Genomic DNA, 57671 nt, shown 5'->3' on the forward strand with positions numbered 1-57671 from the left:
ACGGTTGCAGTTAATGTGGGTAGTTTGTCGTACAACATGGGTACACAGATTGCATATTATGCACTTAGAAGTTGGAAGGATAGTGGGCTGAATATCGTTTCACTTACTCCATCTTGGTTACTAGCAAACTTTACAGCAATAAGTGCTCTTTTGACGTATTACCAAGCAAATGGAACGGTTTTAAGAGCAGATGGTACTATGGATCCATCCTTAATTGCTGCACTCAGCGGAATATATGCCGCTCCTAGTTGGTCAGGACAAACCGGGATTAAAGTTTCCGGGAGTACCGCGGCTAGCAGTGGTTATACTCAAAATGGTAGTGGGTGGAATAATACTGATTATACCAACGACTATTATCTAATAGGTACGGTTAAAAACCCATTTTCAGCAACGGATTATTATGCTGGAATTGCATCTATTCTGAATGTTTATGCACAAGAGGTTACTAACTACTTCGACCAGGTAGCTACAAAAGTGCAAGATACTTCTGGTGGAGTCGGAAACTCATTGTCAGATCAATTAGCTAGTTACTTCACTTATAATCCTAATATTGCACAGAATCAATCTGGAGCTTTGGGCCTGTTGGCAAACGTTACTGCCTTGGTTTCGCCTTTATTGAGTGCGCAAGGATCGAATGACTCTTTAACGGGTCAAATACCTGGAATTTTTGGATTTCATGTGACAACTAGTGATCCATTGATTATTTCTGATTTAACACAAAACGCTTCTAATGCCTATAACACAGGTTCATTGCAGTCATTAGATAATCTTATTAGCGTTGTGATGAGTTCATTACAACCTGCGATTGAAAAACAGTTGTTCAATGATATTAGAACTTTGGGTATTAATCAGAGCGGCTCACTAAGCATTCCTAGTGATCTATATACCGCAGTTTATACACTAACACCGGGGCTTGCACAGGTTATTTCATATTTCAACTTTTCTTCTTTGTTGAACCTGCCTCTGTTAAATCAAATATACTTATCGGTAGTGAATGGTATTAGAACGGCCATTGTAAATGATGCGATCGTAGGTGTTAATGCAGCCTTTAAAAATATCCTTGATCCAAAGGATAACCCCGATCCTGATTATAGTACAGTTGCCGGTTACAATAGAACAAGCGCAAGTGGAGCGGCAAACACTGTTCAAACAACTCAAAATACAACACTTCTTGCACAATCTGTTGGTTATTCTTGGGCACAACAAGTCGTTCCTACTATTTTGCGGGCTGCTTCTGCCGACGCCTTAAACAAGGCAACACCACAAAATTTAAACGAAATTTTAAATACTTTATTAAATGCTGGCGTTATAACATCAGCACAAGTAACACAATTAACAGTTGCAGGAACTCAAAATACAAGTTATACAAATTATGTTGCTGATCCAACAGGAGCACAAAATTTAATAACGAGTTTGTATACTGCTGAGTACAACGCTGTTCAACAAGCAGTGACAGATTTTAACAACGGGACTCCTAAGGGTGCTAATCCTACTTGGACTGATCCTTCAACAGTCCAGACTGACGGAACTAATAGTGGTATTGAGACACTCACAGATTATGGGAATGTCTACGATTACCTTGTTAAGGTGCGCCATGATGCAATGGTTGATGCTGATGCTAAATCCCATAGTGAGAAAGACGGTAAAGTTGCGGCACTGACTAGTGTTTCTGGATCGACTAATGCTAATTTTAATACAACCGCTGGATTGACGAATTATGTAACGAATGCAGTTTCGGCCTCTGGGATTCTTAGCTCAACTAGCGATATATCTGCGTTGGCAGCAATCAGTCAGACTGATTATGTTTCTGAGTACAACGCAGAAGCAGCTTTAACAAATACCGCATTTGCCCAAGGAGCTGCAGCGGCTCAAGTCCAAATTAGATTACATCCTAATGGGCATTTAGCTAGTCCAGCTAGTGTTGATTACAATGGCTACAGTGGAAGTAGTGATAAAACAGCACAATACGCAGTAACTACGGATACCCTCCAAACCGGGCAAGCCTTTACTGACGGTTATTTGGCAAGCGTTGATACTGTTACCGAGATCGCGGCACCATCAGCGCCAACTAGTTCTTGGACGACAGCACAGCTTACTGCATTTAATACGGCTATTAAGAATGCATTTCCTAATGCAACACAGCAGTCAAATGGTAATTGGGTAATTGGAACGGACTATGTAGCACCTGGTGCTACGAATGTTCTCTATACTGCACCTACAACAGTGACTGGTTTTGGATCTACCAATCAAACTTTGACAACTGCTGGCGCTGCGGGGAACACATCCGATACAGTTACATTTACGTTCACGGCTGGCGTTAATTTGATTAGTAACTATGGAATTGACGGTGCATCAAGTACCGGTCTTGGACAAGATACTTCATTTACGCCAACTGGAACAGCTTTAACAATTCCCGGATTACTTACAGGGCTGAATGGAGAATTACAGACTTGGCACAATGCTAGCAAGATCTTGTTTGATTTTAATAATACGACTTTTTCAACGACCTCCAATGGCGTAACTGGAAGCTCGTTGAGTATATATTTGCTCGCATATTATGCTCAGTTGGGTTATGCCACTGCCACTGATTTACAGACTGCAATTTCTAATGAGTTTGCTAGTGGCAGTGATAAGCTTGCCTTACAAGTATTAGCTTTAATCCAAGGCGGGTTAGCGACAACAAGTGCTGCATCTAGTGGCACAGTTACCATGAACTATGCTTTTAAGAACACTAACGTTAACTCAACCGTTGCAACCGTTGGCTCGATAGTTGATCAGAGGGGTAACAAACTTCAACCCGATACAACAAATAGCTTAGTTGTTGGCAATAATTTAGTTTTCCAAACTCCAACAATTCCAACTGGGCGGACGATTAATTTTGATAACAGTTATGTTCAGATGTCGTTAGATGGATCAGAACCAGTTAAGTATACTTTGACTCAGCTGACTCAAATCCTTGGTATCACTTTAACCGGTAATTCACAAGCAGATTTGACTAGTATCATCAATGCCTTTAACGAGGCCAATGGTAATGTAACGATTACAACCGGTAACTTGTTGGATAACTTGCAGGCTTTAACTTATATTCAATTGAACCCACAAGCATCAACAGCTTCTGTTTCTGGAAGTCAGTCAGTTACGTATACCGGCTCAGTACCAGCTTTAACTACAGGTGACTATACCGTTACACTTGCTGATGGAAGTACTTATACATTGCAGGCTGGCGATATTGACATCATTAATAGTAGTAAAAATGCCGGAACTTACCAAGTTGAGCTTACAGCACAAGGTTTAGCTAATATTAATGCCGCTTCAGCTGATCACATTTATACGATTGATAATAGTACGCTCGGAACTCTTGTAATTAATAAGGCCAATGCAACTATTAACGTAGATGGGACACAGCATGTTTACACTGGGGATACGTACAACGCCACAGCTACGGCAACTGGTGCTGTAAATGGCGAAACCCTTAATTACACAGTTAGTGGTAGCCAGACTGAAATTGGTAGTAGCCCAGTAGCAGTCAACTTCGATCCCGCTGACCCAATTAATGCCAACTACAACATTACAGTTACTGGTGCAGCAGTTATTACAGTTGTTAGAAATGCTACAAGTGATAGTAACAGTACTTCAGCATCTGAAAGCATGTCAGATCTTGGTAGTGTTAGTGCTTCTGATATAACAAGTGTTTCACAGAGTAATTCAATAGCGGGTTCAATTAGTATTTCTAATTCAAACAATTTTTCTGCTTCAAATTCCATTGTTGAGAGTGCTTCCACGTCGGCTTCGAAACAGTCCTCGATTGAAACAAATGATAAAGTTTCAGAGCTGATGTCCGATTCGGCAAGTCTATCAGAGGAAGCTAGTGCTGGCGGATCCCAGAGTTTGCAAAATAGTCAAAGCCTAAGCAACTCGATGAGTACTAATGGCGATAATTCTATTAGTAATGTTAATTCACTTAGTGAATCGAATTCACTAAGTGCTCAGAATAGTTTGAGCATTGCGCAAGGTAATAGTTTGAATAACGAACTTAGTGACGCGGAATCAGGGGTTGCATCAGGGGATACTAGTCAGTCTAATAGTGTGAATGATGCAGGTTCACAATCACTTGTTAATTCGGTTAGTGAGTCAAATAGTATTATTGATCGAGGCTCCGATGGTAGTAACGATTCAATCTCAAATTCAAACAGTTACTCTGTGGCTAATTCAAATAGCGTACAAAATTCAATTAGTGCATCGAACAGTCTGAGCTTAGATGATTCGAACAATGTTAATTCAGATACAAGTGAATCAGTTTCATTGAGTATTTCAAATAGTCAAAATATTGTTAATTCAGTAAGCACCTCTACTAGTGGTTCTACTTCATTTAGCATGAGTGGTAATGAATCAGTTTCAGGCTCGACTTCTATAAGCGAGAGTGAAAGCTTGAGTAGTGTTGACTCTGTCAGTGGAAGTGTAAGTAATAGTAATAACGTATCAAATACGACAAGTGCGTCGCTTTCACTTAGCAACTCGAATAGTGAAAGTACGGTGGAATCACTAAGTGTTTCTAATTCCTTGAGTGGTTTCGCAAAGTGTTAGTGAGGCCAGTGAGGCTTCGGTTTCTAATTCTATTTCAACAAGTACAAGTGAAAGCTTGAGTGATTCAACAAGTACAAGTGAAAGTTTGAGTGATTCAACATCAACAAGTGGTAGCGAAAGTTTGAGTAACTCGACATCAACAAGTACAAGCGAAAGTTTGAGTAACTCGACATCAACAAGTACAAGTGAAAGTTTGAGTGATTCAACATCAGCAAGTACGAGTGAGAGTTCAAGTACTTCAACATCAACAAGTACAAGTGAGAGTTTGAGTGATTCAACATCAACAAGTGGAAGCGAAAGCTTGAGTGATTCAATTTCAGCAAGTACAAGTGAAAGTTTGAGTGATTTAACATCAACAAGTACAAGCGAAAGCTTGAGTGATTCAACATCAACAAGTGGAAGCGAAAGCTTGAGTAACTCAACATCAACAAGTGGTAGTGAAAGTTTGAGTGATTCAACTTCAGCAAGTACAAGTGAGAGCTTAAGTGATTCAATATCAACAAGTACAAGCGAGAGCTTGAGTGATTCAACATCAACAAGTACAAGCGAAAGCACTTCAACTTCAGAAGAACGGACGGTTGCAGAAGCCATGATGGATGGCACCACGGTCTTCCAATACAATGGACAGGATCAAACGTTTGTTCCAACGATCGTCGTTACGCTTGAAAACGGAAAAACCATTGACGTTACGCTGAATGATGGCGAGTACACAGTTCAAGATTCAAATAAATTAAGTGCGTTGACACATGATGGCGGTGTAACGATTTTCTCAGCGGTTGGACATTACAATGTATACCTGACACAAGCTGGAATTAATCGATTACTTGCATTGAATACAAGTCAAGAACAAGCAATTAAAATGATGTCCTTCAGGTTATTCTCTGCGAGACTAGCGGTAGTTGCACCAGTAAGTACAACCCTTGACTGGAGTAAGATCATTATGGGTAGCATTAGTGGCGGATTTGACATCGTTGGGTCACCATATTCTGACTCACAATCCGCATCTAATAGTCAGAGTCTTTCAAACTCAACAAGTGATTCTGCTTATAATTCTGATAGCGTATCAACGAGTGGTTCCGTTTCAGTAAGTGGCAGCAACAGTCAAAGTCTTTCAAACTCGGTCAGTGAATCTGAAAAGGTTTCGACATCAACAAGCCAGAGCACTAGCACTTCAAATTCGGCATCATTGAGTACAAGTGCTTCAGCTTCAGACAGCTATAGTATGTCGGCTTCAAGTTCAACTTCAGTAAGTGGTAGTAACAGTCAAAGCCTTTCAAACTCAGTCAGTGAATCTGAAAAGGTTTCGACATCAACAAGTCGAAGTGCCAGCACTTCAAATTCAACATCATTGAGTACAAGTGTTTCGACTTCAAGTTCAACCTCTGTAAGTGAAAGTGAATCTGCTTCAAACGGTCGAAACTCAGAGAGTAATTCAGAGAGTTCAAGCCAAAGCTCAAGTACATCGATTAGTATTAGTCAAAGTATTTCGGACGCAGGAAGTGGATCCGATTCAAGAAGTACAATTGGTTCTGAAAGTAACATGGGATTGACCTCAGGTAACTCATCAAATGGTTCAACTGTGACAAGTGAATCGCTGATGAGAAAGCAAAGTGTTTCAATGGAAAATTTGGTAAATAGTCATGAAGTTCGTGAATCAAACATTAATTTGGTTCAGGGTAACAGAGGATTGAGCATACCAAATTATGGATACACGGAGAAATTACCACAGACAGGAGACAATGATAGTGAGGGATTAGTTGAGTCAATAATTGGATTAGAAATAATCGGAATGATTGCCTTAATCGCCGCAATCAAACGTCGTAAATCTGATGAGGAAAAATAGTTTTAAGAAATAATGTTATTGCAAAAGACTTTCTGAGCGCTTATACGCTTAGAAAGTCTTTTTCTTTTGGTAAAAATATTAGATGAAAGCGGTCAAATTGGTTTAGTTATTGTATAATGAATCAGTAAACTTAATTAAATAAGAGGGGTAATTTCTAATGGCACATATTTCATTTGATAGTTCTAGTGTTTCAGAGTTCGTTCATGACAATGAACTTGCAGAAATTCAGCCACTTGTAACCGCAGCTGACAAAGAGTTACGCGACGGTACAGGTGCAGGAAGTGATTTTCGTGGATGGATCAACCTTCCAACCGACTATGATAAGGACGAGTTTGCACGAATTAAAAAGTCTGCTGATAAGATTCGTAATGATTCAGAAGTCTTTGTAGCCATTGGTATTGGCGGCTCGTACTTAGGTGCACGAGCAGCTATTGACTTTTTAAATAATACTTTCTACAACTTATTAAGTAAGGATGAACGCAAGGGTGCTCCACAAGTTATTTTTGCTGGTAACTCAATTAGTTCATCATACCTTACAGATGTTTTAAACTTAATTGGTGATCGTGACTTTTCAATTAATGTGATTTCAAAGTCAGGTACTACTACAGAACCTGCAATCGCATTCCGTGTGTTGAAAGAAAAGTTAATCAAAAAATATGGTGAAGAAGAAGCTAAAAAACGTATCTACGCTACAACTGATCGTGCAAAGGGAGCTCTTAAGACTGAAGCTGACGCAGAAGGTTACGAAGAATTTGTTGTGCCTGATGATTTAGGTGGACGTTTCTCCGTACTTTCAGCTGTTGGATTGCTTCCAATTGCCGTTGCTGGTGGTGACATTGACCAGTTAATGCAAGGTGCTGCTGATGCAAGCAAGGAATATACAAATCCTGATGTAACCTCAAATGATGCATATAAGTATGCTGCATTACGTAACATCTTATACCGTAAGGGTTACACAACTGAATTGCTTGAAAACTACGAACCAACTTTGCAATACTTTGGCGAATGGTGGAAACAATTAATGGGTGAATCAGAAGGTAAGGATCAGAAGGGAATTTATCCTTCATCAGCAAACTTCTCAACTGACTTACATTCACTTGGTCAATATATCCAAGAAGGTCGTCGTAACCTTATGGAAACAGTAGTTAACGTTGACAAGCCTAATCATGACTTGGATATCCCTAAGGCTGATCAGGATCTTGATGGTTTGAAATATCTTGAAGGCCGCACCATGGATGAAGTTAACAAGAAGGCTTACCAAGGCGTAACTTTGGCACATAACGATGGTGGTGTTCCAGTTATGACTGTTAACATTCCTGACCAAACTGCTTACACATTGGGTTACACAATGTACTTCTTTGAAGCAGCTGTTGGTGTTTCTGGTTACTTGAATGGTATTAACCCATTTAATCAACCTGGTGTTGAAGCATACAAGTCAAATATGTTTGCTTTACTTGGAAAACCAGGTTATGAAGATAAAACTGACGAATTAAACAAACGTCTATAACATTTAAGTTTTCAAGAGAGCGATTTTCGAATCGCTCTTTTTTTGTTCAAAAATTTAGAATTGGCAAACACCCACCAATAGGTAGTGGTTTGAACTAGTTAACCGTATACATGTTGTATTATTGCTCTTTACTTTCATCGAAAAACTTAGTAGTCTTGAGTATGGTAATTAATCAAATCGAAGTATTTACATAAAGAAAGGGTAATGAAAATGGATAACTTAAAGACAAAAGGCACTGCTAATCTGGATCTGATTGAAGAGAAAGAAGTCATCAAAATTGATGGCGAGCGTGTGGCCTTTTACCCTTATAAAATATCCTTGGTTGCGGCATCGTTAACGGATGACACAGAGTTACGTCAACAAATAACAACTAAGGTACTAGATGCTGTGGGAGCGGAACCAGTTACGTTGACTTCTGATCGAATACGGCAGATTTATCGAAGTGTTCTGAATGATTTGCATCTTGGAATGCTAACTACTAAATACGATGATTTTAAAAAGGAAGAGGAACGACAATGGGAGCAGGCAACCAACCCACAAACTAAATTAAACCAGCTTTTTAATAGCACTGATACCGTTGTTCATGAAAATGCTAATAAGGACAGTAATATCTTTAGTACAAGGCGAGATTTAACGGCAGGAATGGTTGGAAAATCTACCGGCCTTGCTGCGATGCCTGAGACGGTCGCAAAGGCACATTTGCGTGGTGATATTCATTTTCATGATTTGGATTACTCACCACTTACTGCCATGACGAACTGTTGCCTGATTGATTTTAAAAGCATGTTAGAAAAGGGGTTTAAAATTGGTAACGCTGATGTTGAACCACCAAAGTCAATTCAAACGGCTACTGCGCAGATGTCACAAATTATTGCCAACGTGGCTTCTAGCCAATACGGTGGATGTTCGGCCGATCGCGCTGATGAATTACTTGCTCCATATGCTAAGTTAAACTATCAGAAACACCTTGCTGATGCGGAAAAATGGGTTGAGGCTGGTAAGCAAGAAGCCTACGCCAAAGAGAAAACAAAAAAAGACATTTATGATGCAATGCAGGCGTTGGAATACGAGGTTAACACACTATTTTCATCAAATGGACAAACGCCGTTTACAACGGTTGGTTTTGGTTTAGGAACTTCGTGGTTTGAACGTGAAATCCAAAAGGCAATTTTAAAAGTCAGAATAAAGGGACTAGGGAAGCAGCATAGAACGGCTATTTTCCCTAAGCTGATCTTCACTTTAAAGCGAGGACTGAATATTAAGCCAGAGGATCCAAATTACGATGTTAAAGAATTAGCTGTTGAATGTGCAACAAAACGTATGTATCCGGATATTTTGATGTACGACAAGATTGTTGAACTGACTGGAAGTTTTAAAGCCCCAATGGGATGTCGAAGTTTCTTGCAAGGATGGAAAGATGAAAATGGACACGAAGTTAACAGTGGCCGAATGAATCTTGGTGTTGTGACTTTGAATTTACCACGGATTGCAATCGAGTCAAATGGTGATACAGAAGTTTTTTGGCAGATTTTACAGGATCGTTTGCAAGTATCAAAGAAAGCATTACTCTTCCGAATTAAACGTTGTAAAGAAGCTACGCCACAGAATGCACCAATTCTTTATAAAAATGGGGCATTTGGTAAGCGGTTGAGTGAAAATGATAGTGTGGATGAGTTATTTAAAAATAACCGAGCAACTATTTCGTTAGGCTATATTGGATTGTATGAAGTTGGGACACGTTTCTTTGGACCAAAATGGGAATCAAATAAAGAGGCCCATGATTTTACGGTTTCAATTGTAAAATATTTGCATGATCGCTGTGTTGAATGGGAAAAAGAATATGGTTACCACTTTAGCGTCTACTCAACGCCAGCTGAATCACTAACGGATACTTTTTGTGAATCCGATATAGCTCGTTTTGGTAAAATTGCTGATATTACTGACAAGGAATACTACACAAATAGTTTTCACTACGACGTAAGGAAGAACCCAACACCGTTTGAAAAGTTACTGTTTGAGGAAGAGTATCCTAAATATGCTTCTGGCGGGTTTATTCATTACTGTGAATACCCGAATCTAAAACAAAACCCAGCTGCATTAGAAGCAGTGTGGGATTGGGCGTATGATCACGTTGGCTATTTAGGAACCAATACCTCGATTGATCATTGTTATCAATGTGGATTTGATGGTGATTTTAAACCAACTGCGCGTGGCTTTGAGTGTCCAGAATGTGGAAATCGTGATCCTAAAACCTGTGATGTTGTAAAACGAACTTGTGGCTACTTAGGTAATCCAGTAGTTCGACCAATGGTAAAGGGACGGCATAAGGAAATTATTTCTCGGGTTAAGAATATGAATTTAGGTGAAATTTAATGGATAAAAAAGTGAAGGTGACAATTCGAATGCCTAAAAATCCCAAACCTAAAGAGTGGCTTGCTAAGGATCGAAGTTTGCAATATATTGCAGACTATAAGCCGTTTAATATGGTAGATGGTGAAGGAATCCGTTGTAGTTTGTACGTTTCAGGATGTCTTTTCAGTTGTCCAGGATGCTATAACAAGGCTGCCCAAAATTTTCATTATGGCACACCATACACACAAGAACTTGAAGATCAAATTATTGCGGACCTCTCTCAGAGTTATGTGCAGGGACTTACTTTGCTAGGAGGAGAACCGTTTCTAAATACGCAAGTATGCCTGAAACTTGTAAAAAGAATTAGAAAAGAGTTCGGTAATACAAAAGATATTTGGTCGTGGACCGGGTATTTGTGGGATGAGTTACTACTAGAATCGGTCGACAAATTAGAACTATTAAACTATCTAGATATTTTGGTGGATGGACGTTTCATGTTGGATAAAAAGGATTTAACATTGCAATTTCGTGGTAGTTCCAATCAGCGAATTATTGATGTTCCCAAATCGTTGGAACAAGATAGAGTTGTGATTTGGGATAAGTTAATTAGGTAGAAACATTTGGAATATTAATTATCTAAAAAGCTGGGGAAATATTTTTCCAGCTTTTTTAATTAGTGCTTTTGAGTAGATTAGAATGATTATAATTTGCTATAATAAGAATAGAAATAAAGGAGGTTTTGACAGTGAAACTATCTAATTACAAACGATTGTGGGCTGTTTTAATTGTTGGTGTACTAGCATTATTACTTGAATTTGCCTTTAAACAACCTTTTTGGAGTCAACTACTAGTTACAGTTATCGGGTCACTAATTGCAATTTTAATGACGATCGATATGATTAAAACCTTACGTTCTGGAAAGTTTGGTGTAGACCTATTAGCAATCACTGCAGTAATTGCAACACTTAGTATTGGTGAATACTGGGCAGCTTTGATTGTGTTGTTGATGTTAACAGGTGGCGATGCGCTCGAGGACTATGCTGCCAATAAGGCTAATTCAGATTTACAATCTCTGTTGGAAAAATCACCAACGGTCGCTAATCAGATCATCAACGGTAAAATAAAACAGATTAATATTGAAAAAGTGGCGGTGGGTGATACATTAATCATCCGACCAGGTGAAGTTTTTCCGGTCGACGGAACAATCGTGGATGGAATAACAAGTGTAAACGAGTCATCACTAACGGGTGAAGCAAAGCCCGTTGATAAAACGGTTGGCGATGAAGTAATGTCTGGCTCCGTTAATGGGGATACATCGGTTACGATTACCGCAACTCAGTTAGCAAAAGATAGTCAGTATCAAAATATTATTAGACTTGTGAAGCAGGCTGAAAGCCAGCCAGCACGGTTTGTCCGAATGGCGGATCGTTATGCAATTCCGTTTACAATTGTATCCTATATTATTGCTGGAACCGCTTGGTATCTTTCTGGCGATCCGGTCCGTTTTGCAGAGGTATTGGTAGTAGCCTCGCCATGTCCGTTGATATTGGCCGCACCAATTGCACTAGTTGCTGGTATGAGCCGTTCGAGTCGCTCTGGAATTATTGTAAAAACCGGGACTACCATTGAAAAGTTAGCACAGGTAAAAAGTTTTGCATTTGATAAAACCGGCACTATCACTATGGGCAACCTGGAAGTTGTTAAAATTTCTCCTGAGTCGGGAATTAGTAAGGAGCAACTTTTAATTTGGGCAGCCAGCACGGAGAGCCAGTCTAGTCATATTTTAGCAAGATCACTGGTTAAAGTCGCTGGAAAAGATTTACTGAAAGTAACGAATGTTACCGAAAAAACTGGAGCTGGTGTGGAAGCCACAATCGGTGCGGACAAGATTCGAGTTGGTAAGGCTGATTTTGTAACTAGTTCTAAAATCGCAAAAGTGAGTGGCACCACAATATACGTTTCAAAGAATGCTAACTACGTTGGTAGTATCACATTTGAGGATCAGCCCCGTCCAGAAGCTAAAGTAACAATGGAAGATCTCCATCAATTGGGAGTGCGAGACATTATGATGATTTCTGGAGATCAAAAAGAAATCGCAACTCAAATTGCAAATGACGTTGGAATTGACAAAGTTTTCGCAGAAAGTTTGCCAGAAGATAAAATCAATGTTTTAAAAAAGATACCAAACGAAAAAAGACCTGTTGCAATGGTTGGGGATGGAGTAAACGATGCACCCTCACTTGTTACTGCCGACGTCGGAATTGCAATGGGAGCGCACGGGGCGACCGCAGCAAGTGAGTCAGCTGATGCAGTTATTCTTAAGGATGATTTAACACGAATTCCCGTAGCTGTTAGAATTTCACGCCGGACCATGCGAATCGCTAGAGAGTCAGTTCTAATTGGAATTTTTGTATGTATCGTTTTAATGTTAATAGCAAGTTTCGGGGTTATTCCCGCTATTATTGGTGCACTTTTACAAGAAGTAGTGGATACAATTACTATTTTAACCGCCTTACGAGCACGTCATGGGTAATTTATTTTAAAAATAAGTTGACGAACCACCCTAAAATGGTGTAAATTAATATAGTACTTTTGCCCGCTGGTCAAATTGGTTAAGACGTCGGCCTCTCAAGCCGGAGTTACGGGTTCGACCCCCGTGCGGGTGATTAACTATATTAATGGCCATTCGCCAAATTGGTAAGGCAGCGGACTCTGAATCCGTAATTTACTGGTTCGAGCCCAGTATGGCCAATAATAAGATGAAAAACGTTATCACAATCCTGTGGTGACGTTTTTTTGTTGAGGTGATTAAAATATAAGCATAGGGCGACCGGAAATATCATTTTATCAATTTTACAGAAAGGTTAACCATCTTTAACATGTCAAATATGATTTAACATAGTTGAAACGGAATGTTGCGCGCAAAATTAATGAACTTAAGGCAGTTTGCTGTGGTGTAGAAATACTAAAATGACATCATAATTTAAAATGGATTAGATGGTAGTCTTGGCCGATTTATCATTTTATGAGTAGGCTTTGACAACTCCAAGCGACACATTGGACAGTGTTACGTCTCCGGATTTAAGTCAAAAGGGTTATGGAACACCAGATCAAGCAGTAGTTGGAGCAGAGAAGATTCCTGAAAGTTATAATGGTGTTAAAAATATTAACGTTGTAATTAAATATGTTCAGTTAGTGGTTCCAAGTAAACCTGTTGCACCGAATAAACCGGGTATTTCTAATAAACCAATTGTACCCGGTACACCTAACAACCCGAGCATACCAAATAAGCTAAAGACACCAAATAAACCCGGAACACCGATTAGGCCAAATGTACCAGTTGCTACGGTTTTGCCAAATGGGCCGAGAAAGTCTGTTACTATAAGCAAACTAGGCACACCAAGTTTTGATCAAAAGATTTCAAGAAATGTGATCAAGTTAAGTCGTTCTACTGCAGATAAGGGTAAAAGACTTCCCCAAACTAATGAAGATAATTCAAGTGAAAGAGTATTGGTAATTATTGGAACACTTTTATCAGTTCTGACATTGGGACTAATTGGTACAAAAAAGAAAAATTCTAATCTTTGATTTTTTAGTGAATAGTGAAATCGAACCATTTGTTTCAAGAAATAGTTCAGTTTCGGCTGCCAAAGGATTTAGTTATTTCTAATTTAGAAGTTAATTGTTCATAGTAAAGGTACCCCAACTATCGTAAGTAGTTGGGGTTTTTATATCTATTAAGATGGCGGGCAAACTCGATGTCGCCTAGTGGTTTTACTACCTATGTTAATTATTCAACCAAGCATTAAGGCCTCAAGATTCTGGTAAATACTAAATATTATGTTTTTAAGAAATGATCAAACTTGATAATAGGTGAAAGAATGTGTTTATTTTATTTTTATAACAAAATTATGTACGTTGACAGTAGTTAATGATGTAAAATTAAAAGGTGATTGAACGTGGGGAGCGTGGTTAAAATGAAAGTACATATTACGAATACATACGCCAGTCCTGTGACGGGAGCAGTTTTTATAGCACAAAGTCTGATTGTTGATACTGGTAAAGAGATGGGATTTACTGAAATTGGAATTCCAAGGTATACAATCAAAAAAGAAGCCCCTGAGGAGTTGGATCAATTACTTGATGGTATGTTGGGTGGCTTTAGGGATGGTGATACACTGTTTTTGCAAACACCAACTTGGAATGAGCATGAATTTGAAACAGCATTACTTGATAAGGTAGCAAAGTATAAAAATTCTAAGGTAATTATTTTTATTCACGATGTGATTGCTTTGATGTTTAAATCAAACAGGTATATTTTGCCACAACTTGTTGAAGAATATAATCGTGCAGACGTTGTAATTGTTCCCTCAGAGAATATGCGTAAATATTTAATTCGTAATGGATTAAAAGTGTCAAAAATTATCGTGCAAGAAGTTTGGGATCACATTTATAACTACCCAGTGAACGAAAAACCACCGTTTAAAAGACAGGTTAGTTTCATTGGCAATCCAAACAAATTTAAATTTACGAGTACTTGGCCATACTCTGATGTCCGACTGCGACAATATGCCGGTTCAATGAAGAAACATAATAATAATGTCGATGACATCGGTTTTCTGCCGGATCAAGTATTGATACCGAATTTACTAATGAATGGTGGCTTTGGACTAGTTTGGTCTACTGATTCATATTGGTCCGATTATATGCATGTTAACACTTCACACAAAATTGGTACCTATTTGGTAGCGGGATTGCCAATTATTATTGATGAGAATAATTCCAATGCGGAAATGGTAAGAAAAAATAAATTAGGGTTTGTAGTCGAATCGTTGGATGAAGCAATTGATTTAATTAAAAAGACAACAGAGGCCGAATATAGCGAGTTAAGAGAAAATGTAGGAAAGTTTGCATTTCTTTTGCGAAATGGTTTTTTTGCGAAAAAACTGGTGACAAATGCGGTATTTGAACTACTTCAAAATAACATTAGTGGTGAAACAGATGATAATGTTTCGATTAATGTTTTGAAAAGGGAACAAACAATCGAATATTTGATTAAAAATAAGGCCTCAATTGCTCGATTTGGTTCTGGAGAATTCAATTTAATTAACGGAGCTGGTATTTCGTTCCAAGAGTATTCTGAGGAACTAGCTGTGAGATTAAGGAATATTTTAGCGGTACAGTCGAATTCTAATTTTGTACTTGGAGTTCCTGATATTTTTGATGGGTTAGATAATTTGAACGAAGCTGCACAAAAATTCTGGGCTGGGAACTTAAACAAATGGGAAGATTTTTATAATCAGATGTTAACTGCTGATTGGTATGGAAATTCCTTTATGACACGACCATACATTGATTTAAAGGATAAATCTCAGGCGTCAGCACATTTTAAAAATCTTAAGAGACTCTGGGATAGCCAAAATATACTGATTGTTGAAGGCAAAAATTCACGTTCGGGAGTTGGTAATGATTTATTTGATAATGCTAAATCAATTGAGAGAATTATAGTACCTTCCAAAAACGCTTTTGCGAAATTAAGTGAAATCGAACAATCTATCCAGAGTCATGGATCAGATAAGTTGGTATTGTTGATGATAGGGCCAACTGCAAAAGTTGTTGCTCATGATTTATCCAAACAAGGATTTTGGCTGATTGATATGGGACATATAGATTCAGAGTATGAGTGGTTTAAAATGGGGGCCGAGAAAAAGGTTCAAATTAGCGGTAAACACACTGCGGAATTTAATAACGATACCGATATTCACTTGGAACCAAATAGTAAGTACGATCAGCAAGTGATTGTTGACTTGTCATGATTATGAAAGAAACCAGTTGTTAGATTATTTTTAATATGGTTACAGATTGAGAGTTGGGGTAAAACCGGATTCTCTTTCTTTTTGCCAAATATTTAGATTTAAGTAGAAATATAAACATATGACGTGACTTAATGTGTGATTGAAACAAAACGAAGCTAACATTTAAGCGTTAGCTCCGCATGTGTACTATATAAAATTATTTCGTCAATCGAGCATGAATGAAATCATACGAACCGCTCACTTGAGCATAAACTACACCTTTCAAGTTAGGGTTAACTAATGACTTACTACTATCCTGATAAAGAGGGGTAACAGCTTGTTCTTCCATTGCTATCTTATTGGTTATGCCTAAATCTTGATAGCGTTTATTCTGATTCAAAGCATCACGATTTTCTGCATTTTTAATTGTAGTATCAAACTCTGCATTATTTAAATAATAATTGTCAAATTTATCAAGAGTTATTCAATTACGGGTTTCTGGTATTTTTAAATCGTTTGGAAACTTAGTTCGAAAAGCGAGCCTAGCTACCAATAATAGTTTTAGCATTAATAAATTCTCGAATACCTAAGTCACTTAACTCTCTTCCGTAACCAGAGTTTTTAACGCCGCCGAATGGTAGATTAGCATAAGAAGTTAACGCCTGATTAATTGCTACTTGACCAGTTTCAATTTTTGAAGCGATTTCCACAGCATGTTTTGTATCTTTACCAAATACTGCACCACCAAGTCCATGATTAGAATTATTGGCAAGTTGCAGAATGGCATCATCTCCGTTTACTTTGTATACTTGTGCGACCGGACCAAACATTTCTTCATCAAACATTGGGTTATCTTCCGATAGACCACTTATTATTAAAGGATTAAAACATGCGCCCGGACCATCAATTGGGGTATTATCGCCCCAAAGTAATTTAGCACCGTGATCTAAAGCAGTGTCGACCTGTTCCTGTAATTTTTTCTGAGCACTTTTAGAGGAGAGAGGTGCAAGGGTTGTTTCTGGGTTTAAAGGATCGCCAATTTTTCTTTTTGCAAATTCTTTTTTGAATTTTTCCAAAAATTCATCGTATACATCTTCATGGACTATAAAGCGTTTTGCTGCCGTGCAGACTTGACCAGCATTATTTAGCCGTGCAGCAGCCCCATCAGTTGCGGCCTGATCAATGTCGGCATCTTTTAGCACGATAAAGGCATCTGTGCCGCCTAGCTCCATTGTAGATTTTTTTAAATACGCCCCCGCTTTAGCTGCAATTATTTTTCCTGCTTTTTCTGATCCAGTTAAAGCGACTCCTTGAACACGTGGATCTTCAATTATATGGTCTACTTGGTCATAGTTAATAAATAAATTTTTGAAAGCTCCAGTTGGTATTCCCACTTTAATGGTTGCATCTTCAAAGGCCTGCGCACATTCAGGAATAATACTAGGATCCTTGAGTAATACTGGGTTTCCGGTAATAAAGTTTGGAGCGAAGACACGCATGATTTGAGTGTATGGAAAATTCCAAGGCTCAATCATTAGCACAGTTCCGATTGATTGATATTTCACATGTGCCTTTACTCCGGGAACATCATTGTAAGGAACATCTTCAAGCAGTTTTTCACCATTTTTTACGTAATATTCAGCAAATTCGACATTTTTTTTAACTTCATCTTGGGACTCTTTAAAAAGTTTTCCCATGTTTGTTGTCATGAATTTTGCATAATGGTCTGTATTATTCCGAAATTCGTCCGCAAGTTCCTGTAACTTTTTGGTACGTTTTTCAATTTCCTGAGTTTTTGCAAGGTGATAAAATTCGTCCGCATTTTTAAGAGCAATTTCAATCTCTGGGTCGGTTGTTGACTTAAATGTTTGTATTAATTTTCCTGTAAATGGATTTATCGCTTCGTAGGCCATTGGGTGAATCCTCCTTTATTTTGGTATTTATATTCTGCTTTAGAAAACGTTTACAAGCAACTGATATGCCTTCTAAGTAATTTTTCTAGAGAATATATAATGATTTCCCAGTTGCAAAATGCTTGAAAGGTTATTCAAAAAAATTAATTTTATTTTCTTTTGGAATATTTTGGTTAACCTAAAAAAATACTTTAAATCCTTAAATACAGGTGTATAATAAATCATGGTCAAAAGAAAAGGAGGTTTTTTTATGGAGAGACAGGGAAAAACCAAAAGCATAAGTTAATCACATATGCTAATGGTCGCTCTCTTGAAGAGATTAACGGAACAGTAAAAGTTCCAAAAAATATTAGCTTTGGGAAAGCACTATTTATGTATTCTGGTCCAGGAGCGTTAGTAGCGGTGGGGTATATGGATCCTGGTAATTGGTCAACTTCAATTACAGGTGGTCAAAACTTCCAATACATGCTTATGTCAATTATCTTAATTTCGAGTTTAATTGCGATGTTGCTTCAATATATGGCGGCTAAACTGGGAATTGTGAGTCAAATGGACTTAGCACAGGCTATTCGAGCTAGAACGAGTAAATCACTCGGAATTGTATTATGGATTTTAACGGAACTAGCTATTATGGCAACTGATATTGCTGAAGTTATTGGTGCTGCGATTGCATTGTATCTTTTATTTCATATTCCATTGGTAGTATCTGTCTTTATTACCGTATTTGATGTTTTGCTATTATTGTTACTTACCAAGATAGGTTTTAGAAAAATCGAAGCAATTGTTGTCTGCTTGATTATGGTTATTTTGGTGGTGTTTGTGTATCAAGTTGCTCTATCAAATCCAGATTGGGGTGGCATCTTGACCGGCCTAATCCCATCGGCTAAGACAGTATCGAGTGCGCCTCAAATTAACGGTATGACACCAATTCAGGGTTCACTTGGTATTATTGGTGCCACTGTTATGCCACATAATTTATACTTACATTCTGCCGTATCACAAACTCGGGAGATTGATCATAATGATGAAGAAGATGTGGCACGTACAGTACGTTTTTCAACTTGGGATTCCAATATTCAGTTGTCATTTGCTTTCGTTGTAAACTCATTACTGTTAATTATGGGTGTTGCAGTATTTAAGTCAGGAGCCGTGAAGGATCCATCTTTCTTTGGACTCTTCCAAGCTTTGAATGATACATCGACACTTAGTAACGGAGTTTTAATTGGTGTTGCAAAAACTGGTATTCTTTCCACATTGTTTGCGGTTGCACTGCTTGCCTCAGGTCAAAACTCCACAATTACTGGTACATTAACTGGACAAGTTATTATGGAAGGTTTTGTTCACATGAAGATGCCGTTGTGGGCACGGCGCTTAATTACTCGTTTGATTTCAGTGGTTCCAGTTTTGATTTGTGTTTTGATGACGAGTGGTAAGAGCGCAATTGCTGAGCATGAGGCCTTGAATACATTAATGAATAATTCACAAGTCTTTTTGGCCTTTGCTCTGCCGTTTTCAATGTTGCCTTTGCTTCTGATGACAGATAGTGCGGTTGAAATGGGGGACAGATTTAAGAATGGCTTGGTAGTTAAAATTCTTGGTTGGATTTCAGTGTTAGCACTTACTTTTCTAAATCTAAAAGGTCTTCCAGATGCAATTGCAGGATTCTTTGGCGATAATCCATCTAATAGTCAGATAAATACTGCTAATATTATTGCTTATATTCTTATTGTTGCTGTTCTAGCACTACTTGCTTGGACAATTTATGATTTGCAGCGCGGTAATAAACGCTTCGCTCTTCAACAACAAGCAGCTAAAGAGAAGGAGGCAGCATCAAATGACGAAAGAAATTAAGCGAATTTTAGTTGGAGTTGATGACTCTAAAGATGCTTTGATGGCATTCGACTATGCAATTAACCTTGCAAAAAAAGATCAGTTAGAATTAGTAATTGTTTCAATTCTTGAAAGTGACGATATGAATGTGTTTCAAGCTTTGAGTAAAGACTATGTTCATGGTGAGCGACAGGAATTGGAGAAGCATATTTTAGAATTTCAAAAGCAAGCGCAAGATGCTGGTGTAAAACAGGTTCGAGCTGTTGTTGCAGAAGGCGATCCGGGGGAGACAATTGTTGGAGAAGTTATTCCAGCGATTAAACCAGACCTCTTAATTGTTGGTGCTAAGTCAGAAAAAGGTGTTTCACTTAAATTTGGTAGTCAGGCTGCCTACATGGCAAAATATGCGCCAATCTCTGTCACGGTTATCCGTTAAAGATGGTTAAAAATAAGACGTAGTTTTAAAGTGATAATTATTATCAGTTTAAAACTATGTTTTTTTTCTATATAAAAATGAAAATGGCGGGTTGCTCCATCTTCTTAAAATGAATAAATATGCTTCAATATGTACATATTTTTTTTAATCACCCGGTTTGTAAAATTAAGTTAGAAATTTAAAAAGCCATTTGTGATAGACTTTTGAGTGTCAAAATCAAAAGAAAGGCTGATCACAAATGACCTATACTCATCTTACTATAGACGAACTTGCCACAATTTATTCTTTTTGGAAACTCGGTAAAAAGGCTTATCTAGTGGCCCCAGCGCTCCATCGGAGTGCTGAAACTGTGTATCGTATTTATCGGTTTCTTGACGCTGGCAGTACGATTATTGATTACCAATGCCACTATCGAAAGCATAAACAACATTGTGGGCGTAAACCAATTCAACTACGCCCTGATGAACTGGCCTATATTCAAGCCAAAACTCAAGCTGGTTGGCAACCAGATACCATTATTAATCGCCAAGAACGGGCTTTCAGCTGTGGGGTTCGAACCCTTTACCGCCTTTTCAAACGCGGTGTTTTGGGGTTGTCGACCAAAGATTTACCGATGCACGGCAAACGGCACCCTAATGGTTACATTGAACGCCGTGGGAAAGCGGGTCAATTGGGCAGGGATTTAAAGAATCGTTATCAGGACTATCCTAATTTTAATCAAGAATTCGGCCATTTAGAAGGTGACACGGTTCAAGGTAAAAACCATCAGGGTGCGGTAACCACGCTGGTTGAACGACAAACTAAGGTCGCAATTGTGCTGAATTCGCATACCAAGTCGGCACACAATGTCAATCGTAGTTTAGCAGGATGGCTTTCGAAGCTGCCACGACACCTATTTAAGTCAATTACGTTTGACAATGGTAAGGAGTTCGCCGGTTGGCGAACCATTGCTAACCAATTTGATTTAAATATTTACTTTGCCGCTGTCGGAGCACCCAATCAACGTGGTTTAAATGAGAACACCAATGGTCTGCTGCGTAAAGATGGTTTACGTCACAATCTTATTATGGACCAGCTATCAGATAGATTTGTTCAAGCAGTTGCCAGTCGACGAAACCACATCCCACGAAAAAGTTTGGGTTACCAGACACCTCTGGAAGCATTCATCAGTCAGATTACAGATGAACAGTTAAAAAATTTCTAACTTAATTTGACAATTCGGGTCATTTATAATAGAAAAAGATTAACGTAGAGGTATGTATGATGTTAGAATTGTTCGTTGTTTTTGGAATTATCCCAATTATTTTGGCATTACTCCAATTAAGACATGACCGCCGAAGCTTTTTTGGTGGAATTACTTTAATGTTTGGGATTGGTGTATTGCTATTCTTGGTAATTCTTGGAATTTTGAATCAAATTGCAGGTATAAGTGAAATTGCAGTACAAACCACTTTGATATTTACTTTAGGTGGGGTTATTGGTCTTCCAATCGTTATCGGAGTTGCCCTGATATTGAATAGTCAGGTTATGAAACAGAAAGAAGGGCGTAGTTTGACTGCCCAACTTTCACTCCTATTTGGTTTTAATTTTATAATTATTGCTGGTTTGTCGTTAGCTGTGTTGTTTAGAGGTGCGGTATGGAACCAATGGTTAGTTGGTACAATGTTTTTATTTTTGATGGTTGACGTTACTCTAACTGGCGTTTTTATTGGATATTTATTTTATTCCTTACTTTATCAGCTTATACCTATTAAGCAACATGTGGATTATATAATCACGCTTGGGGCCGGAGTTAGGTCGGATAAGTTGACGCCCCTGCTGAAAAGTCGAGTTGATAAAGGGCTTGAGTATTATCGCAAGCAGGGCGACTCTGGAATGATGGTTCCGAGTGGGGGACAAGGACCAGATGAACCTGTCTCAGAAGCATATGCAATGGGCAAGTATTTAACTGAAAGTCAGCATGTTGATCCTAAACATATTATCTTAGAAGATGAATCTACTAATACTATGCAAAACATGCTGTTTTCTAAGAAAAAAATTGAGCAGGACTGGCACGGTGATAGGGCCCCAAAAGTTATTTTTTCAACAAATAACTATCATGTTTTACGTAGTGCGATTTATGCTAAGCGTGCTGGCCTGCAAGCTGATGGGGTTGGAGCTCCAACGTCTTTTTACTTTTTACCTAGTGCGTTATTGCGAGAATTCATTGCACTGATGATGATGTACAAGTGGTTTTTGATTACTGTAGTGGGTTTTTGGATAGTGATCACAGGATTAATGTTTTTAGTTTAAAGGAGATGTGATAATGAAAAGATCAGCGGCATTAATTGTTGTATTAGTGGTAGTGTTCTTTGGGATTTTTGGTGGAGCCTATTATTGGTATCAGTCGAACTACGGTGGAACTGATTATTATACTAAGATTGTCAATGATGGTAAAAAGGTTGTTGAAAAAGATGACAATGGGAATCAGACTGTTTTCTACAAATATGAGCAAAATGGTTATTCCCAAGATGGTACAGCAAAGAAGCTTACTTTTACTGAATCGTTAGGTAGACCATTTAAACGTAATGCATATTTAAAAGTTGTTTATAATGTTAAACGCAATCAAGTCATTTCATATGAAAAGGTAAACGCGGGTGATGTTCCCGATAAAGCCACCGAAAAATTAAAATAATTAAATAACAAAAAACATTTTGGGGTTGTATGGCTATTCGTTGCTACACAACCCCAAAATGTTTTTTTTAGAATAAATTTAAAATTAAATTAGTATTTATTTGGCGGGATGAATTGTCAAAATCTTAACAGCATAATTATCTTCAGGAGCTTCAACGGTTGAAATATCGTTGATCTTATGGTGGAGGATTGCAGCTCCCAACGGTGATTTAAATGAAAGCTTCTGAGTAGCCAGATTTGATTCATGTGCTCCAACAACTTGATAAGTTGCACGAAAACCATCGTCTAGGAATTCAACGTCAACTGTAGAACCAATCTCCACCATTGTACTTGAAGTTGGTTTAACCACTTTGGCAAGGCGAGACTGCTTGTCTAGATATCGTAAGCGACTTTCAAGGTGGCGAAGGTCTCTCTTAGCAGCGCTGTATTCAGCGTTCTCAGAAAGGTCACCAAGTGATCGCGCATGTTGAAGGGCTTTTATTTTGGCAGGACGGGTCTTTTTTAGGTTTTGGATTTCTTGTTGTAATTGTGCATAACCATTTGGTGTCATTTGAACGTATTCTTCTGTCATTTTAAGTACCGTTATTCAAAGGTTAATTCAATCATGTATTGTTTTGCAGTTACAATGTGAGATGTTGTGATCCAGACCTGACGTAAGCCACGGTTTGGAACCTTTGTTTTTGCCTGAAAAAATTCAAGCAGGGAACTATTTTTATTTACAAAATCATCTGAAAAACGGTCAACTAGAAGTGAATTATTTGGGAAATAAAATTCTGGTTCAGATACCGAAATTTTATCAGAAAAAACAATTGAAATAACGTTGTTGTACCCAATTCTTTGAATTGTTGCAAGCGACGGGTCACGACGAATACGATCTAAAATATTATAAAGTGAATCAGAATTAGTGGACATATATACTACCTTCCTTTACTTACAACTATTATTGTAGCAAAAATTTGCTTACTCTAAAAATGAATTTAAAAAGGTACCTAAACATTTTTTTGTAAAACGTATTGCAAATAGGCAAATGTAGAGTATAACCATCAATTATGACAATGTGTCATTTTTAGGAGGAAAGATGCCAACAAAAACTTTTTTTAATCTAACTCAGGAAAAAAGAGACCGCATTTTAAAAGCAGCCGAAAAGGAATTCGCAAGGGTCCCCCTATATAAGGCTTCAATTAGTAATATAGTTAAAACTGCGAAGATACCTCGTGGGAGTTTTTACCAGTACTTTGAAGATAAAGAGGATCTATATGGTTTTTATTTTAGACTAATTTTAGAAAGTCTGCAGGAGGGGTTGGTCGGTGCTATTTATAAAAATAATGGTGATTTGTTCAAGGCTATAGATAAATATTTTGCCTTCTATTTGGACCAAATAGTAAATGGACAATATCATAGCTTCTATAGAAATTTCTTTTTAAATATAACAATTGGAAATAATGGGAAGCAGCACGGACCTGGGTTTAATTTTCAACATTCTGAGCGTTTGAAAGAATTGCGTGATCAGATTACCCAAGCAACTGATTGGAAATTACTAAAAGTTTCTGGTGAAAAGGATATTAGCACACTCATGCAATTGGTTATGATGATGTTTTTTCACTCGGTAGCTCACTACTTTAATGATGCAACAAGTAACACCGATCCAAAAGAATTATTTGAGATAACGCTAGCGGAATTTAAGAAAAATCTTAACTGGCTTGAATTTGGCGCTCGTAAAACGGAGGAAGAATAGAATTATGTGGAAACTAATAAAATCACGGCTTTCATGGTGGGCCGTGGGTGTTGGTACGCTATTTTTAATTGTTCAAGTTATGAGTAATTTATCGTTACCAACGATAACTTCGGACATTATAAACAAAGGTGTTGCTAACAGTGATATTAATTATATTTGGCATTCAGGATACAAAATGATGTTTATTGCCTTTATTGGTGTGATTGGATCGGTAGTAAATGTTTATTTTGCCTCGACCCAGGCCCAAAAAGTTGGAAATAAGATTAGACATGACTTATTTGAAAAAGTATCATTTATGTCCGACTTTGAGTTTGAAAAATTTGGCGATGCATCTTTAATCACTCGTACGACCAATGATGTTATTCAAATCCAAAACGTGATGGTTATGGTGCTTAGAATGATGTTAATGGCACCTATTATGTTAATTGGTGCTGGTTTCTTAGCCTATAATAAGCAGCCAGAGTTGACGGCCGTGTTCTTGGTTTCTTTACCAGTTTTAGCAATTTTTGTTGGAATTATTATGTATTTTGCGGTTCCGTTGTTTAAGAGTTTACAGAAAAAGATTGACCGCATTAACTTAGTGTTCCGTGAAGGCTTAACGGGTGTTCGGGTAGTACGTGCCTTCAATCAAGATAAGTTTGAGCAAGATCGTTTTGCTGATGCTAACCATGATTACATGAAGACCGGTATTACGGTGTTCACAATCGTTTCTTTTATGTTTCCAATTATGACTTTGGTAATGAGTGGAACAAATATGGGAATCATCTGGTTTGGTGGTCAACTGATTTCAAACCAAACTATGCAGGTTGGTAACCTTGTTGCATTTATGACCTACGCTATGCAGATTTTAATGAGTTTCATGATGCTTTCGATGGTTTTCGTATTTATTCCTCGTGCTTCGGCGTCGGCAGCACGGATTAACGAAGTTCTAGCTACGAAAAACAGCGTCGTTGATGGTGAAAACTTAACGGCTGGTTCTGGATCAGATAACAATACAGCAACATTAGATTTTAACCACGTTAGTTTCCGTTATAGCGGAGCCGAAAGGGCTGCAATCGACGATGCCGATTTCCATGCTAAGGCAGGGGATACAGTGGCAATTATTGGTGGTACCGGTTCTGGTAAAACAACTTTGATCAGTCTGATACCGCGACTCTTTGATGTTGAGACAGGTAATATTAAGCTGGATGGGACCAATATTGAACAGCTTAGTCAGCATGATTTACATGATGAGGTTGCGTTCACTCAGCAAAAAGCGGTGTTATTCAAGGGAACAATTCGTGAAAACATGCTATATGGGAACGAAGAAGCCACTGATGATGACATTTGGCGAGCACTTGAAATTGCCCAAACGGGTGAATTTATTTCCAAGGATGGCGATGGACTTGAGACGTTTGTTGAACAAGATGGTGATAACTTCTCTGGTGGTCAAAAGCAACGTTTATCAATCGCTCGTACCCTTGTTAAAAAGGCCAAGGTATATATATTTGATGATTCATTTTCAGCTTTGGACTTCAAGACGGACGCCGACTTGCGTAAGGCTTTAAAAGACGATCCTGAGATGCAAAAGAGTATCGTAATTATCGTGGCACAACGAATCGCAACTGTTGCGGATGCCGACCTGATTTTAGTTATGGACGGTGGAAAAGTAGTTGGTCAAGGTAACCACGAAGAACTTAAAGCAGACAATGAAACATATCGTGAAATTATTGCTTCACAGATTAAGGAAGGAGATCAGAAATAATGGGAAATGGACCTCGTGGTGGATCAAGTAAAGCCATCGAAAAACCGCAAAACTTCTGGAAATCAGCGGCACGTTTAGTTCGTTACTTATCTCCTTGGATGGTTGGATTTGTTATCGTACTTATTTTAGCGGCGGTTTCTACAATCCTTCAGATTCAAACACCTAAGATTTTAGGTCGTGCAACCACCGAAATCTTTAAGGGTGTTATGAAGGGTACTTCGGAGATGAAAGCTGGTATTTCCATTCACTCCTTGCCAATTGATTTTACAAAGATTGGTCAAATTCTGATGACCGTTGCAATCTTGTATGTATTATCAGCAGCATTTAGTTTCTTACAACAGATTATTATGACACGAGTTTCACAACGTGCCGTTGCGCAACTGCGTACTGATTTCAAAGCCAAGATGCAACGCTTACCAATTTCATATTATGATACCCATTCAAATGGTGACATTATGAGTCGAATGGCCAATGATATGGATAATATTAGTTCTACTTTGCAGCAAAGTTTGACACAACTCGTAACTAGTTTCTTCCAATTCTTTGGGGTTTTGTACATGATGCTTACGATCAGTTGGAAACTAACTTTAATTGCTCTTGCAACATTGCCACTTAGTTTAATTGTGGTTGCTGTGGTTGCACCACGTTCACAAAAGTTCTTTGCTTCTCAACAAAAGCACCTTGGTCTTCTGAATGACCAAGTTGAAGAGACATATGCTGGGCACACGGTTATTAAGACATTTAACCATGAAGGAACTGCGATTGATGAGTTTGAAAAAGAGAATGGTAAATATTATAAGTCTGCTTGGAAAGCTCAATTTATTAGTGGGTTGATTATGCCATTAATGGTCTTCGTCAATAACTTGGGTTACCTAATGATTGCTGTTCTAGGTGGTATCGAAGTTGCCCACGGGCAGATTTCTTTAGGTAATGTACAGGCCTTTCTACAGTATTCACAACAGTTCTCTCAACCAATTTCACAAATTGCTAATATCGCAAATACTTTGCAAATGACAATGGCATCTGCTGAACGAATTTTTGCAGTATTAGATGAAGATGAGATGGAAGAAACACATACAGAGGTGGCAGACGTTGATACAGATGCTAAGATCATCTTTGATGATGTGGACTTCCGTTATGTTGAGGATACTCCGCTGATTCGTAACTTTAACTTGCGAGTTGAGCCGGGAGAAATGGTGGCAATTGTCGGGCCAACTGGTGCAGGTAAAACTACCATTATTAACTTACTGGAACGTTTTTATGATGTTGATTCCGGTACAGTGTTCCTCGATGGAAAAGACACACGCAACTTATCACGCCAAGATTTGCGCAAACATTTGGCAATGGTTTTACAAGATACATGGCTATTTACTGGATCAATTCGTGAGAATATCAAGTATGGACGTGAAGGTGCGACTGATGACGAAATGTATGTTGTTGTGAAGGCAGCTCATGCTGATACTTTCATTCGCCAGTTGCCTCAAGGATATGATACAGTGTTAAATGAAGCTGTTTCCAACATTTCACAAGGGCAGCGTCAATTATTGACGATTGCACGTGCGTTTCTTGCAGATCCTGATGTATTAATTATAGATGAAGCAACTAGTTCTGTGGATACACGAACTGAAGTTTTAATACAAAGGGCTATGAACAAGCTATTAAAGGGCCGGACAAGTTTTGTTGTTGCTCACCGCTTGTCAACAATTAGGAATGCCGAGAATATTGTTGTTGTAAACCATGGTCAGATTGTGGAAACAGGAAACCACGACGCATTGATGAAAGCAAATGGGTTCTATGCTGATTTGTATAATTCACAATTTGCGACAACTGCAATTTAAGCTAAAAAGCATGATCTAATGCAGAAGTGAAATGATCAAATGTCAAAGAACACTTCATAGTTGTTAATAGCAATGAACGGACTCTGAGTGATGATAGTTTAGTCATCGTTCAGGGTCCGTTTTTCTATTAAAAATGGGAAAAAACTCTTATTTAGAGCCACTTTGGCTTCTTTTGATACTATTTGACGTAAAATAAATATAATGATACGGAGGTGCTCATTTTGTTTGAACAAACCGAAGCTTTAATTAATGAAGCTTATGATGCAAAAACAACTACTAATATGGGATACACATGGATCAAACACGGTAAGGTACAGTCAACGAGGTGGAGAGGAATTAAGAGTTCCACCCAATTTTATGATTTGGCATCTCTTACGAAGGTCATTGGTACTGTTCCCGCTGTTTTAGTTGTACTTTCTAAACATCGCTTATCACTTGATTCTAAAGTTTGTTCTATCTTACCAGAAGTCGTGGACGACAGAATTACGATTCGACATCTGATAACTCATACGTCTGGGGTTACGGCTTGGATTGACAACAGAGACGCATTGAACGCTAGTGAATTAAGACAGGCTATCTACCGTGAATTAAGCTTTGGAGAAGATTTTAATCAAAAGGTTGTGTATAACGATTATAACTATTTGCTACTAGGATTTATCGTCGAAAAGCTCCAACATGTTCCAGTGCAAACAGTAATAGAAAATGAAGTATTACGACCACTTGGCTTGCATAATGCAACATTTTCACCAAGCGCTTTGCAATCGGTTCCTACTGAAGATAGAAATGGAATTACAATTCGAGGAATGGTCCATGATACAAAAGCATTCTCGCTTGGACAACACGCGGCTTCGGCTGGTTTATTTGCACCAATGAATGATGTAGTAAAATTTGCTAATTGGATGCTTTCGGATGGAGGAAAGTTGTTAAATGACTCACAAATGAAAGGATTTAGCCGAAATCAAACTGATAATCCAGCGCTAGAACGTTCACTGGGATGGTGGATATCAAATAATGCTGAACGGATTGTTTTGCGACATAGCGGTTTTACGGGAACGTTCATATTATTAGATCAACAAACTAAAAACGGTTTGGTGTTTTTATCAAGTAGGGTGTATCCGCATCCTAACAAGCAATTTCTAGATTTTCGACAAAAAATATACGAAAGTTTTGAAAATGAAGATAGGTAATGAAAACGCTTATCAAAGGCGGACGTTTGTGGTATTCTGAGTGTTGTAATTTGGAAAGTGAGGAGAGATATTGATGATTGAACCATTGTTTTTAAATCCAGTTTTTCATGAAAAAATTTGGGGTGGAGATAATTTAAAAAAGGAATTTGGATATGATATTCCTAGCGATCACACAGGTGAGGCTTGGGTTATTTCGGCACATCCACATGGGCCAGCAGCCGTTGAGAACGGAGATTACGCTGGTGTAACTTTGGATAAGCTTTGGGCAGAACATCGAGAACTGTTCGGTAATGCGAAGGGTGACGTTTTTCCGTTGCTTACAAAAATTTTAGATGCTAACGACGACTTATCTGTTCAGGTTCATCCTGATGACAAATATGCTGAAGAACACGAACATGAATTAGGGAAGACAGAATGTTGGTACATTATTTCAGCAAAGCCAGGTGCTGAACTTTACTACGGGCACAATGCTAAGAATCGCGAAGAACTGGCTGATTGGATTAACAATGGTAAATGGGATAAGCTTTTACGAAAAATTCCAGTTAAGGCAGGAGAATTCTATTATGTACCAAGTGGAACAATCCATGCTTTAGGCAAGGGTATCATGGTTCTGGAAACTCAACAAAGCAGTGATACGACATATCGTTTGTACGATTTTGATCGAGTTGAAGCTGCAACTGGAAAAAAACGTGAGTTACATTTACAACAATCAATCGACGTAACAACAGTACCTCATACAGATCCTAAGTTAGACATTACAGAAAGTAAGGTCGGCGATGCAATAGTAACAACCTTTGTACAACCACCTATTTCTAAGTATTTTACGGTGCAAAAGGTTGTTTTGAAGAATGGTACCGCCAGTTTTAAAAATGATGATCCCTATCGCCTGTTTTCAGTTTTGGATGGTGAAGGAAAGATTACCGTTGAGGGTACTACATATCCTTTGAAAAAGGGACAACATTTTATCTTGCCAAGTCAGGTAAAAGAATACAGTTTGGATGGGACATTATCCATAATTGTAAGTGCTCCTGGAAAGTAGTCTAAGATCAGTCAGAAAAGCAACGCAAATCCAAATTTTGCGTTGCTTTTTATAATTATTGATTAACAATAATGAAATTTTATTTGCTCAAAATAATAGAGGCCAGAATGATTTCGCTGAGGTAAATAAGGTATAATTCATACTGTTAACATCAAACTAGAAAGGATTGGAACTCGAATATGTATTATTTTTTAAATACAACTATGCCTATTAACAAATCTGGTATTGAGCATGCTCAAATAAAGCGTGTTCACTTGTTCAATAGTTATAACGTGCCCAATAAAATCGTAACGCGTAATTTTGAACTTGATTTACATCGAAACCTTAAAATCGCGGGAATTGATGAAAAGAATCATCTGAACCTGTTTGAGTTTTTGCAAGGATCTGGCGATTTTGAGGCTAAAGCTCTCACTGCCAAGGATATTAAACGACCTGAAGGCACTACGATGAAAAAAGTGAATGATGAATTTGTGGTAACTGATCATCGTAATCGGTTGGCAATGAAAATTAAAATGTGGGAAGACCAATCTGATCAAGTTTCTAGTGTAGAGTATTACGATTATGCTAACAACTTACTAAAACGTGAACGATATGATCGTCGTGGTTTTATGTCAATTGCTGAAATTCATAATCCAACGGGGGCAACTAGTGTTGAACAAATTTTTACTCCTTCAGGAAAACTAGTATATGAATCATTTTATTTTAATGATGGACAGGGTGAAATAAAAAACTCTTTATTACGAATTGTTGACTATCAAGGTAAAGATTATGAATTTAATGGGTTAAATGGATTTCAACGTTTCCTTTTTGATGAAATAAACAAAGTTGATGATGGTAAAAACGTGTTTATTGCTGATCGTTCCGCAGAAACAGAGTGGGGACTCTTACATATGGAAACCAAGGCATATCGGGTGCTGTTTTTGCATAGCGCCCACACGTCTGATCCCTATAACCCACAAGATAAACTCCTGAATAATAATTTTGATTTTTCACTTCGAAACTTTAAATATTGGAATGGTATTATTGATTCTACGCCACATCAAACAGCTGATATGAAGGCACGTTTTGATTCAGACGTAACGCCAATTTACACTATTCCGGTTGGAATTGTACCCAATGACTTGATAGAAGAACCGAAAGTAAAGTTTGAAAATCGTGTACCTGGGAAAATAATTGTTGTAGCTCGCCTTTTTCCAGAAAAAAGGTTAGATCATCTACTAAATGCCTTTAAGATTGTTCATGAAAAGTTTCCAGAAGCTTCGTTAGATTTTTGGGGATATGGTGATGGAGAAACGGATAAAAAACTAAAGGAACAGGTTTCACAATTAAAACTGAATGATTCGGTTAAGTTCAAGGGGTATAGTGACAATATCGGTGCTGAAATGGATAAGGCACAAATTTCCACTCTTACAAGCTCGGTAGAAGGATTTGCGCTAGCTGTTCTTGAGGCACAGTCGCATGGTCTCCCTGTTGTCTCCTATGATATTCCGTATGGCCCATCAGATATTATCCAAGACGGAATAAGCGGTACACTAATTAAATCCGGTGATTACAAAGCTTTTGCTGATGCGCTGATGGAACTACTTGGCGATGATAAAAAGCTAAAGCAATATAGTGAAGCAGCTTATAAGAATCGAGAAAGATTCAGTGAAGCAGCTATCTGGAAAGATTGGCAAGTTTTAGATCAGGATGCTAAGAAATTTTTCGATACGCAGAAATAGGGGGATTTTGTATGATTTACATGTTAAATCAATATTTAATGGAACTTAACTCAGGCGTTGAGTTTGCTGAAATAAATCGACTACGTCTTTTAAAAGACGCTGATATTCCGGCTAAAATTGTTACTCGTGACTATAATCCATCACTTCACCATAATCTTGATCTATTAAAAATCGCCGATACAGATGTGATTAATATGTATGATTTTTTTCAAGAGACTCAGGCGGTTGAAGAAAAGTATTTGCGTACTACTGATTTAGATTTTGCACATCAATATGCTGTAGAGCAAGGTGCCAATTTCAGTCGTGTAAGTGATGAAGACCATATTATGGCCGATGTTTATTTCTTGCCCGGTACGGTTGGTCGAGTTGATTATATAAATTATTATGACGAATTTGGACATACTGCTATGCGGGAGCACTTTGATTGGCGTGGTTTTAAATCAATGGACGAATATTTCACTCCAACTGGGGAACCAGTATTTAAAGCCTTTTATAAGGTGAATGGTAAAAAAGCACTTGAGGAATATTATATGCAAAATAGCGAAGGTGGCACGGTTGTTTCCTTGCTTAAACTAATCGACTATAAGGGTCAAGATTATAATTTTGATAATTTAGACGAAATTTTTACGTTCTTTTTAGATGAATTGAATAAATCTGAAGGGAAAAATCAAACGTTTATTGCTGACCGGCCCGCAGAAACAAACTTGCCAATGTTAAATATGGCAACACCAGCTAGGAAGTATTTATCATTGCCAATTTTGCATTCAGTAGAACGGTCTAACCAATTAAGTGGTCCGATTGATCCAGTGTATGAAGTTGCCCTCAAAAAGAGATTACATGAGCTATCTGGGATTATTGTGATGACTAACGCCCAGCGATCGGATTTATTGCAGAATCTAAAGCAGCCTAAAATTCCAGTTTATGTATTACCGGGTGCATATGTTCCAGAACAAAGCGGTGCTCGCATTCCGGTTAAAAATCGAATAGAAAACAAGCTGATTTTTGTCGGGCGTTTAGGTGAAGAAAAGAAAATTGACCAAATTATTCGTGCATTTTCAATTGTTGAATATGCAAATTCAAATACTTCACTCGACATATATGGTTATGGCGATAAGGACTATGTGGATGGCTTGAAAGAATTGATCAGCAGTTTAAAGTTAGACGGAAAAATTACAATTAAGGGATATCAGCAAAGCCTAGATGAAGTGTACGATAGTGCCCAATTATTTATTAGTGCAAATCATTCGGACGCAATGCCAATAGCCATGGTTGATGCATTGGGGCATGGTGTCCCAGTTGTGACTTTTGATGATCATTATGGACCAAAAGAAATAGTAAAAAACGGGGTAGATGGTCTCTTGATTAAAGATGGTGATCTAACTACGTTTGCCAAGGCAATTTTAGAATTACTCGATGATAAAGAGTTACTACAGCAATTTAGCGACCAAGCTTATTCGAATTCAACAAAAGATTTTGGCCGAGAATTATTGGCTGAACGTTGGGATGAATTGCTTAATGCATAGAAATATTCTGCAAAAAAACTGTAAGAATTATGAACTCCTGACAATAGTGTTGACGAATAAAAATGGTAACTCTTTATAAAAAAACAAGCCTAAACGATGGATGAAACAGCATCATTAGGCTTGTTTTATTTTATTGAATTAACATTAGAAAGTAGGCTGAATCTCCAATGCTTCCTGTTTTGATAGATCAGCATCTGGATATTTTCTCTTTAGCGCTGTTAATAGAATCTTTTTTGCAAGGTTTCCGTTTCTGGTAAGAATTGGGCCGTGGAAGTAAGAGCCATAAACGTTCTTATAAACAACACCTTCAGAGTTGTCCTTATCATTGTTACCGTGACCTTCTTCGACGATTCCAAGGGGCTTTTCTCCTTCACCTAAGAAAGTCATTCCGTTATGATTTTCAAAGCCGTGATATTCATCACCACTGTCGGGATTCTTAATTACGATATCGCCGATAAAACGATTGTTGTCTTGGCTCAGTGTATAGTGATCTAAGGCACTAATGCCCTTGATTTTTTCGCCATCAGCACCAATATAATAGTGACCTAATAATTGGTAACCACCACAGATTGCAAGCATCGGGCCACCATCTTCAATGTAGCTTGTAAGGTCTTCTTTTTTGTTTTGAATATCTTTTGATACGATGGATTGTTCAAAATCTTGTCCCCCACCAAAAAAGACAATGTCCCAATCCGATGGGTCAAATTTATCGTCTAAAGAAATGACGGTGGTTTTTAGCTCGACTCCCATTTGTTTTGCATAGTAGCCCAAAGCTAACAGGTTACCATTATCACCATATGTGTTCAGTAGATCGCCATATAAATGCGCTACATTTAGTTCATATGCCATTATGCGATTCCCTCCTTGATGTAACCATCTGTTGCTAATTGTTTGCGCAATTGTAACATAGCTGTGTAAGTTGCGAAAACATAAACGCGTTTTGTGGGTAAATTCTTAATATTTGCAACTGCATCTTTTAAATTATTGTAGGTTTCAAGCTGGTTATCTTGAACCCCAGCAACTTTTAAGCGGAAAGTAATATCTTTATAGCGCTCTCCGCCGGTTACATATTGCTTAATATTCATCGTTGTTAATTTTTCAAAGTTACCGTCCCAAATCCAACTCGTGTCAAGACCATCGGCGTAGTTAGCATTTAAAAGACCGACAAACGAAAATGGTTCAGTTTCGGTACCAACCATATCAATGACTTGGTTTAGTCCAACTGGGTTCTTAACTAATACAATTGTGACTTCTTTACCATCAACATTAATCTGTTCTTGACGACCAAAGACACGTTCATCAGGATCATTTAAGGCTTTTTGAATTGCAGAAGTTGAAACTCCCATAAACTTACCCACGGAATATGCTGCCAGCGCATTGTAGATATTATAAAGCCCACCAATATGAATGTTAAAGTTGCTACCATCAATAAAGAACTTTGAATTATTAGGTGTTAGCTTAGAGAGCGCAGTGACTTGGTAACGCAACTCTGGGCGATGCCATCCACAGTTTGGACAGTAATATTTTCCCTGATTACTATAGGTAATAAACTTGTAATGGATGATATGTTGGCAGACCGGACAGAGCACACCGTCTGTATTATAATGGGCACGTAGTTCACCATCTGGACGATCATTAAAGCCATAATAAATAATTGGATTAGGTAATTTTTTGGAATTGAAGATTGGCATATCACCGTTGGCAATTATAGTAGCTTCCGGAGCTAATGCCACGCCGTCCAATATCTTTTGGTATGTTGTATAAATTTCACCATAGCGATCCATTTGGTCCCGAAAAATATTGGTAAAAACAAACGCGAGTGGTTTGATATATTTAGTGACTTTAATGACATTTGCTTCATCAACCTCAAGAATTGCCAAATTTTTACCATTTTTGGTTTTGTGATCAGTTAAAAATGTTGTGACAATACCTTGTTCCATATTTGAACCAGTTGGATTTGTTAATACGTGTTCGTACTTTTGGCGTAAAACTTTGACAGTGAGAGCGGTTGTTAGAGTTTTTCCGTTTGTACCAGTAATGACAATGACATCATAGTCTTTACCCAAACTTTTTAAAATATCAGGATCGATTTTTGTGGTAATTTTTCCGGGAAAAGAACTTCCACCAGAACGAAAAGTGTGTAAAAACCAGTAAGAAGATTTTCCAGCAAATTTAGCAAATGAACTCTTAAGCGACATGTGATTCCTCCAAGTTTAAAATATCTAAGTATTCATTTTAAGCTGAAATCTCTGAAAAGGGAAGCTTATGTATTCCGTTTAATAAAAACTTGGCATAAGCAACTAATGAAATTTTTTATCAATTCCGCTATACTTGAATATTGGAGATTATACATAAGGGAGGTATCCGTAATGGCACAGTTATTTTTTCACTACGGTGCAATGAATAGTGGAAAGTCGATTGAGATTTTAAAGGTTGCTCATAATTATGAGGAGCAAAATAAGCAGGTCATTTTAATGACAAGTGGAATCGATAATCGGACTAAGGTTGGCGAGATTTCAAGTCGAATTGGGTTACGACGAGATGCACTTCCTATTTTTGATGATTCTAACGTTTTAGAGATGGTTAAAAAAAACAACGATGACGCAGCTTGTGTACTAATTGATGAAGCGCAATTTTTAAAAAAGCATCACATCTTAGAGTTAGCTAAAGTGGTTGACGACCTGGATATTCCGGTCATGACTTATGGATTAAAAAATGATTTTATGAATGAACTATTTGAAGGAAGTAAGTATCTTTTATTATACGCAGATAAATTGGCGGAAATGAAAACAATTTGCTGGTTTTGTAAACGCAAAGCTGAAATGAACTTACGAGTTAGTAATGGCAAACCAGTTTATGAAGGTGAGCAAGTTCAAATTGGTGGCAATGAGGCTTATTATCCTGTGTGTCGGCGTCACTATTTCAATCCACTAATGGAAGCAACAAAGGAGTAAATAAATGGACAATTTTATAGATAAAGTTCAAGCAGTCGCAGATCGCTACGAAGAACTAAGTGAACTTTTAGCGGATCCAGAAGTTTTAGCAGATTCACAAAAATATACAGAGCTCTCAAAAGAAGAGGGCGATATTCGAGAAACAGTTGAAAAATACAAACAGTATCGTGAAGTTGTAGATCAAATCAGTGAAAATGAAGAATTACAGCGTGAAAAGCTTGATCCTGAAATGGATAGTATGGTTAAGGCAGAGCTAGCTGATTTACATGGGAAAAAAGATCAGCTAGAAGAAGATATAAAAGTTTTGATGTTACCAACCGATCCTAATGATGATAAAAATATTATCATGGAAATTCATGGAGCAGCCGGTGGAGATGAAGCCAGTCTTTTCGCAGCAGACTTATATAATATGTATAGTCGATATGCTGAAACACAAGGATGGACAGTTGAAGTAGTTGATGAAACGCCAACGGACGTCGGGGGCTTTAAAGAAATCGTGTTGATGATTTCTGGTAAGAGTGTATATTCCAAACTGAAATTTGAAAATGGTGCTCATCGCGTTCAGCGAGTTCCTGTTACTGAATCCGCTGGGCGAGTTCACACGTCTACTTCTACGGTGGGTGTGATGCCAGAAGCCGAAGATGTAGATATTGATATTGACGCTAAAGATATTCGGACAGATGTTTATCGTTCGTCTGGTGCTGGTGGGCAGCATATCAATAAGACGTCTTCTGCAGTTCGAATGACTCATTTGCCAACTGGGATCGTTGTTGCAATGCAAGATGAGCGTTCACAACAGCAAAATCGGGAAAAAGCAATACGTATTTTGAAAGCACGTGTTTACGATTATTATCAAACCCGAGAAACTGATGCGTATAATGAAGAGCGAAAGAATGCTGTCGGTACCGGGGATCGTTCTGAACGTATTAGAACCTATAACTTTCCACAAAATCGAGTAACGGACCATCGAATTGGTTTAACGTTAAATAAGTTAGATCGTGTAATGAATGGTGAGCTTGATGATATTATTAATGCGCTCATTTTAGACGATCAGGCTAAGAAAATGGAACAATTGCGTAATGAATAATCCAACCTATTTTGAAGCCCTGCAATGGGCTTCTTTGTTTATAAAAAAACACCATCAGGACGAGTATTCTGGAGAACTATTAATTTTGGATCAGCATAATTGGACGCACTCAGAGTTAATTATGCATTATCGTGAAGAAATGCCCTTAGTAGAGTGGACAACCTTTCAAAAAAAAGTTGCCGAAGTTGGAAGTGGTAGACCGGTTCAATATGTAACAAATTTAGCATCCTTTTATGGAAGACAGTTTTATGTCGATGAGCGCGTTCTTATTCCTAGAATGGATACTGAAGAATTGATAGAAACCGTTCTAAAAGATACCCAACTTCCTATTAATAGCGAAGTTCTTGATATCGGGACTGGAAGTGGTGATATCGCGATCACTTTAAAGTTAGAAAAGCCTACTTGGATGGTAACAGCAGTGGATATTTCTAAAGATGCCTTAGATGTAGCTCGGATTAATGCACAGTCCTTTAAAACAGAAGTTGATTTTAGGTTGGGATCGTTGTTTGAACCAGTCCAGAATGACAAGTATGATCTAATTGTTAGTAACCCTCCGTACATATCAGAAAACGAGATCGACGCGATGGATCAGTCGGTCATTGATAATGAGCCCCAAATGGCCTTGTTTGCAAAAGATGATGGCTTATATTGGTACAAACAGATCGCATTGCAACTGAAAAGTCATTTGAAATCCGGGGGGTATTTAGTTTGTGAAATTGGATATAAGCAGGGTATTAAATTGCGAGAATTTTATCAAAATAAATTGCCAGGAGCACAGATACAAATAAAAAAAGACATGAGCGGCAATGATCGGTTATTGGTTGTTCATCTTTAAGAAGGGATCTTTTTGAATGAGTAAGTTGTATACAAAACAGGACATAAAAGAGGCAGCTAAAGCAATTAAAGAAGGTAAGCTGGTTGCATTTCCAACGGAAACAGTATACGGATTGGGAGCAGATGCGACCAACGTTCAGGCAGTTAATCAGGTGTTTGAAGCAAAGGGGCGTCCCTCGGATAATCCATTAATTGTACATGTTGCTGATATTAAAACGGTTGAAGAGTTAGCAGAAATTAATAAGAATGCCTACAATCTAATGAAACGTTTTTGGCCAGGGCCATTAACGATAATTTTGCCAATTAAGCCAGGAAGTCTTGATAAAGTTGTGACAGGTGGCTTAACCACAGCGGCTTTTCGCAATCCGGATAATAAGGAAACAATTGATTTAATCAAGGCCGCCGGCGTTCCTTTAGTAGGACCATCAGCAAATACTTCAGGTAAGCCAAGTCCTACTAAGCCAGAACACGTTTTACACGACTTGGATGGAAAAATTGCCGGTGTGCTTGATGACGGTGAAACCAGAATTGGAGTTGAGTCTACTGTAATTGACGTTTCCACTAAAATTCCTGCTATCTTAAGACCAGGAGCGGTTACTGTTGAGCAGATTGAATCAGTGATCGGTGAGATACAAACCGACCATCATAAGGTTGGGAAAAATGAAACTCCCAAGGCACCTGGGATGAAATATAAACACTATGCACCAAATGCGCAAGTGTATATTGTAGGCAGCGATGAGTGGTTAAAAGTCAAAGAATGGATCTTAAAACATCCTGATCAGCAATTTGGAATAATGGCTCCCGACAAACTGCAGTCTGATTTTGAGCAAAGCAACGTTTCCTACTTTGGAATGGGAAACTCTATACAGGATGCGTCTCATCGACTTTTTGATGGATTACGTCTTTTGGACGGTAATAATAAAATTAAAATCATTTTTGCCCCGGAATTTGTTAAAATTGGATTAGGGATTGCTTACATGAATCGATTAGAGAAATCGGCTGGAAAGCAATACTTAGTTGATTTAGTGGATTAGGCCAAGGAGGAATTCGAATGGATTATAAACTTCAAGATCAAGAACTATGGGATGCAATTGGGCGCGAAGAAATACGACAACAGCATAATATTGAATTGATAGCTTCAGAAAATATCGTTTCAGATGGTGTTAGAGCAGCACAAGGTAGCGTTTTGACTAATAAGTATGCGGAGGGCTATCCTGGGAAGCGATATTACGGTGGTTGTGAATTCATTGATCTAGAGAAACACCTTGCAATTGATCGAGCTAAGAAGTTATTTGGGGCAGAATATGCTAACGTTCAACCACATTCGGGTTCGCAAGCCAATGCTGCTGCATATGCAGCGTTTATCAAACCTGGTGATAAAATTTTAGGAATGGATTTAAATGCTGGGGGACATCTGACCCATGGAGCGAAGGTGAGCTTTAGTGGTACCTTTTATCAATCCGCAAGTTATGGGGTTGATCCTGTTACAGAAGAACTCGACTATGAAGCAATCAGACAAATAGCGTTGCGAGAAAAGCCACAAATAATTGTTGCTGGAGCCTCCGCGTACAGTCGAGTAATTGATTGGCAGAAGTTTCGCAATATTGCTGATGAAGTTGGTGCATATTTAATGGTGGATATGGCTCATATTGCTGGATTAGTGGCGACAGGTTTGCACCCATCACCAGTTGGAATCGCTGATGTTGTAACCTCAACAACGCATAAAACGTTGAGAGGACCTAGAGGTGGCCTAATTTTATCACAAGAAAAATATGCAAAACAGCTAAATTTTGCTGTGTTTCCGCAAAACCAGGGCGGACCGTTGGAACATGTGATTGCTGCTAAAGCTGTTGCATTCGGTGAGGCACTGCGACCTGATTTTGAAGAGTATGCGCAACAAGTTCTTAAAAATGCCCAAGCTATGGCTAAGGTTTTTGAACAAGAAGAGGATTTACATGTTGTATCCGGTGGTACGGACAACCACTTAATGACAGTCGATCTCACTAAGACCGGATTAAATGGGAAAGAAGTACAAAATTTGTTAGATTCTGTATTTATAACCACTAATAAAGAGGCGATACCTGATGAAAAGTTAAGTCCCTTTAAAACTAGTGGAATTCGAATTGGAACGCCAGCAATAACGACTCGTGGATTTAAGGAAGTAGATTGTCAGGAAGTTGCTAAATTAATCATCAAAGCAATTCATAATGCTGACAAACCAGAAGTTTTGGATCAAATTAAATTAAATGTTTTTCAAATAACTGATCGTTATCCAATTTAAGTCTAGTTTTTTAGCTTTTTTTTCGCTAGAATGGATAAAGACAATTGAAGGGAGCAATTTTGTTCATGGGCAAGTTTGAGGTTTTAGATCATCCGTTGATTCAACATAAATTAACATTGATTCGAGATAAGAATTGTAGTACTAAGGAGTTCCGTGAGATAGTTAACGAAATCTCTACCTTAATGGCATATGAGGTTTCGCGTGACATGCCATTACAGGATGTTGAGGTTGAAACGCCTATGGGTAAGACAATCAAGAAGCAAATTTCTGGTAAGAAGGTTGCCATTGTACCGATCCTACGCGCAGGATTAGGAATGGTTGATGGAATGGCAGAATTGTTACCAGTTGCAAGAATTGGTCATATTGGAATGTATCGTGACGAAGAAACATTAAAGCCAACTGAGTATTTTGTTAAGTTGCCAAGTGATATTAGCGAACGTCAGATCTTTGTTGTGGATCCTATGTTAGCAACCGGTGGATCAGCAATCATGGCTGTCGATGCTTTGAAGAAGCGCGGAGCTCGTGATATTAAGTTCTGTTGTTTGGTAGCTGCTCCAGAAGGTGTCGAAGCTCTACGTGAGACACACCCAGATATTGATATTTATACAGCTGCACTTGATGAAAAGCTTAATGATGATGGTTATATTGTGCCTGGTTTAGGCGATGCGGGAGACCGTTTATTTGGTACTAAGTAAGTTATTTAAATAATTTAAATGTTAAACACCGATTGAGATTTCTTAGTTGGTGTTTTTTTATGAAGTAAATTTAGAAGGAAATCATAATTGAAATGAAACGGCTCAGTGCATGTAATAAAAGCATCGATTATTCGTATATTTAAGACAAATAGGTAGTTAAATCTTGTTTAATTAAGCCTTAAAGTGAAAATGCTTATATCCACTAGGATTTAGATTGAAAAATAATGAGCAGTCGTAAAGAAATTATACTTTAATAAAAAAATATTTTTTTAATGTGTTTAATTATTTATAAAGTTGATAATATGGGACAATAAAGCGGTACCATTAAAAGCATTGATAATACCGTATTTTTTTTGTATTTTCTGATGTTTGGTGGTATGATTTCAGATGTATTTCAAGTGGGCGTCGCTTATTTGAATAACATATATTGCAGTTGTTTAGGTGATTGCTTTTTATTTTTGATAGAAAGGGGTGATTTATGTGGGAGGTAATCCAGTTGCTACATTCAAATTTCTTGGGTTAACTTTTAGTTACGTCAATATTGTCTCTGGGTTACTTGCAAGTTTAGTTGTTTTTCTTTTGGTATTTTGGTTATCGCGTAATTTGCAATTAAAACCAACTGGGAAACAGAATGTATTGGAATGGATTATGGACTTTACTAATGGTATTGTGCGTGGTTCAATTTCGGGTGATGAAGCATCGAACTACGGTCTTTACGCGTTTACGCTATTTTTGTTTATCTTTGTATCTAATCAGATGGGATTGTTCATTAATATCGAAGGTCCGAGTGGTGATATTTTAAAGAGTCCAACTGCGGATCCAATTGTAACAATGACGTTAGCGTTAATGACGGTAATGATGGCTCATTTCTCTGGAGTTTCTAAACTAGGCTTCAAGGAGTATTTTAAGAGTACGTATTTATCTCCATTCAAGTTTTGGTTACCAATCAGTGTTTTTGAAGAGTTTACCAATTTCTTGACATTGGGATTACGTCTTTTTGGTAATATTTTTGCGGGTGAAATGCTTCTGAAAACAATCGGAGGATTCGCTTTTTCCCACGGAATTACCACGGTAATATTTGCTATTCCGCTTGAGTTACTTTGGCAAGGATTCTCAGTCTTTATCGGAAGTATCCAAGCATTCGTATTTGTTACCCTAACGACGGTATATATTTCTCAAAAGGTTCAGCCTGAGGAATAATCGACACATAATTATAGGAGGATTTTAACATGGGAGCTATTGCTGCTGGAATCGCCATGGCTGGTGCAGCTATTGGTGGTGGTATCGGTAACGGTATCGTTATTTCAAAGATGTTGGAAGGTATGGCACGCCAACCAGAACTATCTGGTCAATTGAGAACTAATATGTTTATTGGTGTTGGTCTTGTTGAAGCTATGCCAATCATTGCCTTCGTTGTTTCCTTGCTTGTCATGAACAAGTAGTTAATATCGAATTAAAAAGGAAAAGAAGGAGGTGTCAATAGATGTTTTCACAATTAACACTAGGCGCTAGCTTGTACGTTGGTGATATGCTATTCTACGCAATTTGTTTCTTAGTCTTGATGGCTTTAATTGCTAAGTTTGCTTGGAACCCGGTTAATGCAATGCTTAAAGAGCGTGCAGATCGTATCGCTAATGACATGGATTCTGCTGAAAATGCTCGTAAAGATGCTCAAGAACTTGCTGCGCAACGTAAACAAGAACTTGATAATTCACAAGCTGAAGCTACTAACATTATTAGTAACGCCAAAGATAGTGGAAATAAGCAACGGGGACAAATCATTTCTGATGCTCAAAAAGATGCTCAGTTGTTGAAGGAAAATGCCCAGCGTGACATTGACCAACAACGTGATGATGCATTGAAGAGTGCTAAAGATGACGTTGCATCGTTGTCTATTGAGATTGCTTCCAAGCTTATGAAGAAGGAATTGAACTCTGAAAGCCAAAAAGGTTTGATCGATTCTTATATTGAAGGGTTGGGGAAGTCAAATGAGTCTAGATAATCTCACAATTGCGAAACGTTATTCAAAGGCGTTATTTGAATTAGCGGAACAGCATGACCAACTTGACGGTCTTCAAAGTGAATTAAACGAACTTCGTAAGGTTTTTCAGACGGTTCCTAATCTTGGAAGTATGTTGTCTGACGCGCTATTGTCATATGATAAAAAGCGATCAATTGTAGAGCAACTTGAAAAAGATGCTTCACCATTGGTAAAGAATTTTATTCAAATGACGTTTGACTATGGTCGCGTTAACAACATTGTTGGAATTATCAATGAATTTGATAATTTGGTTGACGAGAAACATCAAATTGTTAGGGCCAATTTAACAACTGCTGTTGAGATTACAGATGATCAAAAGCAACAGATTGCCGATGGCTTTGCAAAAAAAATTGGTGTCAAAAAAGTGGTTGTGGATAGTAAAGTTGATGATTCAATCATCGGTGGCGCTGTTCTAGAATCACATGGCCTGATTTATGATGGAAGTATTAGTACGCAAATTAATCAAATCAAACAACAGCTACTTAGTTAGCTTGTGATTTGTAAAGAGGTGAAACTTTTATGAGCATTAAGGCTGAGGAAATCAGTGCTCTAATCAAAGAACAATTAGACAACTACCAAGCAGAGCTTAATGTTGAAGAAACCGGTACCGTTACATATGTTGGTGATGGTATTGCTCGTGCTCATGGCTTAGATAATGCTCTTTCTGGTGAACTTCTCCAATTCTCAAACGGCGTTTACGGTATGGTTCAAAACCTTGAATCCAATGACGTCGGTATTGTTATCATGGGTGGCTATGATGGTATTCATGAAGGTGATACAGTTAAGAGAACTGGTCGTATTATGGAAGTTCCAGTGGGAGAAGCCTTGATCGGTCGAGTTGTGAATCCCTTGGGTGAACCACTCGATGGAAAAGGAGTAATTCAAACCGACAAGACACGTCCAATTGAACACAAGGCTCCAGGTGTTATGGAACGTAAATCAGTTGACCAACCACTTCAAACAGGTATTAAAGCTATTGATGCTTTGGTTCCAATCGGTCGTGGACAACGTGAATTGATTATCGGAGACCGTAAAACTGGTAAGACTTCAATCGCAATTGATACAATCTTGAACCAAAAGGATCAAGATATGATTTGTATTTATGTTGCGATTGGGCAAAAAGAATCAACAGTACGTACACAAGTAGAAACATTGCGTCGTTTTGGTGCAATGGATTATACAATTGTTGTTAGTGCTGGACCTTCAGAACCAGCTCCAATGTTATATTTAGCACCCTATGCTGGAGCTGCAATGGGTGAGGAATTCATGTATAACGGCAAACATGTTTTGATTATCTATGATGATCTTTCAAAACAAGCCGATGCTTATCGTGAGCTTTCTTTGATTCTTCGTCGTCCGCCTGGGCGTGAAGCTTATCCTGGTGACATTTTCTATACTCACTCACGTTTATTGGAACGTGCAGCTAAGTTAAGTGATGCACTGGGTGGGGGTTCAATGACTGCTTTGCCATTCGTTGAAACCCGTGCGGGAGACATTTCCGCCTATATTCCAACTAATGTTATTTCTATTACTGATGGACAGGTCTTTCTTGATGGAGATTACTTTAATTCTGGTGTTCGTCCTGCTATTGATGCTGGTACTTCTGTATCCCGTGTTGGTGGTGATGCCCAGATTAAAGCTATGAAGAAGGTTGCTGGTACATTACGTTTGGATTTAGCTTCATATCGTGAATTGGAATCATTTGCTCAATTTGGTTCTGATTTGGATGCGGCTACCCAAGCTAAGTTAGCTCGTGGTCGTCGCACAGTTGAAGTTTTGAAACAACCATTACACAAACCATTACTTGTTGAAAACCAAGTTTTGATCTTGTATGCATTAACACATGGATTCTTAGATAAGGTTCCAGTTGATGACATTCAACGCTTCCAAGATGAATTATTTGAATATATTGCAAGTAATCATAAGGATTTAACAGATCAAATTCATGAGACTAAGGCATTACCTGATACAGATAAGCTGGATAGTGCAATCAGTGATTTTGCTGAACATTTCCAGCCAACTGCTGGTGCAACTGCTGAATAGTTGAAAAGTTTTAATAACAGGGAAAAGTGGTGAGAATGAATGGCGATTTCTGAACAAGATGTTAAAAGACGAATTGATTCGACGCGGAAGACAAACCAAATTACTACTGCGATGCAAATGGTTTCTACGGCTAAGTTGAATCAAATTCAGAAACATACTGTTGGATACCAAGTGTATGCACAAAAAGTTGAAAGCATTGTTGCTCACCTTGCAAAGTCACATTTGATGAATATCAGTGGGGGATCTGCAAGCCATTCTAATTCTGACCAGATTTCTGCGGCTGATCTTTTACGACAACGTCCGGTTAAAAAGAGTGCTTACCTAGTAATCACTTCGGATCGTGGGCTTGTTGGTTCTTATAACAGTAATGTTATCAAGCAAACTAATGATTTCATGAAGCAACAGGGACATAGTGAAAAAGATTCTGTTGTTTTGGCAGTTGGAGGAACTGGAGCTGATTTTTACAAAAATCGCGGAGTTGAAGTTGCATATGAATATCGTGGAGTTAGCGATGTTCCAACTTTTAATGAGGTTCGAGAAATTGTGAAAACAGTTACTAGAATGTATTCGGAAGAAAAATTTGACGAATTGTTTGTTTGTTACAATCATTTCGTTAACCGTCTTTCTAATCATTTTCGTTCAACTAAGATGCTTCCAATTGGTGATGACGTATTGGGTACCAATTCTGATAATACAGCTGAAGTTCAGTTGAGTGCGGAATATGATACCGAACCATCACCGGAAGTATTGCTTGGTGATATTCTTCCTCAGTATGCTGAGAGTCTGGTTTATGGTGCAATTTTGGATGCTAAGACGGCTGAACATGCTTCAAGTTCGTCTGCAATGAAGTCTGCATCAGATAACGCAAGTGATTTAATTGCTTCGTTAGAATTACAATATAATCGTGCAAGACAAAGTGCTATTACAACCGAGATCACCGAAATTACTGGTGGTATGGCTGCACTTGACTAATTATTTTATGAGAGGAATTTAACGATATGAGTACTGGTAAAGTTGTTCAAGTTATTGGACCAGTTATCGACGTTGAGTTTCCCCTAGACGGACAATTACCTGCTATCAACAATGCTTTACGTATTAAAAAGTCTGATGGTTCATTCCTTGTGACCGAAGTTACTATTGAACTTGGTGATGGGGTCGTTAGAACGATCGCGATGGATGGTACTGAAGGGTTGCAGCGTGGCCTCGAAGTTGAAGATACAGGAACTTCAATTGAAGTTCCTGTTGGTGATAAAACTTTGGGACGTGTATTCAATGTTTTAGGAGAAACAATTGACGGTGGCGATGAGCTTGGTTCTGATATCAAGCGTGATCCAATTCACCGTGAGCCTCCGCTTTATGATGAATTGAATCCAAGTACTGAAATTCTTGAAACGGGTATCAAGGTTATTGATTTACTTGCCCCTTACATTCGTGGTGGTAAGATTGGTCTCTTTGGTGGCGCCGGTGTTGGTAAAACCGTTTTAATTCAAGAATTGATTCACAATATTGCGCAAGAACATAATGGTATCTCAGTCTTTACCGGTGTTGGTGAACGTACCCGTGAAGGTAATGACTTATACTTTGAAATGAAGGGATCCGGAGTTCTTGAGCGTACGGCCATGGTCTATGGTCAGATGAACGAGCCGCCTGGGGCTCGTATGCGAGTTGCCCTTACAGGACTGACAATTGCTGAATATTTCCGTGATGTTCAGGGACAAGATGTGCTCTTGTTCATTGATAACATTTTCCGCTTTACACAAGCTGGATCAGAAGTTTCTGCTTTGCTTGGTCGTATTCCTTCAGCCGTTGGTTATCAACCAACTTTGGCTACTGAAATGGGACAACTTCAAGAACGTATTACATCTACGAAGAAGGGTTCAGTTACATCTATTCAAGCTGTTTATGTTCCTGCTGATGATTATACTGATCCTGCTCCTGCTACTACGTTTGCCCATTTGGATGCTACAACCAACTTGGAACGTAGCCTAACACAACAAGGTATCTATCCAGCTGTTGATCCGTTGGCTTCAACGTCAACTGCCTTGGATCCAGAAATTGTTGGTCAGGAACATTATGATGTTGCTACAGAGGTTCAACACGTATTACAGCGTTACCGAGAATTGCAAGATATTATCTCAATTTTAGGTATGGATGAACTTTCTGACGAGGAACAAACAATTGTTGCTCGTGCTCGTCGTATTCAGTTCTTCCTATCACAAAACTTCAACGTTGCTGCTCAATTTACTGGTCAACCAGGTTCGTATGTTCCTGTTGATAAGACGATTGAGGGCTTCAAGGGAATTTTGGATGGTAAGTACGATGATGTTCCTGAAGAGGCTTTCCGTTTGGTTGGACCAATTGAGGATGTTCTTGAAAAGGCTAAAAAACTTAATAGTGACGCAAACGCATAAGGAGGGGATCTAATTGGCTGATAGTTCAGTATTAACAGTTAGTATTGTGACTCCTGATGGACAGGTTTATGAGAATGATCAAGTTTCGATGTTAGTCGTCAAAACTAAAGATGGTCAGTTGGGGATTCTACCCAATCACGTTCCTGTAATTGCCTCACTATCAATTGATGAAGTTCGAATTAAGCATAGTGACATTGAGGATGCGGTAGCAGTTAATGGTGGGTTTGTTGAGTTCTCAGGTAACGTTGCAACTATTGTAGCAGATACTGCAGAAAACGAATCTGACATTGATGTTGCTCGTGCTGAAAGCGCACGTAAACGTGCTGAAGAGACAATCCGTAAAGCACAACAAGTCCACGATAATAGTGAACTTCGTCGTGCTCAGATTTCACTTCGTCGAGCAATTAACCGAATTAATGTTTCTAAACATTAGTAGTTATTAGGAAGTTAATATGTAAGTTCTATTAATCCTGCGATAATTTATCGCAGGATTTTTGTTTTGAAGTGAAACAAAAAAATAAATCCTATTTTTACTTTAGATGCTGAGTATATGAAAAAATGAAGTAAGTTATGCCGCTTAATAAACTTTTGAATTTCTTCAAAACTTTTGTTGCTAATTTTTGGTACAATAGAGAACGTGTATAAGGAGAAATTATGTTAGGAATTCAATCGGTTTTAACTTTAATATGTTACCTGTTTTTTATTGCGGTTTCGTTTTGGGCGCTCCAAGCAATTCCATTTTATAAATTTATGGGAAAATATCCAGAACAAGCGAGGGTATTAATTGTTTTATTGTCGGTTGCGCTTGGCTACACGGCAAGTAGTTTTTTTCTGAGTTTAATTACAACAATTCGTAATTTGATTTTTCTTGTAAAGTAGGTGGCTCGAGTGAAACAGATTTTTTTGAGCTTAATAAGGGGATATCAACGATTTATTTCACCGTTATTTCCGCCTAGTTGTCGGTACTATCCAACTTGTTCAAATTATTCATTGCAGGCGATTCAACGATTTGGCATCATTAAGGGAACCCTGATGGGCAGTGCACGTATTTTGAGATGTAACCCCTTTGTTCGGGGCGGGTATGATCCAGTTCCTAATCATTTTTCTTTAAAGCGCAATTCACAAAATAGAGAAACGGAAGAGTAATTGATAAAATGTCTAGAAAACAAAAAAGCATTCAAATTGAGATCGAAGAAAATAAACTGGGAGAACGTACGATTAACCAAGTTTTAATTAATCAACGAATTGTCGGCACGGTGGAGCAAGCCGATAAGAAAACCTTTGTGGCCGTGGTTAATAAGAATGAAATGAGAGAAAAGTCTTTTGATGAAGCAGTCGAATGGATAATCTCTGAATATAACTTACACCAGAAGTAGGAGGCACTTATGCAAAATAATTCGCGAATGGGTCGCAAAGAAGATAATTCTAGAATCGACTATGGAATTATTTTTCCGGTTCTGATGTTAGCAATTATTGGCCTTGCGTCTATATATGTTGCTGCTACCCATGATACAAGTGGTGTAAGCGTTACGCGCCAAGTTGTATCTCAATTGGCTTGGTTCACAATTGGGACGATTTTGGTAATTGGGATCATGCAGTTCGATGCACAACAACTTTGGAAACTAGCTCCTTACGCGTATTGGCTAGGAATACTGTTATTAGTAGCTGTATTATTTTTATACAGTAGGTCGTATGCGGCAAGTACGGGGGCAAAGAGTTGGTTTGCTTTGGGACCATTTACTTTCCAACCTTCAGAAGTTATGAAGCCTGCGTATATTCTAATGATGGCGCGCGAGATTACTATCTATAATCATCAAACAGAAGATCATTCTATTCGTTCTGATTGGCGGTTAATTGGAAAGATGGGATTGTGGACAATCCCCTTGCCGGTTCTGTTGCTTTTGCAGCATGATTTTGGAACAATGCTTGTTTTTATTGCAATTTTCCTTGGATTAGTTGTTGTTTCGGGAGTTAGTTGGCGGATACTGGTACCGTCTTTTATTGGTTTAGTAATTTTTGCTAGCTCAACTTTATTGTTGGTTGTTACTTCGGAAGGTCGAACTTTGTTGGAAAAAGTTGGCTTTGAGAACTATCAATTTGCACGTGTTGATAATTGGTTGCATCCATCTGCGGATACGTCTAATTCTGGGTACCAGTTATGGCAAAGTATGAAAGCTATTGGCTCTGGTCAATTATTTGGCAAGGGCTTTGACGTTTCTAATATTAAAGTTCCAGTTCGGGAATCTGATATGATTTTTTCTGTGATCGGCGAAAATTTTGGGTTTGTTGGCAGTTTTGCACTTATTGCCCTGTATTTCTTACTAATCTACCAGATTATTAAAGTGACCTTTGATACAAAAAATGAGTTTTATGCTTATATTGCAACCGGTGTTATTATGATGATTCTTTTTCATGTTTTTGAAAATATTGGTATGAATATCGGACTATTACCACTTACTGGTATTCCGTTGCCATTTGTAAGTGCCGGTGGATCATCACTGATCGGAAATATGATTGGTATTGGTCTAATCATGTCGATGAAGTATCACTTTAAGTCCTATTCTAACGATACCCGTTCCGGTTTTTAAAAAATATAACAATCATAGTTGACAATCGGAAGGACGCAGGATATACTTTCATTATTAATTCATTAAAGAAAGATGAGTACGTTCTGGGTGACACGCAGAGAGCTTCTGGTTGGTGAGAAGAAGTTGCAGTCGGAGTTGAAGATGGTCTTTTGATTTAAAAAGTATCGGTGAGCTTGTGGTTAGCCGATAGTGGGGGCGCCCATTATAGCGCACGGGTTGTTTGACTCGTTGAGGTTAGTATATCGTGAGATACTAACAAACTAAGGTGGTAACACGAAGTGGCTTTCGTCCTTTAACCGATTTTTTCGGTTGGGCGAAAGCTTTTTATTTTGGCAAAGGAGGATCAGTGATGATTGAGTTTAAAGATGTGTCGAAGACTTTTGAAACAAAGGAAGGCACAGTTCATGCAATCAAGGATGTTAATTTAAAGATAAACGATGGACAAATTTTTGGAATTATTGGATATTCTGGTGCTGGTAAGACAACACTGATTCGGATGTTGAATGGGTTAGAGGTTCCTACAACTGGAGAAGTAGATGTGAATGGCTCCTCGGTTGGGAAATTAAACAGTGCTGAATTGCGTAAGAAACGTCATAAGATTGGAATGATTTTCCAACATTTTAATCTTCTGTGGTCACGGACCGTACTTGAGAACATTATGTTTCCATTAGAAATTGCTGGCTTGGGTAAGGTTGATAGGGAAAAGAAGGCTCATGAATTAATTGAATTGGTTGGGTTAGCAGGCAAGGAAAAGATGTATCCTGCTTCACTATCAGGAGGTCAAAAGCAGCGTGTTGGTGTGGCTAGGGCTTTGGCAAATGATCCAGAAATTTTATTATCGGATGAAGCAACGAGTGCCTTGGATCCAGAGACTACTGATGAGGTTTTGGATTTATTGGTTGATATTCAAAAAAGATTAAATATTACAATCGTTCTAATCACTCATGAAATGCACGTTATTCGAAAAATATGTGATTATGTTGCTGTTTTAGATGGTGGTGAGATTATTGAAGAGGGTGAGGTTCTCGATGTTTTTAAGAACCCGAAACAAGCTCTTACGCGTCGTTTTGTTAACGCAGAATCGTCACCGTCGCCCGTTGAAACTGGAGTAGTGGTTGCTGAGTTAATTAAGAAATACCCTCAAGGTAAGATCGTCCGATTAACCTTTCATGGTGATCAAGCAAAACTACCAATTGTTTCTGAAATGGTGCACGAATTTCCTGACATTGGGTTGAATATTATTGCTGGAGATATCAAACAGACACAGGAAGGTTCGATTGGCTCGTTAATCTTACAATTGACAGGGGCAGAGGAACAAGTTGTTGGTGCAATTGATTTTCTTAGCAGAATGCGTGTTGGAACGGAGGTACTGAATGATGGGTTCTAGTATGTCATATTTTGATTTTAGTCAGGTCGACTGGGGAGCAATGTGGGGAGCTACCTGGGAAACTGTTTGGGTAACATTAGTATCTGTTTTGTTTTCAGCTATTTTTGGGTATTTAATTGGTCTGGTTTTATTTGAAACCAAGGACAGTAGTAACCCTACATTTAAAGCAATTAATTGGGTGGTTGGACTTCTTGTTAACATTTTTAGATCATTGCCATACATTATCCTATTAGTGTTGCTGATACCATTTACTAATTTTGTATTTAGAACTATAACCGGTCCAATTGCGGCTTTGCCTTCTTTGATTTTTTCGGCTTCGCCTTTTTTTGCAAGGATTGTGGAAATGTCATTTCGAGAAATTGATCAAGGAGTTCTTGAAGCGGCAGAGTCAATGGGTGCCAGCCGATGGATAATCATTTTTAAGGTTTTATTACCAGAGAGTCTCCCAGCCCTAGTTTCTGGATTAACGGTTACAGCAATTTCATTGGTGGGATACACTGCAATGGCTGGTGCAATTGGTGCCGGTGGATTAGGTGCTCTTGCTTATAATAGTGGTTTTCAACAGTATAACGGTACGGTTTTACTGGTTGCGTCCGTATTAATTGTATTATTTGTGTTCATCATCCAGTGGACGGGTGATTTGATTGTTAAAAAAATTGATAAACGAGTAGTTTAGAAAAGGAGAGTATTTTTATGAAGAAAAATCGAATAATTTCACTAGTTACGGTGGCAGCTGCAGCGCTAGTTTTAGCTGCTTGTGGCAAATCAAGTAGTAGTAATACAATTACAGTTGGTGCTTCACCAACACCGCATGCTGAAATTTTGAAGCATGTTCAACCTGAATTAAAAAAAGAAGGGGTTAACCTGAAGATTAAAATTTTTCAAGATTACGTTTTACCAAACAAGGCACTTGCAAGTAAAGATATTGATGCTAATTATTTCCAACATGTGCCGTTTTTAGATCAATGGAACCAGAAGAACAAGGGAGATTTGATTAACGCTGGTAAGATTCATCTTGAACCAATTGCTGTCTATTCAAAGAAATACAAATCTTTGAAGGATCTTCCTAAGGGTGCAAGTGTCCTTGTAAGTAGTAATGTTCCTGATTATGGTCGTGTGCTACAAATTTTTAAGGATGCTGGCTTAATTACTTTGAAGAAGGGTACAGATATTACTAATGCTAATTTTAGTGATATTGCAACCAATAAAAAAGATATTAAGTTTAAGACAGGCTATGAGCCAAAATTAATGCCTCAATTCTACAATAATAAGCAAGGCGACGCAGAAGTTATTAATTCAAATTATGCAGTACAGGCTGGATTAAATCCAACAAAAGATTCAATTGCAATTGAAAAATCAAGCTCGCCATATGCTAATATTATTGCAATCCGTCCGGATGAAAAGAATAATAAGGATATTAAAAAGTTAGTAAAGGCATTGCAATCTAAGTCAACTCAAGACTGGATTAAGAAACATTACAAAGGTACAGTTTTACCAGCTAAATAATAGTTGAAATATTATACGTTGTTATTTTACACAAACAGGCTCTAAATGATGAGTTAATCATCGTTTGGAGCCTGTTTTTCCTTTGATCGGGGATTTCTATCTTACTTTTTAAGAAAAAATAGAATTTTAATTTGTTTTCAAACTTGTTTTTTATTTATTAGAACTATTTTTGAAGGCGTTAAATGTTATATTTGTTAGGAGGGTAGGTGAAGTGTTTGAAAAAAATTTTAAAAATAATTGGTGGCACATTTGGTTTATTTGTAATATTGTTTGCGGGATACATTGTATATCTGTATGCAAGTTATCATCGAGTACCAGATAATCAAAACTTAAAGGTTGAGAATAGACAAAGTATGGAAATGAAACCCAATGAACAATACAAGGCTATGACTTATAATATTGGTTATGGTTCCTATCCTCCTAGTTACAGCTTTTTTATGGACGGAGGAAAGCAATCGATAGCGGACAGTGTTTCAAGTGTTCATGACAGTATTAATGGGGTAGTGAATACAACAAAGGCTATACGGCCTGATTTGGCGTTCTATCAAGAAGTTGATGTAAAAGGCAATCGATCACGTTTCGTAAATGAGCAAAAAATGATTGCCAATGGTTTAGATGGTTATAGTAGCGTTTTCGGGCAAAATTATGATTCTGCTTATCTTTTTTATCCATTCAATCAACCAATGGGAAAAGCAAAATCAGGATTGCAAACTGAAAGTAAAATGGATACTGAATCAGTAAAACGCTATTCATTACCAATTGATACTAATTTTAATAAGTTTATGGATTTAGACCGAGCTTTTACAGTTTCAAAAATTCCAGTTAGGAATGGGAAACAGTTTATTGCGATTAATGTTCATTTATCTGCATACACTAAAAGTGTTAAAGTCCAAAATGAACAGCTACATAAGTTATTTTCATTAATGGAGCAGGAATACAAAAAAGGTAACTATGTAATGGTCGGCGGCGACTATAATCACGACGTTTTGGGAGATAGCCCTGTAGTATTTGGTACAAGTAAAAAGGAATTAACGTGGACAAAACCCTTTCCTAAGGGAAAGATTCCTAATGGCTTTATGATGCCAACTAAAGAAGTTAGAAAAAATAAAATTCCTTCGGCTCGAAGTCTCGACGAAAGTTATCATCCGGGGAAAACATTTGTTACGATGATCGACGGTTTTATAGTTTCAAAAAATATTGAAACTAAAAATGAACATATCCAAAATACAAAATTTAAATATTCTGACCACAACCCGGTTGTTATGGATTTTCAGTTGAAATAGTTGGAGATAATAATTGACTTTAGAAAGGATTGCCTATATAGTTAGTTACATGAGTAATTAAGTTTATTGAACAAGTAAGGTGAAGTCAATGCAGTTTAACTTTAACAGTGCGGAGCCCATTTATTTGCAGGTTTCTCAGCAGATTGAAGACGCAATTTTTACTGGCGGATTTAAGGAAGGGGAGCAGATTCCATCAACAACAGAAGTTTCCAATCAATTTCATATTAATCCTGCCACAGTTTTAAAGGGAATGAATCAATTGGTGACGCGAGGATTGATTGAAAAACATCGTGGGGTGGGGATGTTTGTTGTTGTAGGTGCACATGATCAGATTAAAGAGGAGCGTAAGCAAGACTTTAATCGTAAATATGTGGCTCGCTTGGTAACCGAGGCAAGACGTTTAAACATCAGCAAGAAAGAATTAATTAAGTTAATTGAACAGAGGTATCAGTAATGAAGGGAATTGAAGTTAAGCAAGTAGTCAAACAGTTTAATAAAGAGACTATTCTTGATGGAATTGGTTTTACGCTTGAACCGAATAAAATATACGGGCTTTTAGGGCGTAATGGTGCTGGTAAAAGTACCCTTTTGAATATCCTTGTGGATCGAATTCAGGCTGATTCGGGTGTTATTAGGATTGACGGTGAAGTCTTAAGAGATAATGACCAGGTTTTAAGTAAAATGTTTTTAATGAGTGAGGTTAATTTGTATCCTCAAGGTGAAAAGGTTAAGCAGATTTTTAAGTGGACCGAGCGATTATACGGTAATTTTAATATGCAACAGGCCAGATATTTAGCACATCAGTTTGATCTGGATTTAGAAGCAGTTTTTTCGAAGTTATCAACTGGATATCGAACAATTATGAAACTGATAATTGCGTTATCAGTGCCTGTTGAATACGTTTTTTTGGATGAACCGGTTTTAGGATTAGATGCTAATCATCGCGATATTTTTTATAAAGAGTTAATTGCCAGTTACAATCAAAGCCCAAGAACATTTGTTATTTCTACCCATCTTATTGAAGAAGCAGCTAATTTAATTGAGCATGTTATGGTTCTTGAAGAGGGCAGATTGATTATTGATGATGATACAGAGAAAGTTTTGGCGAATGCATATATGATTAGCGGACCAGAACAAGAAGTTGATGAGTATTCAGAAGGGTTGAACATAATTGGTAGTGATCATTTAGCAAGAATTAAAGCTAACTATGTGTATGGTGAGTTACATGAACGTCCAATTCCCGACCTGATTAATATTGATAAGATGGACTTACAAACGTTATTTATTAACCTAACGAAGGCGGGTGAACGGAATGAATAAACTTTCGAGGGTTGTCCAATATGATCTAGGACATTATTTAAAAACGATCTTAATCATTTACGCCTGGTTAGTTGGGTTGACTGTTTTGCTACCTCTTTCGATTTCTTGGATAGGTGGAGGAACCAATTTATTAAAAATGGTTGCAAGCTTATTGTCTAATACCTTATTGGCGGTTATTGCCATTAATATCGTAATTTTATTTGTTTTGGGAGTCCAGACTTACGATCGTTTTGCATTTATGATTCAAAACGGTATTTCTAGAAAAACTAGTTGGTATGCAAAGTGGCTTTCACTGTTTGTAACAGCTTTTATTGTAAATCTTTACAATTTTGGAATGAGCATTGGTACTTATGCATCAAATAGTTCATATAAGGCAGTGGGGTACTTAGAAATATACGGCCTTTTTTTTGCAAATCGAATTGTTAGCTTTACTGTTATGTTTTTATTTACTCTAGTTGCGATGATGATGATTTATTCGATTGGAATGATGCTTGGGGGAATTATGGCGCCTTTTGAGCGAAAGAACCGACGTTATATCTTAGTTGGTGCTCCGATTGTAGCGATTTTGCTAGTATCATTGATTGTTCGTTTAATAAATCACAATGTGATTAAAATGGAACAAATTGTTTCCTTCTTCAAAATAATTATAGGTTATTCTTCTGAATTAGGATATTGTAATCCAATGGTTCCACTATCAGTTATGTTGTTAATAATGGTGCTTTGCTCGTTATTGTCCTATGTACTTTACCGTAAGTTGAAGATTAAACGAGGTGAATAAAATGAATGATTTATTATCGAGATCTGCATTAAAAAGAAACGTGAAGGATTTGTTTAAAGGGAATTGGATTACTGCCATCAAGGCGAATATTGTACAGATTATTATTGGCTTTTTCGGTGGAATTACGATTTCTGGAGCTATGATTGGAATATCTCTTATTGTTAGTCGGCGACATTTTATGTATACAACTAATGATAGATACTCTGGCCATTCAGGATTTGGTGGCGGTAACTCTGCGATGTCATTTGTTTTTCAAGCAGTGCTAACTTTCATTATTGTTGGAGCTCAATTTGGATTATTAGATTGGTTACATGATCATACCAAGGCTCCAGAATTTAAAACTTCATTTCAAATTTTTACAAGGAACAAGTTTATTCCCGCGCTAGCAATGTATCTATTTCAATGGATTTTTATCTTTGGCTGGACTTTATTATTTGTTATCCCTGGAATAATCAAACGTTTTTCATATTCACAGACTTATTTTTTGTATAAAGCTGCCAGTGATCGTGGGATTAGTGATCAGTTTGAATATTATGATTACGTAACTTTTAGCCGAAGGTTAATGGATGGTAACAAGGGACGCTTATTTGTTCTAAATCTCTCATTAATTGGTTGGCTTTTACTATCGATAGTGTCACTTGGGATTGGATTTATCTGGTTCGTTCCGTACCAAAATGCCATTTATAGTGAATTTTTTAGAGATTTGGCAGATAAACAGGGTTCACAAAAAGTTCCAGAAATCT

The 57671-nt window shown here is 37.9% G+C and carries 51 protein-coding genes and 2 tRNA genes (2 of these 53 only partly in view); 48 read left to right on the forward strand and 5 right to left on the reverse strand.

The window, feature by feature from the left end; translation table 11 throughout:
* The 10 genes from PECL_RS02985 to PECL_RS10275 form a co-directional block, all read left to right on the forward strand.
* Positions 1–4584: the 3' portion of an MBG domain-containing protein gene (locus tag PECL_RS02985; RefSeq protein WP_014215118.1), read on the forward strand. It extends 873 nt beyond the left edge of the window; only the last 4584 of its 5457 coding nucleotides appear in the window; the start codon falls outside the window, past its left edge; the stop codon is at positions 4582–4584.
* On the forward strand, positions 4565–6427 hold the full coding sequence (locus tag PECL_RS02990; RefSeq protein ID WP_014215119.1) for a flavin reductase family protein: 1863 nt from the start codon (positions 4565–4567) through the stop codon (positions 6425–6427). The genes PECL_RS02985 and PECL_RS02990 overlap by 20 nt, the downstream gene beginning before the upstream one ends.
* Positions 6428–6584: 157 nt before the next feature.
* Positions 6585–7934 (forward strand): glucose-6-phosphate isomerase, encoded by a 1350-nt coding sequence (locus tag PECL_RS02995; protein ID WP_014215120.1) that lies wholly within the window; start codon positions 6585–6587, stop codon positions 7932–7934.
* Between the two features lie 210 nt (positions 7935–8144).
* Complete coding sequence (gene nrdD / locus PECL_RS03000; RefSeq protein WP_014215121.1) at positions 8145–10307, forward strand: anaerobic ribonucleoside-triphosphate reductase; 2163 nt, start codon at positions 8145–8147, stop codon at positions 10305–10307.
* Positions 10307–10900, forward strand: coding sequence for an anaerobic ribonucleoside-triphosphate reductase activating protein (nrdG, locus tag PECL_RS03005; RefSeq protein ID WP_014215122.1), 594 nt, complete (start codon positions 10307–10309; stop codon positions 10898–10900). Before nrdD ends, nrdG begins: the two co-directional genes overlap by 1 nt.
* A 131-nt stretch (positions 10901–11031) precedes the next feature.
* Complete coding sequence (locus PECL_RS03010; protein ID WP_014215123.1) at positions 11032–12819, forward strand: heavy metal translocating P-type ATPase; 1788 nt, start codon at positions 11032–11034, stop codon at positions 12817–12819.
* 60 nt (positions 12820–12879) lie between these two features.
* Positions 12880–12952, forward strand: a tRNA-Glu gene (locus tag PECL_RS03015).
* A gap of 13 nt (positions 12953–12965) precedes the next feature.
* Positions 12966–13038 (forward strand) — tRNA-Gln (locus PECL_RS03020).
* A gap of 284 nt (positions 13039–13322) precedes the next feature.
* Positions 13323–13874 carry an LPXTG cell wall anchor domain-containing protein gene (locus tag PECL_RS03025; RefSeq protein WP_014215124.1) on the forward strand — a complete coding sequence of 184 codons (552 nt, stop codon included), beginning with the start codon at positions 13323–13325 and terminating at the stop codon, positions 13872–13874.
* Positions 13875–14263: 389 nt separating this feature from the next.
* Positions 14264–16102 (forward strand): SP_1767 family glycosyltransferase, encoded by a 1839-nt coding sequence (locus PECL_RS10275; protein WP_014215125.1) that lies wholly within the window; start codon positions 14264–14266, stop codon positions 16100–16102.
* Positions 16103–16623: 521 nt separating this feature from the next.
* Here PECL_RS10275 and PECL_RS03040 read toward each other — a convergent pair.
* Positions 16624–17994 carry an NAD-dependent succinate-semialdehyde dehydrogenase gene (locus PECL_RS03040; protein WP_014215127.1) on the reverse strand — a complete coding sequence of 457 codons (1371 nt, stop codon included), beginning with the start codon at positions 17992–17994 and terminating at the stop codon, positions 16624–16626.
* Between the two features lie 216 nt (positions 17995–18210).
* On the opposite strand from PECL_RS03040, the gene PECL_RS03045 reads away from it, so the two are divergent.
* The 5 genes from PECL_RS03045 to PECL_RS03065 all read left to right on the forward strand — a co-directional run bounded on the left by PECL_RS03045 (position 18211) and on the right by PECL_RS03065 (position 22934).
* Positions 18211–19845 carry an Nramp family divalent metal transporter gene (locus PECL_RS03045; RefSeq protein WP_050899564.1) on the forward strand — a complete coding sequence of 545 codons (1635 nt, stop codon included), beginning with the start codon at positions 18211–18213 and terminating at the stop codon, positions 19843–19845.
* Positions 19829–20260, forward strand: a complete 432-nt coding sequence (locus tag PECL_RS03050; protein ID WP_014215129.1) for a universal stress protein — start codon at positions 19829–19831, stop codon at positions 20258–20260. Before PECL_RS03045 ends, PECL_RS03050 begins: the two co-directional genes overlap by 17 nt.
* Positions 20261–20498: 238 nt before the next feature.
* Positions 20499–21464: an IS30 family transposase gene (locus tag PECL_RS03055; RefSeq protein ID WP_014215130.1), complete on the forward strand. Its 966-nt coding sequence runs from the start codon at positions 20499–20501 to the stop codon at positions 21462–21464.
* A 56-nt stretch (positions 21465–21520) separates the two neighbouring features.
* Complete coding sequence (locus PECL_RS03060) at positions 21521–22552, forward strand: YdcF family protein (protein ID WP_014215131.1); 1032 nt, start codon at positions 21521–21523, stop codon at positions 22550–22552.
* A gap of 13 nt (positions 22553–22565) precedes the next feature.
* Positions 22566–22934 (forward strand): YxeA family protein, encoded by a 369-nt coding sequence (locus PECL_RS03065; protein ID WP_014215132.1) that lies wholly within the window; start codon positions 22566–22568, stop codon positions 22932–22934.
* 96 nt (positions 22935–23030) lie between these two features.
* Here the strand turns inward: PECL_RS03065 and greA are convergent, their stop codons facing one another.
* Both greA and PECL_RS03075 read right to left on the reverse strand, forming a co-directional pair.
* Positions 23031–23504 (reverse strand): transcription elongation factor GreA, encoded by a 474-nt coding sequence (gene greA / locus PECL_RS03070; RefSeq protein ID WP_014215133.1) that lies wholly within the window; start codon positions 23502–23504, stop codon positions 23031–23033.
* Between the two features lie 11 nt (positions 23505–23515).
* Positions 23516–23845 (reverse strand): hypothetical protein, encoded by a 330-nt coding sequence (locus PECL_RS03075; RefSeq protein WP_014215134.1) that lies wholly within the window; start codon positions 23843–23845, stop codon positions 23516–23518.
* 166 nt (positions 23846–24011) lie between these two features.
* On the opposite strand from PECL_RS03075, the gene PECL_RS03080 reads away from it, so the two are divergent.
* The 7 genes from PECL_RS03080 to asp1 all read left to right on the forward strand — a co-directional run bounded on the left by PECL_RS03080 (position 24012) and on the right by asp1 (position 33720).
* Positions 24012–24668 (forward strand): TetR family transcriptional regulator, encoded by a 657-nt coding sequence (locus PECL_RS03080; RefSeq protein ID WP_014215135.1) that lies wholly within the window; start codon positions 24012–24014, stop codon positions 24666–24668.
* Between the two features lie 4 nt (positions 24669–24672).
* Positions 24673–26412 (forward strand): ABC transporter ATP-binding protein, encoded by a 1740-nt coding sequence (locus PECL_RS03085; protein ID WP_014215136.1) that lies wholly within the window; start codon positions 24673–24675, stop codon positions 26410–26412.
* Positions 26412–28250 (forward strand): ABC transporter ATP-binding protein, encoded by a 1839-nt coding sequence (locus PECL_RS03090; RefSeq protein WP_014215137.1) that lies wholly within the window; start codon positions 26412–26414, stop codon positions 28248–28250. The genes PECL_RS03085 and PECL_RS03090 overlap by 1 nt, the downstream gene beginning before the upstream one ends.
* A 212-nt stretch (positions 28251–28462) precedes the next feature.
* Positions 28463–29437, forward strand: a complete 975-nt coding sequence (locus tag PECL_RS03095) for a serine hydrolase domain-containing protein (RefSeq protein WP_231951998.1) — start codon at positions 28463–28465, stop codon at positions 29435–29437.
* 73 nt (positions 29438–29510) lie between these two features.
* Positions 29511–30476 carry a mannose-6-phosphate isomerase, class I gene (manA, locus tag PECL_RS03100; RefSeq protein ID WP_014215139.1) on the forward strand — a complete coding sequence of 322 codons (966 nt, stop codon included), beginning with the start codon at positions 29511–29513 and terminating at the stop codon, positions 30474–30476.
* Between the two features lie 179 nt (positions 30477–30655).
* On the forward strand, positions 30656–32197 hold the full coding sequence (locus tag PECL_RS03105; RefSeq protein WP_014215140.1) for a glycosyltransferase: 1542 nt from the start codon (positions 30656–30658) through the stop codon (positions 32195–32197).
* Between the two features lie 11 nt (positions 32198–32208).
* Positions 32209–33720 carry an accessory Sec system glycosyltransferase Asp1 gene (gene asp1 / locus PECL_RS03110; protein ID WP_014215141.1) on the forward strand — a complete coding sequence of 504 codons (1512 nt, stop codon included), beginning with the start codon at positions 32209–32211 and terminating at the stop codon, positions 33718–33720.
* Positions 33721–33864: 144 nt separating this feature from the next.
* Here asp1 and PECL_RS03115 read toward each other — a convergent pair whose 3' ends face one another.
* Both PECL_RS03115 and PECL_RS03120 read right to left on the reverse strand, forming a co-directional pair.
* Complete coding sequence (locus tag PECL_RS03115) at positions 33865–34569, reverse strand: type 1 glutamine amidotransferase (protein ID WP_014215142.1); 705 nt, start codon at positions 34567–34569, stop codon at positions 33865–33867.
* Entirely contained in the window at positions 34569–35918 is a 1350-nt protein-coding gene (locus PECL_RS03120; protein WP_014215143.1) for a Mur ligase family protein, read from the reverse strand. The genes PECL_RS03115 and PECL_RS03120 overlap by 1 nt, the downstream gene beginning before the upstream one ends.
* Before the next feature lie 171 nt (positions 35919–36089).
* Between PECL_RS03120 and PECL_RS03125 the strand changes: the two genes are divergently transcribed.
* The 26 genes from PECL_RS03125 to PECL_RS03245 all read left to right on the forward strand — a co-directional run.
* Positions 36090–36674, forward strand: coding sequence for a thymidine kinase (locus PECL_RS03125; protein ID WP_014215144.1), 585 nt, complete (start codon positions 36090–36092; stop codon positions 36672–36674).
* Positions 36675–36678: 4 nt separating this feature from the next.
* On the forward strand, positions 36679–37761 hold the full coding sequence (prfA, locus tag PECL_RS03130) for a peptide chain release factor 1 (protein WP_014215145.1): 1083 nt from the start codon (positions 36679–36681) through the stop codon (positions 37759–37761).
* A complete protein-coding gene (gene prmC, locus PECL_RS03135; protein ID WP_014215146.1) occupies positions 37754–38596 on the forward strand; it encodes a peptide chain release factor N(5)-glutamine methyltransferase in 843 nt (280 codons plus the stop codon). The genes prfA and prmC overlap by 8 nt, the downstream gene beginning before the upstream one ends.
* A gap of 16 nt (positions 38597–38612) precedes the next feature.
* On the forward strand, positions 38613–39629 hold the full coding sequence (locus tag PECL_RS03140) for an L-threonylcarbamoyladenylate synthase (RefSeq protein ID WP_014215147.1): 1017 nt from the start codon (positions 38613–38615) through the stop codon (positions 39627–39629).
* Between the two features lie 17 nt (positions 39630–39646).
* Positions 39647–40876, forward strand: coding sequence for a serine hydroxymethyltransferase (glyA, locus tag PECL_RS03145; RefSeq protein WP_014215148.1), 1230 nt, complete (start codon positions 39647–39649; stop codon positions 40874–40876).
* Between the two features lie 65 nt (positions 40877–40941).
* Positions 40942–41571, forward strand: a complete 630-nt coding sequence (gene upp / locus PECL_RS03150) for a uracil phosphoribosyltransferase (protein ID WP_014215149.1) — start codon at positions 40942–40944, stop codon at positions 41569–41571.
* A gap of 480 nt (positions 41572–42051) precedes the next feature.
* A complete protein-coding gene (gene atpB, locus PECL_RS03155) occupies positions 42052–42771 on the forward strand; it encodes a F0F1 ATP synthase subunit A (RefSeq protein WP_014215150.1) in 720 nt (239 codons plus the stop codon).
* A 29-nt stretch (positions 42772–42800) separates the two neighbouring features.
* Positions 42801–43013: a F0F1 ATP synthase subunit C gene (gene atpE / locus PECL_RS03160; RefSeq protein ID WP_014215151.1), complete on the forward strand. Its 213-nt coding sequence runs from the start codon at positions 42801–42803 to the stop codon at positions 43011–43013.
* A gap of 41 nt (positions 43014–43054) precedes the next feature.
* Positions 43055–43573 carry a F0F1 ATP synthase subunit B gene (gene atpF / locus PECL_RS03165; RefSeq protein WP_014215152.1) on the forward strand — a complete coding sequence of 173 codons (519 nt, stop codon included), beginning with the start codon at positions 43055–43057 and terminating at the stop codon, positions 43571–43573.
* On the forward strand, positions 43560–44102 hold the full coding sequence (atpH, locus tag PECL_RS03170) for an ATP synthase F1 subunit delta (RefSeq protein ID WP_014215153.1): 543 nt from the start codon (positions 43560–43562) through the stop codon (positions 44100–44102). The genes atpF and atpH overlap by 14 nt, the downstream gene beginning before the upstream one ends.
* A gap of 29 nt (positions 44103–44131) precedes the next feature.
* Positions 44132–45655, forward strand: coding sequence for a F0F1 ATP synthase subunit alpha (gene atpA, locus PECL_RS03175; RefSeq protein ID WP_014215154.1), 1524 nt, complete (start codon positions 44132–44134; stop codon positions 45653–45655).
* A 39-nt stretch (positions 45656–45694) separates the two neighbouring features.
* Complete coding sequence (locus tag PECL_RS03180) at positions 45695–46627, forward strand: F0F1 ATP synthase subunit gamma (RefSeq protein WP_014215155.1); 933 nt, start codon at positions 45695–45697, stop codon at positions 46625–46627.
* Between the two features lie 26 nt (positions 46628–46653).
* Complete coding sequence (atpD, locus tag PECL_RS03185; RefSeq protein ID WP_014215156.1) at positions 46654–48066, forward strand: F0F1 ATP synthase subunit beta; 1413 nt, start codon at positions 46654–46656, stop codon at positions 48064–48066.
* Positions 48067–48079: 13 nt separating this feature from the next.
* Positions 48080–48499 (forward strand): F0F1 ATP synthase subunit epsilon, encoded by a 420-nt coding sequence (locus PECL_RS03190; RefSeq protein WP_014215157.1) that lies wholly within the window; start codon positions 48080–48082, stop codon positions 48497–48499.
* A gap of 221 nt (positions 48500–48720) precedes the next feature.
* Positions 48721–48945: a DUF1146 family protein gene (locus PECL_RS03195; RefSeq protein WP_014215158.1), complete on the forward strand. Its 225-nt coding sequence runs from the start codon at positions 48721–48723 to the stop codon at positions 48943–48945.
* A 9-nt stretch (positions 48946–48954) separates the two neighbouring features.
* Positions 48955–49212 carry a membrane protein insertion efficiency factor YidD gene (yidD, locus tag PECL_RS09835; protein WP_014215159.1) on the forward strand — a complete coding sequence of 86 codons (258 nt, stop codon included), beginning with the start codon at positions 48955–48957 and terminating at the stop codon, positions 49210–49212.
* Between the two features lie 8 nt (positions 49213–49220).
* Positions 49221–49442: a DUF2969 domain-containing protein gene (locus PECL_RS03200; protein ID WP_014215160.1), complete on the forward strand. Its 222-nt coding sequence runs from the start codon at positions 49221–49223 to the stop codon at positions 49440–49442.
* A 9-nt stretch (positions 49443–49451) separates the two neighbouring features.
* A complete protein-coding gene (locus PECL_RS03205) occupies positions 49452–50654 on the forward strand; it encodes an FtsW/RodA/SpoVE family cell cycle protein (protein ID WP_014215161.1) in 1203 nt (400 codons plus the stop codon).
* Positions 50655–51003: 349 nt separating this feature from the next.
* Positions 51004–52041, forward strand: a complete 1038-nt coding sequence (locus PECL_RS03210) for a methionine ABC transporter ATP-binding protein (protein ID WP_014215162.1) — start codon at positions 51004–51006, stop codon at positions 52039–52041.
* Positions 52031–52717, forward strand: a complete 687-nt coding sequence (locus PECL_RS03215; protein ID WP_081478630.1) for a methionine ABC transporter permease — start codon at positions 52031–52033, stop codon at positions 52715–52717. The genes PECL_RS03210 and PECL_RS03215 overlap by 11 nt, the downstream gene beginning before the upstream one ends.
* A 17-nt stretch (positions 52718–52734) precedes the next feature.
* Positions 52735–53547, forward strand: a complete 813-nt coding sequence (locus PECL_RS03220; RefSeq protein WP_014215164.1) for a MetQ/NlpA family ABC transporter substrate-binding protein — start codon at positions 52735–52737, stop codon at positions 53545–53547.
* Between the two features lie 215 nt (positions 53548–53762).
* Positions 53763–54830, forward strand: a complete 1068-nt coding sequence (locus PECL_RS03225; protein WP_041534583.1) for an endonuclease/exonuclease/phosphatase family protein — start codon at positions 53763–53765, stop codon at positions 54828–54830.
* Positions 54831–54918: 88 nt separating this feature from the next.
* Complete coding sequence (locus PECL_RS03230; protein WP_014215166.1) at positions 54919–55284, forward strand: GntR family transcriptional regulator; 366 nt, start codon at positions 54919–54921, stop codon at positions 55282–55284.
* The gene (locus tag PECL_RS03235; RefSeq protein WP_014215167.1) at positions 55284–56150 is read left to right on the forward strand and encodes an ATP-binding cassette domain-containing protein; all 867 of its coding nucleotides are present in this window, start codon (positions 55284–55286) and stop codon (positions 56148–56150) included. The genes PECL_RS03230 and PECL_RS03235 overlap by 1 nt, the downstream gene beginning before the upstream one ends.
* Complete coding sequence (locus PECL_RS03240; RefSeq protein WP_014215168.1) at positions 56143–56928, forward strand: hypothetical protein; 786 nt, start codon at positions 56143–56145, stop codon at positions 56926–56928. The genes PECL_RS03235 and PECL_RS03240 overlap by 8 nt, the downstream gene beginning before the upstream one ends.
* 1 nt (position 56929) lies before the next feature.
* Positions 56930–57671, forward strand: partial view of a DUF975 family protein gene (locus PECL_RS03245; protein WP_014215169.1) — the 5' portion only. 23 nt of this gene lie beyond the right edge of the window; the window shows 742 of its 765 coding nt (coding positions 1–742); its start codon is at positions 56930–56932; the stop codon falls past the right edge of the window.

The sequence above is a fragment of the Pediococcus claussenii ATCC BAA-344 genome (assembly GCF_000237995.1).
In the GTDB taxonomy this organism is placed as follows: Bacteria; Bacillota; Bacilli; order Lactobacillales; family Lactobacillaceae; genus Pediococcus; species Pediococcus claussenii.

Coding starts and splice junctions, on each gene's coding strand:
- PECL_RS02995 (WP_014215120.1), top strand. CDS start 6,585: ATGGCACATATTTCATTTGATAGTTCTAGTGTTTCAGAGTTCGTTCAT.
- nrdD (WP_014215121.1), top strand. CDS start 8,145: ATGGATAACTTAAAGACAAAAGGCACTGCTAATCTGGATCTGATTGAA.
- nrdG (WP_014215122.1), top strand. CDS start 10,307: ATGGATAAAAAAGTGAAGGTGACAATTCGAATGCCTAAAAATCCCAAA.
- PECL_RS10275 (WP_014215125.1), top strand. CDS start 14,264: ATGAAAGTACATATTACGAATACATACGCCAGTCCTGTGACGGGAGCA.
- PECL_RS03040 (WP_014215127.1), bottom strand. CDS start 17,994: ATGGCCTACGAAGCGATAAATCCATTTACAGGAAAATTAATACAAACA.
- PECL_RS03050 (WP_014215129.1), top strand. CDS start 19,829: ATGACGAAAGAAATTAAGCGAATTTTAGTTGGAGTTGATGACTCTAAA.
- PECL_RS03055 (WP_014215130.1), top strand. CDS start 20,499: ATGACCTATACTCATCTTACTATAGACGAACTTGCCACAATTTATTCT.
- PECL_RS03060 (WP_014215131.1), top strand. CDS start 21,521: ATGATGTTAGAATTGTTCGTTGTTTTTGGAATTATCCCAATTATTTTG.
- PECL_RS03065 (WP_014215132.1), top strand. CDS start 22,566: ATGAAAAGATCAGCGGCATTAATTGTTGTATTAGTGGTAGTGTTCTTT.
- greA (WP_014215133.1), bottom strand. CDS start 23,504: ATGACAGAAGAATACGTTCAAATGACACCAAATGGTTATGCACAATTA.
- PECL_RS03075 (WP_014215134.1), bottom strand. CDS start 23,845: ATGTCCACTAATTCTGATTCACTTTATAATATTTTAGATCGTATTCGT.
- PECL_RS03080 (WP_014215135.1), top strand. CDS start 24,012: ATGCCAACAAAAACTTTTTTTAATCTAACTCAGGAAAAAAGAGACCGC.
- PECL_RS03085 (WP_014215136.1), top strand. CDS start 24,673: ATGTGGAAACTAATAAAATCACGGCTTTCATGGTGGGCCGTGGGTGTT.
- PECL_RS03090 (WP_014215137.1), top strand. CDS start 26,412: ATGGGAAATGGACCTCGTGGTGGATCAAGTAAAGCCATCGAAAAACCG.
- manA (WP_014215139.1), top strand. CDS start 29,511: ATGATTGAACCATTGTTTTTAAATCCAGTTTTTCATGAAAAAATTTGG.
- PECL_RS03105 (WP_014215140.1), top strand. CDS start 30,656: ATGTATTATTTTTTAAATACAACTATGCCTATTAACAAATCTGGTATT.
- asp1 (WP_014215141.1), top strand. CDS start 32,209: ATGATTTACATGTTAAATCAATATTTAATGGAACTTAACTCAGGCGTT.
- PECL_RS03115 (WP_014215142.1), bottom strand. CDS start 34,569: ATGGCATATGAACTAAATGTAGCGCATTTATATGGCGATCTACTGAAC.
- PECL_RS03120 (WP_014215143.1), bottom strand. CDS start 35,918: ATGTCGCTTAAGAGTTCATTTGCTAAATTTGCTGGAAAATCTTCTTAC.
- PECL_RS03125 (WP_014215144.1), top strand. CDS start 36,090: ATGGCACAGTTATTTTTTCACTACGGTGCAATGAATAGTGGAAAGTCG.
- prfA (WP_014215145.1), top strand. CDS start 36,679: ATGGACAATTTTATAGATAAAGTTCAAGCAGTCGCAGATCGCTACGAA.
- prmC (WP_014215146.1), top strand. CDS start 37,754: ATGAATAATCCAACCTATTTTGAAGCCCTGCAATGGGCTTCTTTGTTT.
- PECL_RS03140 (WP_014215147.1), top strand. CDS start 38,613: ATGAGTAAGTTGTATACAAAACAGGACATAAAAGAGGCAGCTAAAGCA.
- glyA (WP_014215148.1), top strand. CDS start 39,647: ATGGATTATAAACTTCAAGATCAAGAACTATGGGATGCAATTGGGCGC.
- upp (WP_014215149.1), top strand. CDS start 40,942: ATGGGCAAGTTTGAGGTTTTAGATCATCCGTTGATTCAACATAAATTA.
- atpE (WP_014215151.1), top strand. CDS start 42,801: ATGGGAGCTATTGCTGCTGGAATCGCCATGGCTGGTGCAGCTATTGGT.
- atpF (WP_014215152.1), top strand. CDS start 43,055: ATGTTTTCACAATTAACACTAGGCGCTAGCTTGTACGTTGGTGATATG.
- atpH (WP_014215153.1), top strand. CDS start 43,560: ATGAGTCTAGATAATCTCACAATTGCGAAACGTTATTCAAAGGCGTTA.
- atpA (WP_014215154.1), top strand. CDS start 44,132: ATGAGCATTAAGGCTGAGGAAATCAGTGCTCTAATCAAAGAACAATTA.
- PECL_RS03180 (WP_014215155.1), top strand. CDS start 45,695: ATGGCGATTTCTGAACAAGATGTTAAAAGACGAATTGATTCGACGCGG.
- atpD (WP_014215156.1), top strand. CDS start 46,654: ATGAGTACTGGTAAAGTTGTTCAAGTTATTGGACCAGTTATCGACGTT.
- PECL_RS03195 (WP_014215158.1), top strand. CDS start 48,721: ATGTTAGGAATTCAATCGGTTTTAACTTTAATATGTTACCTGTTTTTT.
- PECL_RS03200 (WP_014215160.1), top strand. CDS start 49,221: ATGTCTAGAAAACAAAAAAGCATTCAAATTGAGATCGAAGAAAATAAA.
- PECL_RS03205 (WP_014215161.1), top strand. CDS start 49,452: ATGCAAAATAATTCGCGAATGGGTCGCAAAGAAGATAATTCTAGAATC.
- PECL_RS03210 (WP_014215162.1), top strand. CDS start 51,004: ATGATTGAGTTTAAAGATGTGTCGAAGACTTTTGAAACAAAGGAAGGC.
- PECL_RS03215 (WP_081478630.1), top strand. CDS start 52,031: ATGGGTTCTAGTATGTCATATTTTGATTTTAGTCAGGTCGACTGGGGA.
- PECL_RS03220 (WP_014215164.1), top strand. CDS start 52,735: ATGAAGAAAAATCGAATAATTTCACTAGTTACGGTGGCAGCTGCAGCG.
- PECL_RS03230 (WP_014215166.1), top strand. CDS start 54,919: ATGCAGTTTAACTTTAACAGTGCGGAGCCCATTTATTTGCAGGTTTCT.
- PECL_RS03235 (WP_014215167.1), top strand. CDS start 55,284: ATGAAGGGAATTGAAGTTAAGCAAGTAGTCAAACAGTTTAATAAAGAG.
- PECL_RS03240 (WP_014215168.1), top strand. CDS start 56,143: ATGAATAAACTTTCGAGGGTTGTCCAATATGATCTAGGACATTATTTA.